The 55642-nt window shown below is 65.2% G+C and carries 49 protein-coding genes; 19 read left to right on the top strand and 30 right to left on the bottom strand.

From position 1 onward, the window contains the following. Positions 1-239: 239 nt before the first annotated feature. The 12 genes from fliG to ACREE8_RS18830 form a co-directional block, all read right to left on the bottom strand. A complete protein-coding gene (gene fliG, locus ACREE8_RS18885) occupies positions 240-1256 on the bottom strand; it encodes a flagellar motor switch protein FliG (RefSeq protein ID WP_431574553.1) in 1017 nt (338 codons plus the stop codon). A 46-nt stretch (positions 1257-1302) separates the two neighbouring features. Then, a complete protein-coding gene (gene fliF, locus ACREE8_RS18880; RefSeq protein WP_431574552.1) occupies positions 1303-2940 on the bottom strand; it encodes a flagellar basal-body MS-ring/collar protein FliF in 1638 nt (545 codons plus the stop codon). A 236-nt stretch (positions 2941-3176) separates the two neighbouring features. Next, a complete protein-coding gene (locus ACREE8_RS18875) occupies positions 3177-3467 on the bottom strand; it encodes a DUF1153 domain-containing protein (RefSeq protein ID WP_151118927.1) in 291 nt (96 codons plus the stop codon). Positions 3468-3675: 208 nt separating this feature from the next. Further along, positions 3676-5373 (bottom strand): flagellar hook protein FlgE, encoded by a 1698-nt coding sequence (locus tag ACREE8_RS18870; RefSeq protein ID WP_431574551.1) that lies wholly within the window; start codon positions 5371-5373, stop codon positions 3676-3678. 47 nt (positions 5374-5420) lie between these two features. Continuing rightward, positions 5421-6110 carry a flagellar hook assembly protein FlgD gene (locus tag ACREE8_RS18865; protein ID WP_431574550.1) on the bottom strand — a complete coding sequence of 230 codons (690 nt, stop codon included), beginning with the start codon at positions 6108-6110 and terminating at the stop codon, positions 5421-5423. A gap of 15 nt (positions 6111-6125) precedes the next feature. Then, positions 6126-7814 (bottom strand): flagellar hook-length control protein FliK, encoded by a 1689-nt coding sequence (locus ACREE8_RS18860; protein ID WP_431574549.1) that lies wholly within the window; start codon positions 7812-7814, stop codon positions 6126-6128. Between the two features lie 42 nt (positions 7815-7856). Then, positions 7857-8264 carry a flagellar export chaperone FliS gene (gene fliS / locus ACREE8_RS18855; protein ID WP_431574548.1) on the bottom strand — a complete coding sequence of 136 codons (408 nt, stop codon included), beginning with the start codon at positions 8262-8264 and terminating at the stop codon, positions 7857-7859. A 62-nt stretch (positions 8265-8326) separates the two neighbouring features. Beyond that, positions 8327-9511, bottom strand: a complete 1185-nt coding sequence (locus tag ACREE8_RS18850; protein ID WP_431574547.1) for a flagellin — start codon at positions 9509-9511, stop codon at positions 8327-8329. A 663-nt stretch (positions 9512-10174) separates the two neighbouring features. Continuing rightward, positions 10175-10615 (bottom strand): flagellar export chaperone FliS, encoded by a 441-nt coding sequence (gene fliS / locus ACREE8_RS18845; protein ID WP_431574546.1) that lies wholly within the window; start codon positions 10613-10615, stop codon positions 10175-10177. An 83-nt stretch (positions 10616-10698) separates the two neighbouring features. Further along, on the bottom strand, positions 10699-12798 hold the full coding sequence (gene fliD / locus ACREE8_RS18840) for a flagellar filament capping protein FliD (RefSeq protein WP_431574545.1): 2100 nt from the start codon (positions 12796-12798) through the stop codon (positions 10699-10701). A gap of 2 nt (positions 12799-12800) precedes the next feature. Beyond that, positions 12801-13148, bottom strand: coding sequence for a flagellar protein FlaG (locus ACREE8_RS18835; RefSeq protein WP_431574544.1), 348 nt, complete (start codon positions 13146-13148; stop codon positions 12801-12803). Between the two features lie 76 nt (positions 13149-13224). Beyond that, positions 13225-14403, bottom strand: a complete 1179-nt coding sequence (locus ACREE8_RS18830; RefSeq protein ID WP_431574543.1) for a flagellin — start codon at positions 14401-14403, stop codon at positions 13225-13227. A 106-nt stretch (positions 14404-14509) separates the two neighbouring features. On the opposite strand from ACREE8_RS18830, the gene ACREE8_RS18825 reads away from it, so the two are divergent. Genes ACREE8_RS18825 through ACREE8_RS18815 form a run of 3 tightly spaced genes read left to right on the top strand, consistent with a single transcriptional unit; the run spans position 14510 to position 18988 of the window. Then, positions 14510-17314: a tetratricopeptide repeat protein gene (locus tag ACREE8_RS18825; protein ID WP_431574542.1), complete on the top strand. Its 2805-nt coding sequence runs from the start codon at positions 14510-14512 to the stop codon at positions 17312-17314. Between the two features lie 32 nt (positions 17315-17346). Further along, positions 17347-18420 (top strand): FkbM family methyltransferase, encoded by a 1074-nt coding sequence (locus tag ACREE8_RS18820; protein ID WP_431574541.1) that lies wholly within the window; start codon positions 17347-17349, stop codon positions 18418-18420. Between the two features lie 10 nt (positions 18421-18430). Beyond that, positions 18431-18988: an acyltransferase gene (locus ACREE8_RS18815; RefSeq protein WP_431574540.1), complete on the top strand. Its 558-nt coding sequence runs from the start codon at positions 18431-18433 to the stop codon at positions 18986-18988. A gap of 61 nt (positions 18989-19049) precedes the next feature. Here the strand turns inward: ACREE8_RS18815 and ACREE8_RS18810 are convergent, their stop codons facing one another. The 14 genes from ACREE8_RS18810 to ACREE8_RS18745 all read right to left on the bottom strand — a co-directional run bounded on the left by ACREE8_RS18810 (position 19050) and on the right by ACREE8_RS18745 (position 31872). After that, entirely contained in the window at positions 19050-19808 is a 759-nt protein-coding gene (locus ACREE8_RS18810) for an SDR family NAD(P)-dependent oxidoreductase (protein ID WP_431574539.1), read from the bottom strand. Positions 19809-20037: 229 nt separating this feature from the next. Further along, a complete protein-coding gene (locus tag ACREE8_RS18805; RefSeq protein ID WP_431574538.1) occupies positions 20038-21189 on the bottom strand; it encodes an aromatic ring-hydroxylating oxygenase subunit alpha in 1152 nt (383 codons plus the stop codon). A gap of 111 nt (positions 21190-21300) precedes the next feature. Further along, entirely contained in the window at positions 21301-21945 is a 645-nt protein-coding gene (locus ACREE8_RS18800) for a hypothetical protein (RefSeq protein WP_431574537.1), read from the bottom strand. Positions 21946-21951: 6 nt separating this feature from the next. Continuing rightward, the gene (locus tag ACREE8_RS18795) at positions 21952-22770 is read right to left on the bottom strand and encodes an NAD-dependent epimerase/dehydratase family protein (RefSeq protein ID WP_431574536.1); all 819 of its coding nucleotides are present in this window, start codon (positions 22768-22770) and stop codon (positions 21952-21954) included. Next, positions 22758-23315, bottom strand: coding sequence for a dTDP-4-dehydrorhamnose 3,5-epimerase (rfbC, locus tag ACREE8_RS18790; protein WP_431574535.1), 558 nt, complete (start codon positions 23313-23315; stop codon positions 22758-22760). The genes ACREE8_RS18795 and rfbC overlap by 13 nt, the downstream gene beginning before the upstream one ends. Continuing rightward, positions 23312-24595: a methyltransferase domain-containing protein gene (locus tag ACREE8_RS18785; protein ID WP_431574534.1), complete on the bottom strand. Its 1284-nt coding sequence runs from the start codon at positions 24593-24595 to the stop codon at positions 23312-23314. Before ACREE8_RS18785 ends, rfbC begins: the two co-directional genes overlap by 4 nt. Further along, a complete protein-coding gene (gene rfbG, locus ACREE8_RS18780) occupies positions 24585-25664 on the bottom strand; it encodes a CDP-glucose 4,6-dehydratase (RefSeq protein ID WP_431574533.1) in 1080 nt (359 codons plus the stop codon). Before rfbG ends, ACREE8_RS18785 begins: the two co-directional genes overlap by 11 nt. Continuing rightward, positions 25637-26539 (bottom strand): glucose-1-phosphate cytidylyltransferase, encoded by a 903-nt coding sequence (gene rfbF / locus ACREE8_RS18775; RefSeq protein ID WP_431574532.1) that lies wholly within the window; start codon positions 26537-26539, stop codon positions 25637-25639. The genes rfbG and rfbF overlap by 28 nt, the downstream gene beginning before the upstream one ends. A 62-nt stretch (positions 26540-26601) precedes the next feature. After that, the gene (gene fliW, locus ACREE8_RS18770; protein ID WP_431574531.1) at positions 26602-27108 is read right to left on the bottom strand and encodes a flagellar assembly protein FliW; all 507 of its coding nucleotides are present in this window, start codon (positions 27106-27108) and stop codon (positions 26602-26604) included. 50 nt (positions 27109-27158) lie between these two features. Next, entirely contained in the window at positions 27159-28133 is a 975-nt protein-coding gene (locus ACREE8_RS18765) for a flagellin (protein WP_431574530.1), read from the bottom strand. A 20-nt stretch (positions 28134-28153) separates the two neighbouring features. Continuing rightward, positions 28154-29911, bottom strand: coding sequence for a flagellar hook-associated protein FlgK (flgK, locus tag ACREE8_RS18760; protein WP_431574529.1), 1758 nt, complete (start codon positions 29909-29911; stop codon positions 28154-28156). 13 nt (positions 29912-29924) lie between these two features. Continuing rightward, complete coding sequence (locus tag ACREE8_RS18755; protein ID WP_431574528.1) at positions 29925-30371, bottom strand: hypothetical protein; 447 nt, start codon at positions 30369-30371, stop codon at positions 29925-29927. Beyond that, a complete protein-coding gene (locus ACREE8_RS18750) occupies positions 30368-30688 on the bottom strand; it encodes a rod-binding protein (RefSeq protein WP_431574527.1) in 321 nt (106 codons plus the stop codon). Before ACREE8_RS18750 ends, ACREE8_RS18755 begins: the two co-directional genes overlap by 4 nt. Further along, a complete protein-coding gene (locus ACREE8_RS18745) occupies positions 30688-31872 on the bottom strand; it encodes a flagellar basal body P-ring protein FlgI (protein ID WP_431574526.1) in 1185 nt (394 codons plus the stop codon). Before ACREE8_RS18745 ends, ACREE8_RS18750 begins: the two co-directional genes overlap by 1 nt. A gap of 219 nt (positions 31873-32091) precedes the next feature. Here ACREE8_RS18745 and ACREE8_RS18740 point away from each other — a divergent pair, with 219 nt between their 5' ends. Together ACREE8_RS18740 and dksA are read left to right on the top strand one after the other, a co-directional pair. Then, positions 32092-32517 (top strand): flagellar assembly protein FliX, encoded by a 426-nt coding sequence (locus ACREE8_RS18740; protein ID WP_431574525.1) that lies wholly within the window; start codon positions 32092-32094, stop codon positions 32515-32517. 189 nt (positions 32518-32706) lie between these two features. Continuing rightward, positions 32707-33123, top strand: coding sequence for an RNA polymerase-binding protein DksA (gene dksA, locus ACREE8_RS18735; RefSeq protein ID WP_151180344.1), 417 nt, complete (start codon positions 32707-32709; stop codon positions 33121-33123). 225 nt (positions 33124-33348) lie between these two features. On the opposite strand, the gene flgH is transcribed toward dksA, so the two are convergent. The 4 genes from flgH to flgF form a co-directional block, all read right to left on the bottom strand. Further along, positions 33349-34104, bottom strand: a complete 756-nt coding sequence (gene flgH, locus ACREE8_RS18730) for a flagellar basal body L-ring protein FlgH (RefSeq protein ID WP_431574524.1) — start codon at positions 34102-34104, stop codon at positions 33349-33351. A gap of 68 nt (positions 34105-34172) precedes the next feature. After that, positions 34173-35159 (bottom strand): flagellar basal body P-ring formation chaperone FlgA, encoded by a 987-nt coding sequence (gene flgA / locus ACREE8_RS18725; protein WP_431574523.1) that lies wholly within the window; start codon positions 35157-35159, stop codon positions 34173-34175. A 14-nt stretch (positions 35160-35173) separates the two neighbouring features. Then, complete coding sequence (gene flgG, locus ACREE8_RS18720; protein ID WP_431574522.1) at positions 35174-35959, bottom strand: flagellar basal-body rod protein FlgG; 786 nt, start codon at positions 35957-35959, stop codon at positions 35174-35176. A gap of 27 nt (positions 35960-35986) precedes the next feature. Beyond that, on the bottom strand, positions 35987-36727 hold the full coding sequence (gene flgF / locus ACREE8_RS18715) for a flagellar basal-body rod protein FlgF (RefSeq protein ID WP_431574521.1): 741 nt from the start codon (positions 36725-36727) through the stop codon (positions 35987-35989). Between the two features lie 270 nt (positions 36728-36997). Here flgF and ACREE8_RS18710 point away from each other — a divergent pair, with 270 nt between their 5' ends. The 14 genes from ACREE8_RS18710 to ACREE8_RS18645 form a co-directional block, all read left to right on the top strand. Beyond that, complete coding sequence (locus ACREE8_RS18710) at positions 36998-37540, top strand: flagellar basal body-associated FliL family protein (protein WP_431574520.1); 543 nt, start codon at positions 36998-37000, stop codon at positions 37538-37540. Positions 37541-37553: 13 nt separating this feature from the next. Further along, positions 37554-38639 carry a flagellar motor switch protein FliM gene (gene fliM / locus ACREE8_RS18705; RefSeq protein WP_431574519.1) on the top strand — a complete coding sequence of 362 codons (1086 nt, stop codon included), beginning with the start codon at positions 37554-37556 and terminating at the stop codon, positions 38637-38639. A gap of 7 nt (positions 38640-38646) precedes the next feature. Then, complete coding sequence (locus ACREE8_RS18700) at positions 38647-39381, top strand: DUF6468 domain-containing protein (RefSeq protein ID WP_431574518.1); 735 nt, start codon at positions 38647-38649, stop codon at positions 39379-39381. A 62-nt stretch (positions 39382-39443) separates the two neighbouring features. Beyond that, positions 39444-40370 (top strand): MotE family protein, encoded by a 927-nt coding sequence (locus ACREE8_RS18695; protein WP_431574517.1) that lies wholly within the window; start codon positions 39444-39446, stop codon positions 40368-40370. A 119-nt stretch (positions 40371-40489) separates the two neighbouring features. After that, a complete protein-coding gene (locus tag ACREE8_RS18690; RefSeq protein ID WP_151178426.1) occupies positions 40490-40876 on the top strand; it encodes a response regulator in 387 nt (128 codons plus the stop codon). A gap of 15 nt (positions 40877-40891) precedes the next feature. Further along, entirely contained in the window at positions 40892-41557 is a 666-nt protein-coding gene (locus ACREE8_RS18685) for a protein phosphatase CheZ (protein WP_431574516.1), read from the top strand. After that, positions 41541-42284, top strand: coding sequence for a flagellar motor protein MotB (locus tag ACREE8_RS18680; RefSeq protein ID WP_431574515.1), 744 nt, complete (start codon positions 41541-41543; stop codon positions 42282-42284). The genes ACREE8_RS18685 and ACREE8_RS18680 overlap by 17 nt, the downstream gene beginning before the upstream one ends. Beyond that, positions 42281-42940, top strand: coding sequence for a flagellar motor protein MotB (locus ACREE8_RS18675; protein WP_431574514.1), 660 nt, complete (start codon positions 42281-42283; stop codon positions 42938-42940). Before ACREE8_RS18680 ends, ACREE8_RS18675 begins: the two co-directional genes overlap by 4 nt. Next, a complete protein-coding gene (locus ACREE8_RS18670) occupies positions 42937-46461 on the top strand; it encodes a hypothetical protein (protein WP_431574513.1) in 3525 nt (1174 codons plus the stop codon). Before ACREE8_RS18675 ends, ACREE8_RS18670 begins: the two co-directional genes overlap by 4 nt. 1208 nt (positions 46462-47669) lie before the next feature. Next, positions 47670-47864, top strand: a complete 195-nt coding sequence (locus tag ACREE8_RS18665) for a hypothetical protein (protein ID WP_431574512.1) — start codon at positions 47670-47672, stop codon at positions 47862-47864. A 135-nt stretch (positions 47865-47999) separates the two neighbouring features. Next, positions 48000-49211 (top strand): M24 family metallopeptidase, encoded by a 1212-nt coding sequence (locus ACREE8_RS18660; RefSeq protein WP_431574511.1) that lies wholly within the window; start codon positions 48000-48002, stop codon positions 49209-49211. 96 nt (positions 49212-49307) lie between these two features. Continuing rightward, positions 49308-49622: a hypothetical protein gene (locus ACREE8_RS18655; protein ID WP_431574510.1), complete on the top strand. Its 315-nt coding sequence runs from the start codon at positions 49308-49310 to the stop codon at positions 49620-49622. Beyond that, a complete protein-coding gene (locus tag ACREE8_RS18650; protein ID WP_431574509.1) occupies positions 49619-51892 on the top strand; it encodes a N,N-dimethylformamidase beta subunit family domain-containing protein in 2274 nt (757 codons plus the stop codon). Before ACREE8_RS18655 ends, ACREE8_RS18650 begins: the two co-directional genes overlap by 4 nt. A 991-nt stretch (positions 51893-52883) precedes the next feature. Continuing rightward, positions 52884-55642: DUF6531 domain-containing protein (locus ACREE8_RS18645; RefSeq protein WP_431574508.1), on the top strand; the 2759-nt coding region annotated here is incomplete at its 3' end.

Below are 55642 nucleotides of genomic sequence, written 5' to 3'. Positions count from 1 at the left end.
TCGCGCTCGGCGCGCGCCTCGGCGCGGCCGGCGGCGCGGCCCGCGGCGTGACCTTCCTCGCGCGCCTGGCGCAGATCGGCTTCGCCGAACCTGAGCGCAGGCGGCTTCTCCGGCTTCGCTTCCATGGGCGAATCGAAGGAGGTCTCGAACAGGAACTTGCCGGAAACTGCCATAGCGCTCGTCTGTGGGTGCGGGCCTGAGTTCCACTGCGAGCCGGACCGGCCCGCAGCGATCGGGTCCTAGTAGATGAGTTCGTCTTCGCCCTTCTTGTCCGACAGGATGATCTCGCCCTTGGCCGAGAGATCCTTGGCGATCTGGACCATGGCCTGCTGCGCCTCGTCGACGTCGCGCAGGCGGACCGGCCCCATCGCCGCCATGTCCTCGCGCAGCATCTTTCCGGCGCGCTCGGACATGTTGGAGAAGAAGAGTTCGCGGAGATCCTCCGACGCGCCCTTGAGGGCGGTCCCGAGCTTGTCCTTCTCGACCGCGCGCAGCAGCGTCTGGACGCCGCCCGGGTCGAGGTTGCCGAGGTCCTCGAAGGTGAACATGAGGGCCTTGATGCGCTCGGCGGAGTCGCGGTTGCGCTCCTCGAGCGACGACATGAAGCGGCCCTCGGTGTTGCGGTCGAGATTGTTGAAGATTTCCGCCACCAGCTCATGCGCGTCGCGCCGGTTGGTGCGGGCGAGGTTGGTCATGAATTCATTGCGCAGCGTGCGTTCCACGTCGTCGAGCACGTCGCGCTGCACCGCCTCCATGCGCAGCATGCGCATGACCACTTCCATGGCGAAGGCTTCGGGCAGATGCGTCAGCACGCGCGCGGCGTGGTCGGGCTTCACCTTGGAGAGGACGACCGTGACGGTCTGCGGATATTCGTTCTTGAGGTAGTTGGCGAGCACCACCTCGTTGACGTTGCCGAGCTTGTCCCACATGGTCCGACCCGCGGGGCCGCGGATCTCGTCCATGATGGCGTTGACCTTGTCCTTGTCGAGCACCTTCATCAGCAGCCGCTCGGTGCTCTCGAAGGAGCCGTGCAACGAGCCGGTCGAGGTCATGCGGTTGGCGAACTCGACGAACAGCTGCTCCACCACGGAGGAGTGGATCATGCCGAGGTTCGCCATCGTCTGCGAAACCTCCTTGATCTCGTCCTCGTCCATGAGCGCGAACAGCCGCTGAGCGCCGTCCTCACCCACGGACAGCATCATGACCGCTGCCTTCTGAGCGCCGGAGAGACTGTCTATCTTCTGAATTTCCGCCACGTCTTCTTACCTTTGATGGGCGTCGGTTGTTCCGTTGCGATCCAACTCAGCTATCCTGGTACATCCAGCCGCGCATGATGCCGACGGCCTCCTCGGGGTGCTTCGCGACGAGCTCGCTGATCTTCCTGATCGAGGAGGCGCGCACCTGGCCCTCGATCTGGCCGATGTCGATCATCCGTTCGATCTCGTCGCCGATATTCGGGCCTGGCGTCATCGCGGTGCTGCCGTCGGGCGAGGGCAGGGCCATCTGGCCGCCGGTCTGATCGGTGATCTGGCCTGCGGTCGCCGGCTTGGGCGGCGAGAGCAGGCGATTGAGCATCGGGCGCAGGCCGAACATGATGGCGAGCGCCCCCAGCAGGGCCAGCACCAGCATCTCGACGATCCGCACCATGTCGGCGCGGCTGAAGCCCATGAACAGGCCGGCATTGGCATCGCTGCCGATCTCGGTATTGTCGGCGAAGCGCATATTGACCACTTCGACCGTGTCGCCGCGCTTCTCGTCATAGCCGATGGCGCTCTTGACCAGCTTGCCGATCTGGTCGAGCTCCTGGGCGGAGCGCGGCGCATAGGTGTTGGTGCCGTCGGCGGCTGTCGAATAGGTGCCGTCCACCAGCACCGCGACCGACAGCTTCTTGATCTGGCCGGTCTCGCGGATATGGACCTGGGTCTCCTTGGAGATCTCGTAATTGACGGTCTCTTCCGTGCGCTGCGAGCTGGTGGCGCTGGTGGAGCCGCTCGTGCCGCCGCCGCCGGTCGGGTTGGGCAGGTTGTTGGCGACCGTCACCTGGTCGCTGGGCTGCGCATCCTGGGAATTGTTCTTTTCCTCGACGGTCTGGGTCGAGCGCACCACCTGGCCGTCCGGATTGTAGGTCTCGGAGTTGGTGGTCACGCGATCGAAATCGAGATCGGCCGTCACCTCGGCGCGGATCTTGCCGTAGCCCAGCGTGCGCTGGAGCAGCTCTTCGATGCTGCGCCGGATCTTGTTCTCATAACCGAGGCGCATTTCCTCCGACGAGCCCGACAGCTCCGAATCGTCGCCGTCGCCCGACCCTGCAGCCAGCAGCGTGCCGGTCGAATCCACGATCGAGACGGCATTGGGCTTGAGGCCCGGCACCGCGGCCGCGACCAGATGCTCGATGGCGGAGACCTGCTGCTTGTCGAGCACGGCGCCGCCGGCCATGGTCAGGATGATCGAGGCCGAGGGATTGGGCTGTTCCTTGGCGAAGAGCTGGCGCTCCGGAATCACGAGATGGACGCGGACATTCTTGACCAGCTCGATGGTCTTGATGGTGCGTGCCAGCTCGCCTTCCATGGCGCGCAGCTTGTTGACCTGCTGCTCGAAGCTGGTGGTCCCCAGCGGCTGCTGCTGGTCGAAGATCTCGTAGCCGATCGAGCCGCCGCCGGGCAGGCCTTCCTGCGCCATATTCATGCGCAGCTTGAGCGCCTGGTCGGCCGGCACGCGAATGGAGGTGCCGTCGGCGCCGATCTGATAGGGCACGCCCATCTGATCGAGCTTCTCGACGATATGGCTGCTGTCGGCCGGATCGAGATCGCCATAGAGCAGCGCCATGTCGGGCGTCGACAGACGCATGCCGATATAGGCGAAGAATCCGAGCAGCAGCAGGGCAATGCCGCCAAGCGCACCGAGCTTGACGGGCCCGAGCTTGCGCAGGGTCTCCATCATGACGCCCTCGCGGTCTGACGATCGGGGGCGTGGCAAATCAGACAGAATTTCAGGGACATTCGCGCCGTGATGCGTGGGGCCTATCGATGTTCCCGACGCTAAGCGCGCGAAGTGAAAAAGCTATTAATCGGCGGCAGATTTTGCCGGGTAAACCGGCAAGTTCTGCCGGCCCGGTGATTCATTCGTTGTTAGCGTTCTGCAGGCTCGCCGTTCCCGGCCTGTGGATAACAGGCCAATCACGGATAGCGGGCAGGCTCGCGATAATCCTGAAGCCGCGTGACCCTCAGTCCCTTGATGCCATGGGCGTCGATCTGACGCTGCCAGCTCAGGAACTCCTCGACGGAAAGCTGATAGCGCTCGCAAGCCTCCTCGAGGGTGAGAAGGCCCGCGCGCACGCCGGTGACGACCTCCGCCTTCCGCCGAATGACCCAGCGCTTGGTGCCGGGGGGCGGAAGATCGTCGAGCGACAGCGGCAGCCCGTCGGGGCCGATGATCCGATGCGACCTACCTGGGCGATCGAGCGTCATTGTGTCTCGCTCCGTCTTGGACCGATGGTTGCGGTCGTCAATGTCCGCGACCTGTCCTGAGCGTAACGCCAACCGCTTTAAGGAAGACCTAAATCGCACAGTTAAGCAGAGCTGTATCCTGGCGTTTCGGCCGTCACAAACCCTGCTCGGGTCGTGACGGCCGGCGCTTTGTCAATGTTTCGTCAATGGCTGTTAACGGCTTGCGCTATTAACGGCGGATCTGCAGGAGCTCGCTCAGCATGTCGTCGGCCGTGGTGATGACCTTGGCCGAGGCCGAGTAGGCGCGCTGCGTGATGATCATGTTGGTGAACTCCTCGGCCAGGTCGACCGTCGAGGATTCCAGCGAGGAGGGCGAGACCTTGCCCGCACCCGCCGTGTTGGCCTCGAGCAGCACCGGATCGCCGGAGTAGGTCGTGGTCTGGTAGGCGTTGCCGTTCTGGGCGGCGAGGCCGTTCGGGTTGCGGAAGGTCGCGACCGGCAGCTTGAAGATGTCGCGCTGCTCGCCATTGTCGAACAGGGCCGTCACGATGCCGTCCTCGTTGATCGAGATGCCAGTGAAGGAACCATAGGTCAAGCCGTCCTGGGCATTCACCTTGGCGGCATACTGGCCGGCGAACTGGGTCACGCCGTCGGGCATGCCAGGCGTGCCGAGATCGAGCGTGACCTGCTGGCGATCCTGGGTCGAGTTGGTGAGCGGATCGTTGTCGTAGTCGACCAGGAAGTTCAGGTGGTTGTTGGTGTCGACGGTGGCATAGGGCGCCGTCGGGACGATGCCGCCCAGGGTTCCGTCGGCATTGAAGGTCACGGTCGCCAGCGGCACGCCGTTGGTGGCGTGGTTCTGGAAATTGACCGTCGTGAAGGCGGCACCCAGGTTGGTCGAAAGGGTGGTGCGATCGCCCGCGACGTCGAGGTCGTAGGTCGAAGCGCCGTTCAGGTCGAGGGTGAAGCTTCCGCCGGCACCATCGGTGAAGGTCAGCTGATCCGTGTTGGTCAGATCGTTGCCGGCCACGGTCGGCACCGTCGCGGTGAAGGGCGTGGCGCCGATATTGACGGTGATCGTGGTGGTGTTCGGCGGGGCGCCGCCGGGGGCGTTCACCGTGAAGGGACCGACCAGGCCGCTGATGTTACCGGTGGCGGAGGTGAGGCCGAAGTTGGACGTGTCCGACAGGGTCGCGGTCGGGAAGTAGTTCGTGGTGGACGCGGCGAAGGTCGCAGCACCGGTATCGTCGGAGGCGTAATTGCCGCCGCCCGCGAGACTGCCCAGCAGCGACCAGGTATTGGCGCCGGTCTTGGCCCAGGTCATGTTCATGACCTGCGTCGTGCCTTGCTTGTCGTAGAGCTGAACCGAGGTGTCATGCGTCGTGCCGGTGATATCGTTGGCCGGCAGGTTCAGGGCCCACTGGATGTTCGAGGTCGGGCGCGCGGTGCCGGTCAGGTTCGAGACGTTCACCGTCTCGAGGCTCTGCAGCAGGTTCGTGTTCGCCGGCAGATTGCCCTGGTTGTCCAGGCGCCAGCCCTGCAGGAAATACCCATTCTGGGTCAGGTTGCCGCTGGCATCCGTCGTGAAATGGCCGGCGCGGGTGTACATGTAGTTGTTGCCGACGCCCGGATTGGCCGCGTCGTTCACGACGAAGAAGCCGTTGCCGACCAGCGCCACGTCGGTCGGCGAGGAGGAGCCCTGCAACAGGCCCTGCCGGTCGATCATCTGGAACGGGGTGGAACGCACGCCGCCGGGCGAATAGGTCGAACGCGACGCGGCTTCGGTCACCAGGGTCTGGAACTGGGCCCTGGTGCCCTTGTAGCCGATGGTGTTCACGTTCGAGATGTTGTCCGAGATCATGCCCAGCGCCTGGCTCTGCGCCGCGAGGCCGGAAACACCGGAAAACATTGCGCCGTAAATGCTCATTTTTTTCTCCTAGAGTCTTCTTCTGAAGGCGTGAGGGGGTGAGGCAATCAGGTGGAGCTGCCGCTGGCCGTTGGCGAACGCACCGATCCGACCTTGCTCAGCGGCACGTCGAGATCGCCGATCGACAGATGGAATTCGCCGTCGATGCGCTGCACGGCGTCGACCTTGCCGCGCGTGCCCGTGGTCACGGCGAGCTGGACATTCTTGTCGTCGACCGCCTGGACCGAGATGTCATAGACGCCATCGTCGAGCTGGTTGCCCTTCTGGTCCTTGCCGTCCCAGGTCAGGTCATGCGAGCCGGTCTTGGTATCATCGAGCGGAATGGTCCGCACGGTCTGGCCGTCGGCATCCTTGATCACCAGCGTCGCCGTCTGGGCGTCGCTCGAGAGGTCGTAGGAAATCTGCGCGGATCCATCCTGCAGCATGACCTGGTCGCTCTGGGCCTCGATCACATTGTTGAGGAAGCTCAGCGCCGCCATGGCCTGGTTGTCGGACTGCACGCCCAGGAGCGAATCCAGCTTCTGGTTGGTCTCGATCTGCTGCTCGACGCTGGTGAATTCGACCAGCTGCTGGGTGAACTGGTTGGTGTCGAGCGGCGACATGGGATCCTGATATTGGAGCTGCTTGGTGAGCAGCGTCAGGAAGTTGTCGAAATTCTTGGAGAAGGAAGACAGGGCGTTGGTGCCACCATTGGAGCTGGTGCCCGTGTTCGTTCCGACGCCATTGACGGTGGTCATGTTGCCTTGCTCCTTTTATACGGCGATGTTCACGCGGCCATCGGCGGCGGCACGGATCGCATCGGCTGTGCTGGCAATGCGGTAGGTCGGGCGGTAGCTGCGTTCGGCCTCGTCGGCAACCGCGGTCGCGGCCTGCCAGGCGGCCGGGCCCGGATTGTTCTGCTGGTTCTGATATTGCTGACGCTGCTCGCCCTGCAGATTGAAGCTGAGGGAGCTGCCGTCGGTCTTGAAGCCGGCATCCTGGAGCGCGCGCTCGAGGCCGCCGGCGTCGCGGCGCAGCAGCTCGAGCGTCTGCGGCCGGTCGGCGGCGATGACGGTGTTGATCGTGCCGGAGCGGTCGAAGTCCAGCTTGATCTCGATGCGGCCCAGATCGTGCGGTACGATCTGGATGGTGATGTGGTCGCGCCCGTTGGCGACCGCGCGCTGGATCTGCAGCGGCAGCTGGTCATCCTGGGTCAGGAACTGGCTGAGCTTGTCGGCAGGCACCTGGATGGTGGTGCGGGCGGCCATATGGGTGCGCGGATCGACGGCGCCCGTATTGGCGGTCGTGTTGCTGGCGCTGGCGCTGTCGGCTGCGTCGCTGGGGCCGGGGGTCTTGTTGCTGTCGTCGGACGCGGCCTTATCGGCGCGACCGTCGCTCGCGGTGCCGGTCGGCGCCGGCTCGGACTTGGGCTCCGCCTTCTTGGCGCTCTCCACGGCGGAGACCGCCGGGGTCGTGTCGCGGGTATCCGGTTTCTTGGTCTGGGGTGGTGCCACTTCGACCTTCTGGAACGGGCTGGTGGCAGGATCGGGCGTCTTGGCGGGCGGCGCTTCGCCGTCCGGCAAGGGCGCCGCGGCCGTGCTCTTGCTGTCGATCGGGGTGCCGTCGCCATCACTGGGCGAGGTGCCATCCTCCGACGGCTTGTCGGCGTCGGGCTTGGGTTCGAGGCTGATGAAGCTGCCGGCCGCGACGGCCGGATGGGCCGGCGAGGTGGGCGGCGTCGACTTGTTGTCCGTGGCCGTCACCGGCGAGGTCGTGGCGGCGGGATCGAGACCCAGCGTGCCGTCCTGGATCAGCGGCGTCTGGCTGGGGCCGGTTGGGATCACGGCATCGGATTTGGGCGCGAGCGCCGCGTTCGTGCCGTCCTGGGTGAAGGTTGGTTTGCCGTTGTCGGCGCCGAACTTGGCGGCGGCGCGGGCACGAAGCTCGGCGAGAATGGCATCGAGATCGGCGGGGGACACGGTCTGCCCCGGCTCCGTCTGGCTGGCCGTCTTGTCGGAGGCGGTCGGATCGGTCGCGCTGCCGGCATCGGTCGCGTTGTCGTCGCCGGTCAGGGCCGACATGTCGCCATTCTTGGCATTGGCGAGAGCCTGCGCCAACAAGGCCAGCTTGTTGCGGTCGCTGAGCTGGGAGAGATCGAGACCGTTCGCCGAGGCGATGGCGGTCAGCGGATCCGATCCGCTGTCGCCGATCAGGTTCTGATCGGTGGCCGGGTTGTTGGCCATCATTGGATTGAACAGGGCGAGAAGACCCTGCAGGCCGGCCGCGGCGTTGGCCGAGCCATCGCCCGTCTGCTCGGTTTCCTTGGCATTGCCGCCCTGGCGTCCGACCAGGGCGAGCAGGGCGGCGAACATGCCGCCGCCCTTTCCCGCTTGACCCGCAGCCTTGCCGAAAAGGCTCTGGGCGGTACCGGTCGTACCATTATCGGTTTGGATCGCTTCCATGGAGCCGTCGCCTTCCTGGCGCCGCTGGTCGGTGACTGAAGATCAGACGGCGGCGCGCAGCTCGGCGGTCGACATCGAAACGAGGCCGGTCATCCCGGCGAGCTCGTTCCAGGAGTCGCGCAGCGGCTCCAGCATGTTCACCATCCGCTCGGCCGTCTCGATGTCGTTATAGACATTGACGCGCGGCAGCTGAGCCATGATGTGGGCGTAGATCGAGCCGAGGTTGGCGGCGACTTCGCCGCCCTGCTCGGTGTCGAGCGTCACATAGAGGAAGCCGACGATCTCCATCGCCGCGGTGACGGCATTGCAGCGACCCTCGATATCCCCCGAAGCGGCCGCCATGCCGGCGATGCGGATGGCCGCGATGGCCTCGTCATAGAGCATCACGATGCGGCGGGCGGGTTCGGCTTCGATCAGGCTGTCGATGTCGCAGTGGCGAATGATGGTCATGACGGTCGTCCTTTTTCTTTTTGTTCTGGTTCTTGTATCGGGTTCGCGGGATCTGCCGGCCGTTACTGGAACAGCTTGAGCAGGTCCTGCGGCATCTGGTTGGCCTGCGCCAACATCGCCACACCGGCCTGCACCAGGATCTGTTTCGAGGTGAAGGTCGTCATTTCCGACGCGATATCGAGGTCGAGCAGGTTGGATCGGGCCGCTTCGGTATTTTCCACTGCGGAGGAGATGTTGGCGGCGGCGAATTCGAGGCGGTTCTGATAGGCGCCGACCGCGGCGCGCGACGTATTCAGGATGTCGATCGCGTTGCCCAGGAGGTCGGAGGCCATGTCCGAGGTGGTCATGGTCGTGATGTCGGTGCCGTTGATGCCGAGATTGGCCCCGCTGATGCCGTCGATCGCGACGCTGATCACGTCCTTGGTCACATCCGTGCCGGTGCCGACCTTGAAGCTGAAGGTGGCTGAGCTCGAACCCGAGAAATGCAGGCCATTGGCGGCGCCCGGGGCGACGGTCGTCTGGGACTGGAAGGCCGTATTCAGCGAAAGGACCAGGTCACCGGTGTTCGTGCCGGTCGGGAGCAGCTTGACGCCGGCGCCCGTGAGCATGGTGCCGTTGGCGGCGAGCACGGTGGACGCGATCGCGCCGCTATAGCTGTTGGTGCCGTCGGTCAATGTGAAGGTCGCATTGCCCGAGCTGTAGCTCAGCGTGTAATTGTCGGTCGCCGCGGTCGTGGTCGTCAAACCGTGGCCGGTGATGCCTGAGATGCCGTCGGCCGTCGCGAAGGCGCCGCTGGTATTGAGACCGGCGCCCGCCGTCGTCAGCGATCCGTTGACCAGCTGGTTGCCGTTGAACTCGGTCGAAGCCGCGATGCGGTTCACTTCGGCCAGCAGCAGCTGATACTCGGTATTGAGCATGCCGCGTTCCGTGTTCGAGAGCTGGCCCGAACCGGCCTGGACCGACAGCGTCTTCATGCGCACCAGCACGTCGTTGATGCGGGCCATGGCGCCGTCGGCGACCTGGAGCATCGAGACGCCCTGGCCGGCATTGACGCTGGCCTGGCGCAGACCCTGCACCTGGCTGTTGAGGCGCGAGCCGATCGCCATCGAGGCGGCGTCGTCCTTGGCGGACACGACGCGGCTGCCTGAGGAGAGTTTCGCCAGCGACGAGGTCGCGGCCGCATCCGACGCCTGCAGATTGCGGTGCGCGACGTTGGCGGCGTAGTTGGAAATCGCGTTGAGAGCCATCTTCTGTCTCCTGAACTTCAGGTGCCTGCCGTGCCCTTTTCGGGGCCCATGTCACGGCGTCGGCGTGTCCTAAAACCCGATGCGGCGCTGCCGCCCCTTCCTTGTCGGTGGCGAACCGTCCCTTGGGATGGACGACGCGCGCGACGGGTCTTTCAGAGGGAGATAAGGCAAGCGGCGGGCCAACTGCCGGGCCAACCTGTAACCATTTGAAAGAGCAACGATATTTTTCGATGGTTGGCGGGCCGGCCGAAGATCGAACCAATGCGAGGCAAGTTTTTCAGGGCATTGCCGGCAGTTTCTGCCGCAGGACCGGCCGCTTCCTGCCGGGGTGGACCCTCGAAATCCCTGTTCGCCAAGGATCAGCCGGGGGCGCGGGCCCCGGGCCGAGGCTCAGTCAGCAAATGCCCTGCCAATATGGTGAAGGAGTGGGGGCATAGATCGTTTGGGTGGTGCGCAGGCGCTCAGTCGTCACCCTGGCCCCCGGGTCCGGTCTTAGGTCGGCCGGAGGATGAACTCCGGCCGAGCTCCATGAACACCCATCGAGCAGAGTGGGGCGCGGCCCTGTGTTCAGTGCGGGAACGCCAAAAGCCGCCGCTGCCGAAGGGCAGGGCGCTTTCTTTATGAGGCGGGAGTCAGAAGGTCAGGAGAAGGAGGACGCCGCCCTCAGGCCGAGACCGTCATGCGGCGGTCGGGGCCGGCGTTATCGCTCGGATTGGGGCGCTGGGCCGCGGCGGCCTGGGCCTCGCGCTGGACCAACTCATGCCAGGAGCGGCGCAGCGGCTCCAGCAGGACCGCCACCTCCCGTGCCGGCGCCGGGTCGTTCTTGATGTCGACCTGGGTCAGGCGGTTCAGCATGAAGCTGTAGAGCTTCTCGAGATTGGCCGCGATCTCGCCGCCCTTCTCGAGGTCGAGCGTGCGCCACAGGGTCTCGATGATGTTGGTGGCGCGCTGATTGGCGTTCCAGCGGCCCTGGATGTCGCCGCGCTCGATGGCCTGAACGGCTTCTCCGAGGGAGCCGATGGCGCGGTCGATGAGCATGGCCACTCGCTTGGCGGGCGAAGCCGCCGAAAGCTCTCGTGCGAGATAGGCCGTGGTGCCGTTCATGGTTTAAAAGCGCCCTTGTCTCAAAAGCGTTTTACCGGGACGAACTATAGAATCGATCCCTTAACGGGGCGTCACTCCCGGGCTTAGTTCTTCTGCGACCAGGCGTCGGTGGTCTGCTTGATGCTGTCCAGGATGCTCTGCATCTGGGCGAGCTGCGTTTCCATGTTGGTGAACTTCTCGGTCAGCAGCGTCTTCTGATAGTCGATGCTGGCAAGCATGGAATCGACCCGGGTCTGGGTCTGAGTGTTCTGGTCGGTCAGCGCGTCGACCTCGGTCTGGATCGAGCCGCTGGTTGCGTCGAGAGCCGACTGCAGATCGAAGAACATCTGCGTGGCGGCGCCCACCGTGAAGTTGATCGAGACGTTCGAGAGGTCGCCGGTGCCCGAATAGAACAGCTTCAGGCCGTTCGCGCCGGTGGCGTTTGTCGCCGTGATGGTGTTGCCACTGAAGGTGGTCGAGCCGGCGACGCCATTGATGGTGGCGCCCGTGAGGTTGGTGCCGTCATCGGTCAGGTTCAGTGTGTAGCCGGTCTGGCTATAGGCGGTCGCGCCGTTGAAATCCAACAGCGATATGCGAGGATCCGACGAGGAGAAATCGAACGCGAACATCCGGCGGACATCTTCGGGATTCGAGGTCAGCATCGAATCGAGCTTGGTCTCGTTGAGCTTGAGTGTGTCCTTGTCGAGGGGGTCGGTGACAGTGTTGTTGTCGACGAAATCGATGCCGATCTGAGCGATGACGGAGAAAGCCTTGCTGACGCCCTGCGTGCCGTTGCCGATCACGGAGCTCAGCGCCTGCGAGATCGAAGACAGCGTGCGCGAGCCGTAGAGCGGGCCGGCATCGGCGCTCTTGGCGCCGGTGCTGCTGTCGGTCTGGTTCTGCTCGTTCACGAAGTGGCGAACGGCATTGTAGGCGGTGACGAAAGACGAGATCTGTGTCTTGACCGCGCTCAGGTCGCGATCGATGTCGAGCTTGACGGTCGTGCCGGGCTCGGCGCCGTAGAGGCTGAGCGTGACGCCGTTGAAGAGGTCGCTGATGGTGTTGCTGCTGCGCTCGATCAGCAGGTTTTCCTTGGCCGGCGTGGTGGCCGTGAGCAAATTGCCGGTGTCGCCGCCGAAGGCGATCGAGGCGCCGTCGGTCTTGACGATCTGGAGCTTGTAGCCGCCATCCGACTGGATGACGCTGGCGGTCACGCCGAGGCCGCCGGCGGTGATGTTGCTCGCCAGGGTCTGCAGGCTGTCGGTGTCGTTGTAATTCACCGTCTGGATCACGGCGCCGTTGGCGTCGCGGATCTCGAAGCTATGGCTGCCGGCCGAGACGCCGCCCGACGCCAGGGTCGCGGTCGGGCCGGAAAAGGCCTTGGTGTCCCATTTCGAGGAATCGAGCAGGCCGTCGGCATAGAACAGGGCCGTCTGCGGCGCCTGCAGCTGGTTCGACAGCGTGGTGCCGCCGTCGTTCGAGATGCCGAGGCCGGAGAGCACGCCGCCGGTCTCGTTGCTGAAATGGATGGTCTGGCCGGTCTGGTCGGCCGTCAGCACCAGGTAGTTCTGGCCGGTACCGACCGAGACGATGCTGGCGGAAACGCCGGTCGCCGTGGAGCCCGTGTTGGCCGCGTTGATCCGGTCGCGCAGATCCTGCAGCGTGTCGGTCGCGGAGAGCGTGAACGTCTTGCTGGAGCCGCTGCCAACCTGCATATCGAAGCTGCCGGCGAGGCCGAGGGCCGTCCCGGTGCTGCTGACCGCCTTGGTTCCCAGCTTGTGCGAAGTCGCGGTGCGCTGCACCTCGATCGTATGGCTGCCGAGGGTCGCCGCGTTGGTGACCGTCATGCCGACCAGGTTGGAGGCGCTCGACGGGGTCTGGCCGTCGGCGCGCGTCGTCGACGCGAACACGTCCTTCGCCTGGAAGACGTTGGTCGAGCCGTCGATCGATACCGCGCCGCGCAGCTTCGACAGCGCGTCCTGCAGCGTCTGCAGCAGCGACTTCAGGTCGTTATAGGCGGTGATCTTCTTGGTGTTGTCGGTGATCGTGGTCTTCAGATTGTCGACCGGAACGGTCTTGGCGGTGATGATGCCGTTGATGATGGACTGGTAGTCGAGTCCGGAAGAGAGCCCGGAGAAGGTAACCTTCCCCGTGGTGCTGTCGACACCGACATTGCTGAGATTGATTCCGGACGTGGTCGTCATGATCAGGCCTCCGCCTTCATCAGCTTGCCCAGCAGCTCGCGCGAGATCGCATAGAGCTTGAGCTGAGCCTCGGTCGGATATTCGGCGACCATCTTGCCGTTATTGCGGTCGACGATGCGGGCCACATAGCGCTGCGCTGCACGGTCCACGCTGAGTTCTGCCCGCGTCATGGGCAGCTTGGGCATTTCCAGGGCCGGCGCCGTGGTAACGGCATCGGTCAGATCGCGCTCGGCAACCGCCTGGCGCTGAGCAGTCATGGCCTCGGAGCTCGCCGCGCCCCCGCTCGGGAGAGACGACGGATCGTTGCTTTGCGCCGGGGCCGGGAGGGAAGAGAGTCCGCGGATTTCCATGACACGTTGCCTCGATCTAGGACCCTTGCGGCCGGCCCGGCCGGAGGGAATGCCCCTCCGGCCTTGCCTGTCGCAATTACTGGAACAGTTTCAGCAGGTTCTGGGGCATCTGGTTGGCCTGGGCCAACATCGACACACCAGCCTGAGTCAGGATCTGCTTCGACGTGAAGTTCGTCATTTCTGACGCGATATCCAGGTCGAGCAGGTTCGAACGAGCGGCTTCGGAGTTCTCGATCGCCGACGACAGGTTGGCCGAGGCGAATTCGAGACGGTTCTGATAGGCACCAACCTTCGAACGCGCGGTATTCAGCGTGTCGATGGCAGTGCTGATCAGGTCCGACGCAGCGTCGGCCGTCGCCGTGGTCGTGATATCCGTGCCGGCCAGAGCAAGGTTGGCGGCATTGATGCCGTCGACCGACACCGTGATCACGTCCTTGGTCGCATCCGTACCCGCGCCGACCTTGTACGAGAACGAGGTCGAGCTCGAGCCGGTGAAGTGCAGGCCGTTGTTGGTGCTCGCCGCGACCGACGTGGTGGAGTCGAACGCGGTGTTGAGCGACAGAACGACGTCGCCGGGAGCGGTCGTACCGACCGCCGTGAGCTTCACGCCAGCACCCGTGATCATCGCGCCCGAGCTGTTGACAGCGCTCGAAGCGATCGCACCGGTGTAGGAGCCAGCCGCCGCCGTCAGCGTGAAGGTGTGACCCGTCGTGCTGTAGGACAGCGTGTAGTTGTCGGAGGTCGACGCCGTCAAGCCATGGCCAGTGATGCTGCCCACGCCGTTGGCGACTGTGAAGGCATTCGAGGTCGAGGCATTCAACACCGTGGTGAGCGAACCGTTCACGAGCTGCTGACCGTTGAAGTCGGTCGCCGCCGCAATACGGGTCACTTCGGCCGTCAGAGACTGGTACTCGGTGTCGAGCATGCCACGTTCAGTCGCGGAGAGCTGACCCGAACCGGCCTGAACCGACAGGGTCTTCATACGCACCAGAACGTCGTTCACGCGAGCCATGGCGCCGTCTGCGATCTGCAGCATCGACACGCCCTGGCCGGCGTTCACGCTGGCCTGCTTCAGAGCATTGACGGTGCTGTTCAAACGCGCACCGATCGCCATCGCGGCGGCGTCGTCTTTGGCCGACACAACGCGGCTGCCCGAGGACAGCTTGGCCAGAGACGAGGTCGCAGCAGCGTCCGACGTCATCAAGTTGCGATGAGCGACGTTCGCGGCGTAGTTCGAGATAACGTTCATAGACATTTGGAGATCTCCTACATGGATGAAAACGCCGTAGCTTCCTGCCACGGCACCAGAGTCCTGTCCCTGCATGGGAAGGGACTCCGGCGGGAAAGACGCAGCAAGTGAGATGCCAACCTGCCCCAGGACGCCTTATCAGCGGGTTAACTCGGGTAAACGAACCGCGTCGCGGCAAAATTTGCCGGGTGGCGGCAGAAAGCACCCGGCAGAATTTGCCGAGTCCGGCAAAAGCTGCCGGCCACCGCCCCTCAAGGCTTCATCCTCGTCGACAGGCGTTAAAGCCTCCTCAACCTTACCGGACACAATATCCTCTTGGAATCGGAAGAGGCTATCGGACATGGCAGTCGGCGCTCAAAGCTCGTTCAACGGTAATCGGCACCCGAAGGGTTTCCACGGCCCGAAGAGCGGTCAATCCGCGGTCAAGCCCCTGCCGCCGGTGACATTGGCGATCTTGCAGCAAGGCCTGGCTGCGCATCAGGCCGGTCAACTCGACGACGCCATGCGTCTTTATGACAGGGTTCTGAAAGAACGACCGACTCAACCCGATGCCTTGCACCTCTCCGGCGTCATTCACCATCAGCAGGGCGAGAGCGAGATTGCGGTCAAACTGATTCGCAAGTCGCTGAAGGGCGATCCCAGCAACGCCAATGCATTGATCAATTTGGGTGCCGCCTTGACCTCCCTGCAACGTTGGGACGAGGCGGGTGACGTGTTGCGAGATGCCACAGCGCGACTCCCCAATAGCGCTGAAGCTCACGGCAACCTCGCAGCGGTCTATGAAAGGGAGGGGCGGCTGACAGACGCCGTGGCGCTATACCGGCGCGCGGCCGAGCTCAATCCCGGCAACGTACAGTATCTGCGTCACTGGGCCGATACCGCCCACGCCGCCGAATCCTGGAAGGATGCCGCGGAGGCGTTCACTCGCTATCTGGAGGCGGTCCCAGGCGACACCGATGCACGCAACAATATGGGGCTGGTGCTGCAGCGGGTAAACCGGCCGCAGGAAGCGGTCGAAGCCTTGCAAGCCTCGCTGGCCGCGCAGCCCGACAATGCGATGATCCACGGCAATCTCGGTAACGCCCTCGGCAATGTCGGCCGTCTGACCGAGGCGGAGTTCCATTTCCGTCGCGCCGTGGAACTCGCGCCTGACGATTGGCGCATGCAGATCAACCTCGTCAACCTCCTGTGGGAGATCGGGAAGATCGAGGAAGCGACCGCGCTGATCGACAAGGTGATCGCGGACCGCCCCGACGACGCTCAACTGCTGCAGCAAAGTGCCACGCGCTTCACCAATGCACGGCACTATGAGCGTGCCGAACAGCTGCTCAAGCGCGCGATCGAAATCGACCCCAATCTTGCCGAAGCACATAATTCTCTCGGCAATATCGACGCGCTTCGTTTCGACTACGCGGCTTCAGTCGAGAAATACAGCCGGGCGATCGCGCTCAAGCCCGATCATCTGCTCGCACACCTCAATCTCTGCATGGCCCTGCTGAAACTGCGCCGTTTCGACGAGGCCGCGATCCGGACCTATGGCCTCCGGATGCAGCCCGACTACGGCAAGCACGAGGCGGCAACCCTCAGCCGCATCATCCAGATCCTCAAGATCGTCGCGGATTTCGACGGCATCGAGCTGCTCGGCGATTTCTGGCCGGCGATCGAAGCCGCACCCATCGAGCATTTGTCGCCCGCGCTCCTGACGCTGCTGTCGATGGCCGAAGATGACGAGCATATCCAGCGGATGGTTGCCGCCAGTCGACGTATAGGCGTCGATCTGGAAATGAAGGCCGCCTGGAAAACGGGGACCGGGCCCACCGTCGTAAAACGCGCCGGCAAGGTCAAGATCGGCCTGGTTTCGGCTGACTTCCGCAATCACTCTGCCTCGCGCTGCATACTGCCGCTGTTGCGCGATTATGACCACGACCGGTTCGAGTTGCGCTGCTATTCGGCCGTCTCGGCGATCGATGATCCCGTTCAGCGCCAGATGGTGGAATTGGTCGATGCGTTCGTCGAGATCGACAACATGGACGATCCGACGGCCGCCGACAGGATCAAGTCCGACGGGGTCGAGGCCCTGTTCGATCTCTCCGGCTGGACCGCTTATTCCCGCCTGCCGCTGTTCGCCTTTAAGCCGGCGCCCTATCAGATTTCCTGGCTGGGCTGGCCTTTCACCTCGGGGCTGCCGTCGGTCGGTCATTTTCTGGTCGATCGTTTCAACGCGCCGACCCGCAACGGGCTGCTGGTCGAGAAGCCGCTGGTGATGGACGGCTCCTGGGTCTGTTTCGAGAATCTGACGCAGACGGCCATCGGCGAATCGCCGTTCAAGCGCAATGGCCACATCACCTTCGGGACGCTGAACAACACCTATAAGGTCTCCCAGAAGCAGATCGCACTCTGGGCGCGGATCATGGCGGCGGTGCCGGGTTCGCGCTTCCTGATGGCGCGCGCCGAAGTCCGGTCGCTGGTCTTTTGCCGTAACATGCTGGTCGAGTTCTCGAAATATGGCATCGGCGAGGACAGGCTCGACCTGATCGGCCAGGATGTCCGCACCGCGTCCCATTTCGACTTCTATAACCAGTTCGACATCTCGCTCGACACTTATCCTGTGGTCGGCGGCGTCACCACCATGGATAGCCTGTGGATGGGCGTGCCGGTCGTGGCGATGTATGGCGGCGCTTTCCATCAGCGCATCGGCCACAGCATCCTCAATCATTGCGGACTCGGCGAATTCAGCGTGCCGACGTCCGAAGCCTTCGTCGAGACCGCCTGCCGTCTTGCCGCCGACACGGATCGGCTGGTCGAGATGCGCGCCGAGCTGCGCCCGCAGGTCGCGGCTTCGCCCCTACTCGACGCGCCCGGTTTCGCCAAGCGCTTCGGCGCAGCGATTGCCGGTCTCGTCGGCGCTCCAAACTGAACCCCGCAAGCGAGAACGGGAGAGGCCCACCCATGAGCATGGATCCGGTTGAACGGCTGATCGACGCCCTGGGCGCGATCGGCAAAGACGAAGAGTTGCGCGTGCGTTTCGTCCAGCTGCTGCGGCAGGCCGAGGTCCGCCTGGCGCGGCCGGGCCTCGATGTCCGCGACGAGGTGACGGGGCCGATCGTCGATGCGCTCCATCAATGCCTTGGGCCGATGCATAAGCGCCTGGCCTCCGGCGTCGATTTCCATTTCCACTACCGCTCCCGTATCGCCCGCGAATTCGTGCTGGCACAGGACGCCCAGCCCGACCATGTCTGGGAGCCGCAGGCGACGCGCCTGCTGCTGCAGCTCGGCCGAGCCGCGCACAATGTGCTGATCGGCGGCGCCAAGGGCGGCGACCAGGCCGTGCCGCTGGCGCGTGAGATCCGCGGCTTCGGCGTGGTTCATTGCTTCGAGCCGGACCCCGAGCAGATGACGATGTTGCGCCACAACGCGGCGGTCAATGGTCTCGACAATCTGCGCTTCAACCGCCTCGGCCTCTGGGGCCGGGATCAGGCCAATCTGCGCCTGCTGCGCGAGAAGGGCGTGACGCGGCTCGAGCCCGCGGCCCCGGGCAGCGAGGATGCCTTCGCCTCCGCCACCATCGTCACCTATGCCGGCGCGCAGCGCATCGACAAGCTGGAGCTGATCAAGCTCGACATCGCCGGTGCCGAGCTCACCACCCTCATCAGCGCCGAGCGCTTCCTGTCGCAGCCCAAGGGCAAGGCGCCCAACCTCGTCTTCAAGGTGCATCGGAACCACACCGACTGGTCGCGTGGCCTCGACAATACCGAGATCTGCCGTTACCTCTCGGGCTTCGGCTATCACCTCTTCGCGGTGCGCGACTATGAGTCGAATGTGCCGATGAGCCGCCAGGCGATCGAGCTGATCCGCCCCGAGGAGACCTATCTCGACGGTCCCCCGCATGGCTTCAACATGCTGGCGGTGAAGGACGAGGCGATCATGGCCAACCCCCTGTTCCGCTTCGTCTCCGGCGTGAGCCCGCGGCTGCTGAAGCACAGCGACCCGCGGCTGCATCAACCGCTGGCGGGTGCGGCGTGACCCTGGACGCATGACCCACAAGCTCGCCGCCGCCCCGGAACCGCCATCCGATGCGCTGACCGTGGCCCCGTCGGCCTGGGTCAGCCCGGATGCCCGTATCTTTCCCTCGGTGCGAGGGACGAAGATAGCCATCGGCGCCGGCTCCAGGCTGTTCGAGTTTGCCGTGATCCGGGCCGTCGGCGGGAGCGGCGATATCGTCATCGGCGAGCGCTGCATGATCAATCCCCATTGCGTGCTCTATAGCGGTAGCGGAATCGAGATCGGCGACGATGTCGCGCTGGCGCCGGGCGTGCAGATCGTTCCGACCAACCATGCCTATCACCGTCGTGACATTCCCATCGCCCAGCAGGGCTTCCTGCCCTCCAAAGGCGGGGTGCTGATCGGCGACGATGTCTGGGTCGGCGCCAACGCGGTACTGCTCGACGGCGCGGAGATCGGCAAGGGCGCGGTCATCGCCGCGGGGGCCGTGGTGAGCGGCAAGGTGCCGCCTTATGAGATCTGGGGCGGTGTCCCGGCGAAGAAAATCGGGATCCGGGGCGAGGAGACGCGGCAGAGCGGCGTGTCGTAGCGGCGCGCCTCGCTCCGTCACCGCTGTGCCGGCGCCCAGCTTGGGCTCGGCACCGCTTGGATCAGGGTGGCTGGGGCGCCTGGGCGGTCAGCCCGCCATCGGCGGTGAAGAGCTGGCCGGTGATGAAGGCCGCCTCGTCCGAAGCGAGCCAGAGAGCCAGATTGGCGATGTCGTCCGGTTTACCTGTGCGTCCGACCGGATGGATCTGGTTGATCCGGCTGCGCGCGGCCGACGGATCGGGCAGGCTCCGGTAATAGGCTTCCAGCATGTCGGTCTCGATCCAGCCGGGGCAGATCGCGTTGCAGCGGATGCCGTCGCCTCCATGGTCGACCGCGACCGCGCGGGTCAGCGCATGGACGCCGCCCTTCGAGGCGCAATAGGCGGCGAGGTTGGGATCGGCCACGAAGCCGTCATAGGAGCCGATATTGACGATCGAGCCGCCGCCGCGCCGGCGCATCGCGGGGATCGCGGCGCGGCTGCAGAGGAACACCGATTTGAGATTGACCGCCATGACGCGATCCCATTCCGCCTCGGAGGTATGCTCGATCGTGCGCTCGAGCTGAAGCCCCGCATTGTTGACCAGGATATCGACGCCGCCGAAGCGTTCGGCCGTCGCGAAGAGCGTCTGCACATCCTCCGCCCGTGAGACGTCGGCCTGCAGCCAGTGGAGCCGCTCGGTCGTCGGAAACGGCGTCGCCGGTTCGCCACGGGCCGCAGTGACGACGACGGCGCCTTCCGCCAGGAAGCGCGCCACGATCGCCCGCCCGATCCCCCGCGACCCGCCGGTGACGATCGCGATCTTGTTTTTCAGACGTGGCATGGGGATGAGTTCCTAGCGGTGAGATTGAGCGGTTAGAAAAGGAATCTCGCCCCCTCCCCTTGCGGGAGGGGATAGGGGGAGGGGTGCCGCTGCGCGATGCATCGAGTGCGTGGCACCCCCCTTTCCTAACCTTCCCCCGCCCGCCGGCTTCGCCGGCAAACTCTCAAGAGTCGCGGGCGAAGCCCGCATGGGGGAAGGGATAAGCACAGAGGTGGCGAGGATTAGATAGTCACCCGATATCCCCCAGCGCGCACAGAACCTTCACCTGGAAGTCGTGCACCGCATGCTCGCTGATCTCCGAGCGCTCGGCGTCGACGACAAAGCGGCCCTGGCGGTATCCAAGGCTGTGTTGGCCCTGTTGCACGCTCTCGCAGATGGGGATGTCCTCGAGCCGCACGCCATGGACGAAGTCGATGACTTCCTGCTCTTCAGGTGTCGGCGGGTCGTTGGGGAAATACCATTCGACCTTCTGGACGGTCTGCTCCGGGCCGACGGGGGCGTGATGGAACACGGTCAGATTGCCGCCCGGATAGACCTCGATGCACCAGTTGGGCCAGAGCAGCCAGCTGCCGAACTCGTTCTGCTTCGCGGCCTGGTCGGTCTTGGTGCCGTAACCCTGGTTCGGCCCCTTGTCGCGGCTGCGATGGGTGTGGTGATGCTCATGCGCGGTGATGCGATAGGAAGGATAGTCGAGCGCGCCTTCGACCAGCGTCCTGTGCGAGATCGGGCAGTGGAAACATTCGGAGAAATTCTCGACCGAGTTCTTCCAATTGGCCCGCAGCGGATAGTCGCGCCGATAGACGCATTTGAGATCGGCGGCCTGGGGCGAGAAGGCGGCGAGTTCGGTAGCGAGGCCACCCGCCACCTTGTCGAAGGGTTCGGCCTGACTGTCGAGATTGACGAAGAGGAAGCCCAGGAAGGAATCGAGCCGGACCGGCTCCAGCGAGAAGGCCGTCTTGTCGAAATCGGCCATCTTCTCGCTGCCACGCGCGCTGCGCAGCGTGCCGGCCAGATCATAGGCCCAGGCGTGATAGGGACAGGTGATGACCGCGGCATTGAGCCGGCCCTCGCCTTCGAGCAGGCGATGGGCGCGATGCTGGCAGACATTGAAGAAGGCGCGGATCCGGCCATCGCGATCCTGCAGGAGCAGCACGCTCTGGCCCGCGATCTCGCGCACGATGTAGCTGCCGGGCCTGGGCAGCATCGAGCGATGGCCGACATACTGCCAGGTGCGATGGAAGATCGCCCGCTTCTCGCGCTCCCAGATGCCGGGGTCGTAGTAGTAGCTGCCCGGCATGCTGCGCGAGCGCAGCGGATCGCGGTCGAAATGCTGCAACGAGGCCGGCCTCGGCGCCGGCTGCGTGTCATCACGTGGGGTCATGGGTCGCTTCTCCCGGCGGGCTGGACCCTCCAAGTCTAGAGGGGCGACCGAGGCGGACAAAGGGCGCTGTGTTGTGCCGGGAGGCACCAGGGAGGCCAGCCAGGCAGCGGCTCAGAGCCGGAACAGGTCGGCCAGGATGTCCTGTTTGGGGGCCTTGAAGACGGGCTTGCGGTCGGCGTTGAAGACCAGGCAGTTGCCGGGGCTGTCGGCATCGATCAGGGAGCAGCCTTGCGCGATCGTGCTGCGGGCGCCGACATGGCAGTCGCCGATGATGGCGCTGCCCGGATACATCACGATGCCCTCTTCGAGCGTGGGTGCCGCGCCATGGTTCTTGCCGACCGTGCAGTTCTGATAGATCGCGAAATATTCCGGATATTTGAGCCGCACCAGCACGATGCCCAGCGAATGGCCGACGAAGAAGCGCTCGGGCAGGTCGGTGTCGTAGAAGCAGTGGAAGCCGTTCAGCGTCTTGTTGAGATAGAACAGCTTGGTCGCGAGCGTCGCATCCTGCCGGTTGCGCCAGACCGTGTTGGCGAGATAGGCCAGGAAGATCGTGTTCTGCTCGGAATGGAGATAGTGGAAGCGGTCCTGCGGCCACATCTTCACGGCGTTGATGCAGCGGTTGAGCCGGCCCAGCGCTTCGCCCAGGTCGCGCGCGATGCCGGAACGTGTCTCGACGCCGTCCGGAAAGAAATGATCGAGCTGGCGGGCCAGATAGTCGGCCAGCCCGTCGCGCGTGATACCGGCGAGCTCCATGGCGCTTCAGGCCGCGCCGAGGGTGGGCTTCTGGCGCATCATGGCGGGCAGGCGGTCATGCAGGAATTTGGGCCGCAGGTTGAAATCCTCGACGACGGCCGAGACGTCCACGGTCGGGGCCTGGTCGTTCGAGCGCGCCCGGGTCGCGGTGAGCTGCCAGCCGGTCAGGCGGAAGAGCAGCCTGAAGAGATCGACATTCGCGACATTGGCGCCGCTGGCGACGTTATAGAGCGGGCGCCGGCCGCGCTCGGCCACCGCCAGGAGGACCGGTAGCACGTCGTCGATATGGACATAGTCGCGCGCCGCATCCGGGCTCACTTCCATGGCCAGCGGGCCGCCCTGCTTGGCCGCGAGGATCGCGCGATGGAGGAAGATGTCGGCCTCGAGATCCTCGGCATAAACGCAAGAGAGCCGCACGGCGCGGACATTCTTGCGTCCCGCCGTCTGGCAGAGATTCTCGCCCAGCGCCTTGCTCAGATCGTAGAGATGGCGCGGCTCGTTGGGATTGAGCTCGAGCGTGTCCTCCTCGTTGCCGACCGGTCCGCCGCTGTCATAGAGCCGGGTCGAGGAGAGATAGGTCATGCTGTCGAAGGCGGCTTCCTTGAGCAGCCGCGCGAACAGCGTGACATGGGCCTCGACAGTGTCGAGGGGCCGCTTGAGGAAGTCGTTGGTCAGGCCGGCACAATAGAAGACATGGCCCAGCGGCCGCGAGAACAGGGCGTGGCTGCCCTTCTCGGGCGTGAAGGGGGCGACCTTGCGCGTCCGGGTCAGGTAACTCGACAGATGCGAGCCGACGAAGCCGCGGGCGCCGATTACGGTGTACATGCCGCCTCGCGCACGGCGTCGAGATGGGGCAGGGCCAGGTCGCGCGTCGAGATGATGCGCGCGCGGGCTTGCGGCCATTTGATCGCCAGGGTCGGATCGTCCCAGCGCAGGCCGCGCTGCAGGTCGGGGCGGAAATTGGCTGCGATCTGGTAGAACACCTCGGAATCGGGCCCGAGGCTCTGATAGCCATGGGCGAAGCCCGCCGGCGCGTAGACCAGGCGCCGGTTGTCCTGGTTGAGCTCGGTCCCGAACCATTGCCGGTAGGTCGGCGAGGCGGGCCGCAGATCGACGATCACGTCGAAGATCCGGCCGCGGGTGCAGCGGATGAGCTTGGTCTCCGGTTCCTCGTCGGCCTGATAATGCAGGCCGCGCAGTGTGCCGGGCAGCTTGTTGAAGGAGGTGGCGCAGTGATCGAACTCGGTCACCAGACCCTGCTCGCGGAACTCCTTGATCGACCAGGTGCGCGCGAAGAGCCCGCGCTCGTCGCGATAAGGCTCCGGATCGATCAGATAGGCGCCGGCGAGGCCGATTTCCTGGAAGATCATGGCCGCACGGCGAGACGCGGAATCGCGGTCACGAAGCGCCCGCCCCAGTCACGGATATGGCCCATCGACTGCTCGATCTCCGGCGCCAGGTTCCAGGGCAGGATCAGCACAAAGTCGGGGCGGGTCTGCGCCAGCATCTCGGGGGCATGGACGGGGAGCCGGCTGCCCGGCAGATAGCGGCCCTGCTTATGCGGGCTCAGATCGACGACATAATCGAGCAGGTCGCCGCCGATGCCGCAGTAATTGAGCAGCGTGTTGCCCTTGGCCGCGGCGCCGTAGCCGACGACATGCTTGCCGGATTCCTTGGCGTCGATCAGGAAGCGCAGCAGCTCGCGCTTCACCTTTGCGGTCCGCTCGGCGAAGCCGCGATAGGCCGAGATGTCGATGATGCCGGACTTGGCCTCGCGCTGGCGAAGGGCGACGACGGCGGCGCTCGGCAGGGCCGTGCCGCGATGCAGCGCATAGAGCCGCAGCGAGCCGCCATGGGTCGGCAGCTCCTCGACGTCGGTCACGGTGAGGTCATGCGCCGCCAGCACCTTCTCGGCGGTGGTCAGCGAGAAATAGGAGAAATGCTCATGATAGATGGTGTCGAACTGGCAATCCTCGATCAGCCGCAGCAGATGCGGGAATTCGAGGGTGACGGTGCCGGTCGGCTTGAGCGCGATCGCCAATCCTGCCGTGAAATCGTTGAGGTCGGGCACATGGGCGAAGACATTGTTGCCGATCAGGAGGTCGGCCTGGCGGCCTTCGCGCACCAGCTGGCGCGCGGTCTCGCGGCCGAAGAACAGGCTGACGGTGGCGATGCCGCGGCCGCGCGCAACGGCGGCGACATTCTCCGCCGGCTCCACGCCCAGGACCGGAATGCCGGCAGCGCGGAAATATTGCAGCAGATAGCCGTCATTGCTGGCGACCTCGACGACCTGGCTGTCGTCGCCCAGCTTGAAGCGTTCGGTCGCCTGGGTCGCATAGCGCTTGGCATGGTCGAGCCAGCTCTGCGAGAAGGAGGAGAAATAGGCGTAATGCCCGAAGATCTCGTCGGGCGTCTGGAACGCCTCGAGCTGAACCAGGAAACAGCGCTCGCAGACATGGGCCTTGAGCGGGAAGGTCGCTTCCATGCGGCCCAGGGCCGCCGGCTCGAGATAGGCGTTCGAGGGCGGCTGCGCCCCCAGATCCACGAACAGATGGGCCAGCGGCGAGCCGCAGAAGCGGCAGCTGGGCAGGTTCTCCGGAGCTGAGCGCGGGTCGCGCTTCGCCTTCAGGCGCATCGAGCTAGGCAGCATCGGCATATTCCTCGATCTGATCGAGTGAAAGGCGTCGCATGGGGCGATCGCCGAGTTGGGCGCGATACCAGGGGACGGTGCGCTGCAGCGCTTCCTCGACATTCCAGCGCGTGCGCCAGCCGAGCTGGCCTGCCGCCTTGTCGGCATTGACCGCGAGCAGCTGTTCCTCGAAGGGCGCGTCCTGGCGATTCTCGAGATGCCAGGCGGCGCCATGTCCCCAGAGTTTCGTCATCTGATCGGCGATCCAGGCGACCGACCGGTTGTCGTCGTGATTGGGTCCGAAATTCCAGCCGCCGGCATTCGTCTCGGGCTGGGCGACCAGGCGCTCGGCCAGGGTCAGATAGCCGCAAGCGGCTTCCAGCACATGCTGCCAGGGGCGGGTGGCGTTGGGATTGCGGATCCGGAGCGCATTGCCGGCCTCGAAGGCCCGGACCGCGTCCGGGATCAGCCGGTCCAGGGCCCAGTCGCCGCCGCCGACGATGTTGCCCGCGCGCGCCGTGGCGATGGCCGGGCCGTTGGCGCCGAAATAGGAATGGCGATAGGCCTCGACGACGATCTCGGCGCAAGCCTTGCTGGCGCTATAGGGCTCGCGCCCGCCGAGCGGATCGTCCTCGTGATAGCCGCGCTTGAGGCTGCGGTTGAGATAGACCTTGTCGGACGTGACCGCCACGATCGCCTGGACGCTGTCGACGCCGCGCAGGGCCTCGAGCAGATTGACCGTGCCCATGACGTTGGTGGCGAAGGTCTCGACCGGCGTCGCATGGGCCTGGCGCACCAGCGCCTGGGCTGCCAGATGGATCACGATCTCGGGCCGCGATACGCGGACCGCGCTCTCGAGCATGGTCCGGTCGGTGAGATCGGCGATGTTGGAGATGAGATCGCGCTCGAGCTCGAGCGAGGCGAACAGCGACGGCGTCTGCGGCGCCAGCGCATAGCCGATGACCTTGGCCCCCATATGAGCGAGCCACAGGCTCAGCCAGCCGCCGGTGAAGCCGGTATGGCCGGTGACGAGGACGCGCCGGTTGCGCCAGAAATCGGGATCTAGGCGCTGAGCCGCTTGCCGTTGCATTCCTGCCAGACCTGCCAGGGCGCATTGCCCTTGGCCCACATCTCGTTGAGCAGACACATCTCGCGATAGGTGTCCATGCATTGCCAGAAGCCGCCATGCTGGTAGACGGCGAGTTCCTGGCGCTGGGCCAGCATCTCGAGCACGCCCGCCTCGAGCGGCAGATTGTCGTCGGGACCGATGCTGTCGAAGGCGCGCTTCTCGAACACCATGAAGCCGCCATTGATCCAGCCCTCGGTGACCTGGGGCTTCTCCTGGAAGGATTTGACCAGCCCGCCGCCGATGGCGAGTTCGCCGAACCGCGACGAGGGATGGACCGCGGTCACGCTGGCCGCGCGGCGCTGCCGGCGGTGATGGGCGAGGAGCGCGTTCAGATCGACATCGGCGAGGCCGTCGCCATAGGTCGCGAAGAAGCTGTTGCCGCGCACGAATTTGAGGGCGCGCCGCAGGCGCTGGGCAGTCTGGGTCTCAGCCCCCGTCTCGGCCAGCACCACGCGCCAGTCCTCGGTCTCGCCCGCGGTCAGCGTCTCGAGCGCGCCGGTGCCGAGATCGACCGCGAAGTCGCTGTTGCGCATGCGGTAGTTCAGGAAATAGTCGCGGATCATGTCGCCGCGATAGCCCAGGCAGAGCACGAAGTTCTTCACGCCGAAATGGCGATAGAGCTTCATGATGTGCCACAGGATCGGCCGCCCGCCGACCTCGACCATGGGCTTGGGCTTGAATTCGGTTTCCTCGCGCAGGCGCGTGCCCTGGCCCCCGCACAAAATCACGGCGGTCATGTCGGCGATCCCGCTCGTCGGGCGGTCGAGCCGTTCGATCGGGTCGGCGGGAGGCTCGCTGGCGCGCATCATCTCTTCCACGGTCGGCTTGGCGCCCATGGTCCACGCCCTCCCTTAAAATGGCCTTAACCTTAAGCGTTTCTGACCGGGCTCCCGGCCGCTTACGCGGCGGCCTGGGCCGAGCCGATGGCCTGGCGCACCGGGTAGGTCGGGTTGGACAGCACCACCTGGCGCGCGACATGCCGGCGGGTGTCCATCAGCACCGGGGCCCGCAGATTGGCCGAGAGCTCGACCAGGTCGCCAACCGTGCGCACGGTCACGATCAGCATGAGCTGCAGGTCGTCCAGCGGGATCGCGATCGCGGTGCAGGCATCGGCCAGGTCGGCTTTCAGCACCGGCCCGCCATCGGTCGGGCAGGGCATGACGATGAAGGACAGGTCGGCGTCCTCCAGGCTCTGCATCAGGCGGAACTGGGTGAGCTTGGGATTCGGCACCGTCAGCAGGGCGAAGCGCCGATGCTGCGTGAAGCCCAGCGGCCCCTGCGGCATTTCGATCACATCCTCCCAGCGCCCGGCGATGGGGCCGAAGCGGGTCGCGACGGTGAAATCGCCGGCGATCCCTGCAGGGTTCGTCGCATCGTTGGCGAGAGCGGCTTCGGGGGCGGTCATGGTACGTCTCCTTCGTCTATCGGGCCCAAGTTCGTGACTTGAGGGGTCTGTTACTTCAGATAGTTGAGCAGGCTGAGCTGCGAGATCTGCGACAGGGTCATGTAGGAGGCCTGCAGCTGCGTCGTGTAGCCGCTGACCTGCGTCAAAGTCTGGGCGACATCGACAGTTTTGACGTCGGCGATGTTCTGCGTGAGATAGATCTGGAAATCGCTATGGCGGCTGTTGGCCTGGTCGATGCTGCTGCGCGAGGTGCCGATCTGCGCCTGGATGTCGGCGATGTCCTGCGTCAGGGGCAGCGTGCCGCGTGCCGCATTGCCGGATTCGGTACCCAGCGCCGTGTTGATCAGCGACAGCGCCGTCTCCATCTCGTCCTGGCTGGGCGTCGGGCCGGCGGTCTGGATGTAATTGGCCGCGCGCAACAGATATTCGAAGGCCGGATTGTCGGCGGTGATGCCGTATTTGATGGTCAGGCTGGTGTCGATGTCGGCCGACATCACCTGCGAATCACCCTTGTAGTACTCCGCCGTGTAGGTCGGCAGCGGCAGGGTCAGGGGCGGCGTCAGGGTCGGCGGCGTGGTCCAGCCATTGAGATCGACCGGCTTCACGTCGGTGCGCGAGCCGGAGAAGAGATAGCGGCCGTCGACCTGCACATTGAGCAGATTGGCGACCTGCTGACGGAAATTCGCGGCCTCGGTATCGATCGAAAGATCGCCGGCGTTGTTGTTGTTCTCGGCGTTCAGCAGCAGGGTGCGGAAGTTGGTCGCGGCCTTGAAGATGTCCGAGACGCTCGACTCCATGCTGGTCAGCCGGCTGTCGATGCTGGCGTTCGTCTTCACATACTGCGCGGTCTGGTCCTGCGCCACCTGGAGGCTGATGAGCTGATGCGCATCGGCGGCGATGCCGGAATAGGTCTGCGCCTTCTGGCCGCTCGAGGCCTGGATCTGCAGGTCCGCCAGCCGCTGCTGCACGCCCAGGGTCTGGGACTGCAGGAAGGCATTGAGCGCGTAGTTGGAGACGCGTGTCATGGCTTATCTACTCCCCGTCCTCAGCCCTGACCGAGACTGATCAGAACGTCGAACATCTGTGAGACCGTCGTCATGATCCGGCCCGACGCCGCATAGGCGTTCTGCAGCACGATCATGTTGGACAGCTCCTCGTCGGTATTGACGCCGCTCTCGGAACCGAACCGGCTCTCGATCTCGGATTTCAGGGACTCGGTGAAGGAATGGTCGTTATCGACCTGCGCCGCGGCACTGGCGTTCTGCGACAGGATATTGGCGGCGTAGTCGGCGAAGCTGGTGGTCGAGGCCGGCAGATTGCCGGTCGCGGCGAAGGCGGTGCCGGTGGTGAGCTTGGCGGCAAGCGCCGTCACCACGCTCGAATCTCCCGCACCGACATACCAGTTGAGGGCGGCGTCCTGCTGCAGCGCGCCGCGCGACAACAGGCTGGGATTGGTCTGGATGTCGTCGCGCACCTTGAGTACGGCCGCGAGATCGACGCCGGTCGGGTCGGTGCCGACTAAGAGGTCGTTGAGGTGGAGATAGTCGGACAGGTTGGTCGTGGCGGCGCCCCCGCCGGGATCGACCGTGCCGCCGGTGATGGCGACGCCGTAGGTGCCGCCATTGAGCGTGACGGTACCGCTATTGTTGCTGGCCGAGGCGCCCACGCCGAAGCCCGACAGAACGGTGTTGAAGGCAACCGCGAAGCCGGCGGCGTCGAGCGTGCCGGGCGCGGGCAGGGCGCCAGAGAAGGCGGCGGTGCCGTCCGGATTGAGCAGGGTGACCGTGACCGTGCCGGTGAGCGAGGCGGCGGTGCCGGCCTGGGGCCGGCTGCTGGCGAGTGTCGTGGGTGCCGGCAGGCCGGTGCCCTGGTTGTGGATCTTGTTGACCTCGTCGCGCAGATTGGTCGCGAGCTGGTTGATCTCGGCGGTGAAGTTCGGGAGCGTCGTGTCGCGCAACTGGACCAGGGCAGCGATCTTGCCGGAGCCGATCTCGCCGGTGAGGTCGGCGCCGTTGACCGTGATGCCGTCGATGCCCGAGGGATAGGTCACGGCCGCCTGCAGCGAGGACGCCGGCGTGTGGGTGATGAGCGAGGGATTGCCGTCGAGCAGGGTCCGCCCGGCCTTGGTGAAGATCACCATCTGGCCGTTGTCGCGGGTGTAGGTCGAGACATCCATCTGCTCGGAGATCTTGGAGACCGCGAGGTCGCGCTGGTCCTCGAGGTCGCCGGTCTCGATGCCGCGCAGCTTGGCCGCCACGATCTGGTCGTTGAGCTTGTCGATCGTCGTCAGCTGGGTGTTGACGATGCCGACCGCGTCGGAGATCTGGGAGTCGGCTTCCTGACGCAGCTGCTGCGTGTCGGACGACATCGAGTTCAGGTTCTGCGCCGCGCGCTGGGCGTTGGTCACCACGTCGAGGCGCAGCGACACGCTTTCCGGGTTGGTCGTCAGCGCCGTCATCGAGGTCGAGAAATTCGACATCATCGCGGCCAGCGAGCTGTTCGAATCGGGCGAGCCGAACATGTCCTGCATCCGCTGGAAGAACTGCTGCTGGACGTCGAGGCCGTTGAAATCGGAGGTGGTGTTCCGGAGCTGCACCTGGAGCGCCTGATCGACATAGCGGTCGATCGAGCCAATCTGGACGCCGGCACCGGTGCCCGCGATCACCCGGCTCTGCAGCTCGGCGATCTTGCGCGTATAGCCCGGGGTGTTGGCGTTGGTGATGTTGTTCGACAGCACCCGCATCGCAGACTGGTTGGTCTGCAGGCCGGTCAGCGCGGTATAGAGCGAACTGGTGAGCGACATGATGCTTCGTGCCTCAGAGCCGCTGATCGATGGTCACGGCCGAGACCGTGCCGGCGCGCCGGTAGGGGGCCGCCGGCGGCTTGGCGCCGCGGCCGGTATAGCCGACGGGCTTGCCGCGGCCGGTCTCGATCGCATCCACCATCGCGGTCAGGATGCGCTCATTGACCGCCTTGGCGGCGCGCAGCGCGCGCTCGTTCCTGGCGACGCAATGCTGGAGATGCTGGGCCGCCGCCGTCAGGCCCTGCAGCCGCGCCGGCTCGATCTTGCCCAGGGTGACCTGGTTTTCCTTGAGCTGCTTCATCTCGGTCTCATAGGCCAAGGTGAGACGGCTCTTCTCGCGCTGCAGCTCGGCCAAGGCCGCGACCTGGCGCTGGCCCAGGAGGGCGGTCTCGCGCTCGAGGCAGTCGGCGAGCTTCTGCGTCAGGAGCAGCAGCGCATCGAGGCGGTCGTTGGTCTTCATGGCTTCTGGGCCTCCTGCATCCGCAGGATCTCTTTCTGCACCATGTCGGCGATGCCGATGCCGCCGGTCTTGGCGGTCTGCTTGCCGTATTCCTGGAACAGCATCGAACGGAACACCTTCTCGCCCTGGCCGCCGCCGAACATGGAGTCCGGCTCGACGTCCTGGAACATCTGCTCGAAGGTCTGCGACAGGTAGAAGGCCTCGAAATTCTCGGCGGCCGCGCGCGCCTTGGCGGCGTCGGCGGTCTTGGCCGTGCTCGGCGCGCGGGGTGCGGCCAGCTGGGCGTAGTCGGAGGCGGTGGCGGCGAGGTTCGTCATTACCGCACCTCGATATCGGCCTGGAGGGCGCCCGCGGCCTTGATCGACTGCAGGATCGAGATCATGTCGCGCGGGCCGATGCCCAGCGCGTTCAAGCCGTTCACCAGTTCCTGCAGCGTCACGCCGGCCGGCACCACGGCAAGCTTCTTGCCGTTCTGCTCGTCGACCTGGATGTTGGTGCGCGGCACCGTGGTGGTCGTGCCGGTGTTGGAGAAAGCGTTGGGCTGCGAGACCTGCGGCGTCTCGGTGACGCGGATCGTCAGGTTGCCCTGGGCGATGGCGACCGTGCTGATGCGCACATTCGCACCCATCACGATGACGCCGTTGTTCTCGTCGATGACGACGCGCGCGACCTCGTCGGGCTCGACCGGCAGCTGCTCGATCTTGGTGAGCAGCCCGACGGTGTCGCCGTTGAACATCGGCGGGATCGTGATCTGGACTGTGGCGGGATCGAGCGGGCGCGCGGCGTCGAGGCTGAGATAGCCGTTGACGGCGTCGGCGATGCGCTGGGCGGTGGTGAGGTCCGGGTTGCGCAGCGTGATCTTCACGTTCTGCATGCTGTTCATGGCGAACCCGACTTCGCGCTCGATGATCGCGCCGTTCGCGATCCGGCCGCTGGTGGGAACGCCCTTGGTGACCGTGCTGGCATCGCCGGAAGCGGTGAAGCCGCCGATGGCGACCGGCCCCTGGGCAACCGCATAGACTTCGCTGTCGGCGCCGAGCAGGGGCGTCACGAGCAGCGTGCCGCCCTGGAGGCTGTTGGCGTCGCCCAGGGCCGCGATCTCGATATCGATCCGGGTGCCCTGGCGACCGAAAGGCGGCAGGGCGGCGGTGACCATGACGGCGGCCACATTCTTGGTGTCGAGCTTGGTGTCGCGCGCATTGACGCCGAGGCGTTCGAGCATGCCGATCAGGCTTTCGCGCGTGAACACCGACTTCTTGAGGTCGTCGCCGGTCCCGTTGAGGCCGACCACCAGGCCGTAACCGACCAGCTGGTTTTCGCGGACCCCCTCGAAATCGGCGATATCCTTGATCCGGGAGGTGGCGAAGGCCGAGGAGGGCAATAGCAGGACCGCCACCAGCATCAGCCCGGCAATAAGCAGGGGCAGCCCAGGGCGGCGGCGCTGGAAGAAGCGGCGCGCGGCGGGCAGGGCGGAGGTATAGGTGGTAATGGGTCCCATCATAGTGCCGAAACTCTAGCGCGAGCCGTGCCAACTGCCCGTCAGGCCCGCCAGCCGCCGGTTTCGGCGGTTTCCGGCCGTTCCCGGGAGACCCGGCCCCGGCAAATTCTGCCGCGACGGCCGGCAGGAGGTGCCGGGCTTAAAGGCTTGTTTACCGAGCTGCCGGTAGCGTTTGCCCATGGATCTCAGCCAACTCCCTCGGGGGCCGCAGGGCGTCTCGACATGAAGATCGACACCGGCGCTCCGGTCCGGTCGGCCTCGGCGTCGCGTCTGCGCGGCAGCGCTGCGGCGCGCTCGGGCATTGGCTTTGCCGAGCTCCTGTCGGAGCCGGCCAGCCCCAAGACGGTGACGGGCGCGGCCCCCCTCAACGGGGCAGACGCCATGCTGGCCCTGCAGGAAGTGGGCGACGTCACCGAGCGCAACCGCAAGGCCCGCGAGCGCGGCAATGCGATGCTGGACCGCCTGGAGGCGATCCGGATCGGGCTCCTGGATGGGGTGGTTTCGAGCGAAACCATCGCCGAATTGGGCAAGCTGGTCAGGGACCGGCGCGACGGGGCGGGGGATCCGCGACTCGCCGGACTCCTGGACGAGATCGAGCTCCGGGCGGCCGTCGAGCTGGCCAAGCTTGAACAGTCGACCAAGCCGTAAAAAAACCTTCTTATTTATCAATAGCCTACGGAGTCGCGCTGAGCCGCCTGGGGCTTGCTTGGAGCGTCGAAATTCATATACTCCCCACCGCTTCACGGTCGTGGCCGTCGATGCCGCTGGACCAGCTGCCGGGGAGCGCGCATGCGCATGAATGAGAAGAGCCCTTCGATGAACGAACGAGTGATGCCGATGCGGCCTTTGTTGCCGCCGGACTACCGGCCTACCGAGAAAGAACCGTTCATGAATCCGATGCAGCTCGAATATTTCCGCCAGAAGCTTCTGGGCTGGCGTGCGGAGTTGCTTCAGGAGTCGACCGAAACCCTTCAACACCTCCAGGAAGAAAGCCTGGCCGAGCCCGACATGGCCGACCGTGCCTCGCTCGAGACCGATCGTTCGCTGGAACTGCGGACGCGCGATCGCGAGCGCAAGCTGATTGCCAAGATCGACGAGGCGCTGCGGCGCATCGAAGACGGCAGTTATGGCTTCTGCGAGGAGACCAACGAGCCCATCAGCCTGCGCCGGCTGGAGGCCCGTCCGATCGCGACCCTGTCGATCGAGGCGCAAGAGCGCCACGAACGCATGGAGCGCACGCACCGGGACGATTGAGCGCGCCGCCGCCGGCGGGGTCATAAGGACCTGCCGATCGCGGGCGCGATGTGCGAAAGTGACAACGGGCCACCCGCGAGGGTGGCCCGTTGCATTTGCGGTCCGAGGCGCACGCATACCTGCTGGCCGCCTGCGGTGTCCGCCGGTTCTACATGAACCCGAGGGCAAGGTCGGACCCGCTTCTCGCGCCGCGGGTCCGTGAATCTTGCCCTCCAACATTTGGCTCTAGAACGGGAACAGGATGTCGTAGATCTCCTGGCCGTAGCGCGGCTGCTGCTGATCGCTGATGATGCCGCGCCCGCCATAGGAGATCCGCGCCTCCGCGATCTTCTCATAGCCGATCGTATTGATCGCGGTGATGTCCTCCGGCCGGATGATGCCGGCGACCTGCAACTCGCGCACCTCGGCATTGACCTTCACCTGCTGGGTCCCGCTCAGCACCATGTTGCCGTTGGGCAGGACCTGGGTGATGACGGCCGCGACCTTCAAGGTGATGTCTTCCGTCCGGTTGATCGTGCCGTCGCCGACATGCGCGCTCTTGCTGGCGCCGTTGACGAGCTGGGTCGGATCGATCGCATCCGGGAAGATCAGGTTGAGCTTGGATTCCAGGCCCAGGAAATTCGTCAGGCCCGCCGATTCATTGGCATCCTTGGTGGTGTCGGTCGTGTTGTTGAGCTTCGCGTTGTCCTTGATCTCGACCAGCACCGTCAGGATGTCGCCCACCGCGCTGGCGCGCTGATCCTTGAAGAAGGCGCGGCTGCCGGGGCGCCACAGCGAGTTGGCCTGGCGTTCGTCGATCCCGGGTGCCGGCATCGGCAGGCTGACCGGCTGATAGCCCGAGGCCTGCGTCGGATTCTGGATCGGCGCGACCTGGGGGGTGTCGCCGACTTCCGCGAGGCGCTCCAGCGTGCGGCAGCCGGGCAGCGAGCCCATGGCGAGGCCGAGGCAGAGCAGGGAAACGAGGGTCCGAGGACGGAACATGAGGCAGTCTCCAATCAGGGCGCCGAAGCCGGCCGGCGTGAGAGGGCGATCGAGGCAGGTTCGGGCGGTCATTCGACCGAGGTGGGCGACATCACGGTGACGCGCGAGGAGCTGACCACGACGGCGTCGAGGGTGCGGTTGCTCTGGGTGTTGACGACCCGGATGGTGTCGCCGACGGCGCCGTTCTGCAGCGCCTTACCCTGGATGGTGAGGGACATGTTGCTCCCTTCGAGCGCGACCGTGATCAGGCTGCCCTTGGTGATGGCGATGGCCTGGATCAGATCGCCCGAGCGGACCGGCTGCTGCGCCTTGATCGGACGGCGCGGCGTCTTGCCGGTGAGGTCGGCGAGCTCGGTGATGACGCCCAGCCCGACCCGGTCGGACGGCATCGAGATCCAGGTGACATCGGCCGCGGTGATGGTGTCGCCGGGTGAGATCCGCCGGGTGAGGACCGGCACGTCGATCATGCTGTAGGCGCGGCCGGTGATGGTGGCGCTCGCTTCCGCCGGACCGATGGCGGGGGCGGCGATCGCGGCGGCGAAGCGGCCGCTCGATGGGTCGTAGGTGAGGGTCTGGATGGCGACCGTGGGCTCGGCACCGGTCGGCAGCATCAGGCTCGGACCCTCGCCGTCGAAGGCGATGTCGAAATCGCCGCTGAGGCCGCGGGCATTGAGCGCCTGGAGCAGGGCGACCTTGACGGTGCCGGGCTCGATCGCGATGCCGCTGCGGGTCACGCGCACCTGGTCGAAGCGTGTCTCCGGCTGCCAGGGCAGTGCCACCTGACGGGCCATCGCCGCCAGCCAGTTGGCATCCAGGGTGATGCTCTCGCCCGGAGGCGGGGCTTCGGCCACGGGCCGGTTCGGATCGGTGACCGCGCCGGTAAAGAGATCGCGCAGCCGGATCAGATGGTCGTCGATCTCGACCTCGTTGCGCAGCGACAGGCCGGTAGAAGCGGTCTGCGGGGCGGCGATGGCGTCGTCGGCCCAAGCCGGCCCCGTCGTGCCGATCAGCAGCGCCAGCATCAGGAGAATGGACCGCAAGCGGTTGGCGATCATGGTGAAGACGCTCCTTAGCGCAGCTGGGTGAGAGTGCCCATCATCTGGTCGGAGGCCTGGATCACTTTCGAGTTCATCTCGTAGGCGCGCTGCGCCGTGATCAGGTCGGTGATCTCGGAGACCACATTCACGTTCGAGGTCTCGAGGAAGCCCTGCTGGATCGTGCCAAAACCGTTGGTGCCGGGCGTTGCCGTGATCGGGCCGCCCGAGGCCTGGGTCTCGAGGAACAGGTTGTCGCCGATGGCTTCGAGCCCGGCCTCGTTGGGGAAGGTCGCCAGCTCGAGCTGGCCCAGATTCTGCGGCGCCACCTGCCCGTCCAGGGTCGCGAACACCTCGCCGCTGGAATCGACCGTGATCGAGACCGCATCGTCGGGGATGGTGATGCCGGGGAGCACCGTGTAGCCGTCGGGGGTCACGATGGTGCCGTCGGAGCTGCGCTGCAGCGCGCCGGCGCGGGTATAGGCGGTGTCGCCGTTGGGCAGCTCGACCTGGAAATAGCCCTTGCCGGAAATGGCGAGATCGAGCGGGTTGTCGGTCACCTGCATGTTGCCCTGCTCGGTGATGCGGTAGACCGCGGTCGGCTTCACGCCGACGCCGATCTGGACGCCCGAGGGCACGATCGTGCCGCTGTCGGAGGACTGCGAGCCGACGCGACGATAGTTCTGATAGAGCAGATCCGCGAACTCGGCCCGGCGGCGCTTGAAGCCGGTCGTGCTCAAGTTGGCGATATTGTTGGAGATCACGTCGACATTGAGCTGCTGAGCCAGCATACCCGTCGCGGCGATACTCAATGAGCGCATGATGTTACTTCCTCATCCGTGATCTGGTTACGCCCCGCCGACAATCCCGGTGATCGCCTTGCGGATGCGATCATGCTCGGACTGCACGAGCTGCTGGGCGGCTTCGTAGTTGCGGCTGACCGACATCATGTGGGTCAGCTCGACGATCGGCTGGACGTTCGACTGCTCGAGCGCGCCCTGGACCAGATGCGCATTGGCAACCGGCGTCGCCGTCACCTGGGGCGCGGCGCTATAGAGGCCGGCGGCCTCTTCCTGGAGCGCCTGGGGGTCGGCGAAATTGACCACGCGAAGCTTGCCGATGGTCGTCGTCTGCGGCGAGCCCGGCTGCTTGACCGAGACGGTGCCGTCCTCGGCCACGGTAACGTCGATGGCATCCTGGGGCACGCTGATCGCCCCGCCATCGCCCTGGATGGGCGCGCCGTCGGCCGAGACCAGCTGCCGGTTCGCGTCCATCTCGAAATGGCCCTTGCGGGTATAGCGGGTGCCGTTGGGCGTGTTCACCACGAAGAAGCCGTCGCCATGGATGGCGACATCGAGCGGATTGCCGGTCGAGGTCAGCGGGCCTTCGCTCCAGTCGCGCGGCATCGCCGCGTCCTGCACATAGGAGAGCTTGGTCCCGTCCTTGGCGCGATCGAGATACTCCTGAAAACGGACCGTCTGCCCCTTGAAGGCAGGCGTGGTCACGTTCGCGAGGTTGTTCGCGATCACGTCCATCTCTCGGGTCAGGGACATCTGGCGCGAGAGCGCGATGTAGCCGGCGTTTTCCATCGACCGTCCGGTGGTGGTATGAAACCTGTCGCCCGCGACCCCCCGCCGAAACCGGAAGAGGGGCCACTGGCGGGAAGGACCATGCAGCGGTCGTGCCAGTCGCGTTTTCGGCGCATTTACCGGGGTGAACGCCGGATTGACATCGGTCCTTGTGGATAAGAACCGGAAAAATCTGCCGATCGGGCAGGGCAAGGATGCTCCGCCTTAGCCCTATGTTAACCGCGTCTGCCTAGGGTGAGCCGCTCAACGAATTCACGGCGGGTTCACCATATGGCCAAGGCTCCACAACCCAAGGGGAAAACCCCCGAGGCCGAGGAACCGCAGGACGCGGCTTCCGGCGCAGATGCGCCGAAGAAGAAGAAGTTCAGCGGCAAGAAGCTGGTCCTGTTCGTCGTCCTTCCGGTGATCCTGCTGGGCGGCGGCGGCGGCGCGGCCTACTTCATGGGATTCCTCGGCGGCGCCAAGGCCGAAGAGACGGCGCATGCCGAAGCGCCGGCCGAGACCGGCCCCTCCGTCTATTACGACATGCCGGAGATGCTGGTGAACCTCGTCACCACCGGCAAGAAACCAAGCTATCTGAAGCTCAAGGTCAGCCTCGAGCTGAAGGACGAGGAAGCCTCGAAGCAGGTCGACGCCGTGCTGCCGCGCGTGGTGGACAGCTTCCAGGTCTATCTGCGCGCGCTGCGGGTCGAGGATCTACAGGGCTCCGCGGGCATCCTCCGCCTGCGCCAGGAACTGCTCACACGGGTCGCCGACGCGGCGAAGCCTGCCGAAGTGCGCGACGTGTTGTTCAAGGAAATGCTGGTCCAGTAGGACCGCAGGAAACATGGCCGAACCCAACGAAAATACCGACGCCCCCGCGGGCGACGAAGAGCTTTCCGAGGAAGAGAAAGCGGCTGCGGCCGCGTGGGAGAACATGGCGGAGGAGGAGCCCGAGGCTCCCGGCGCCACCACCCGTTCCGCCCGCGTCCTCGATCAGAACGAGATCGACAGCCTGCTGGGCATCAGCGGTGGTGGCGGCGGCGGCAGCGCGGCCGAATCCGGCATCCAGGCGATCGTCAACAGCTCGATGGTTTCTTACGAGCGCCTGCCGATGCTCGAGGTGGTGTTCGACCGCCTCGTGCGCATGATGTCGACCTCTTTGCGCAATTTCACCTCGGACAATGTCGAGGTCTCGCTCGACAGCATCAGCTCGATCCGCTTCGGCGACTATCTCAACTCGATCCCGCTGCCGGCGATGATGGGCGTGTTCAAGGCCGAGGAATGGGACAATTACGGCCTGCTCACGGTCGACAGCTCGCTCACCTATTCGATCGTCGACGTGCTGCTCGGCGGCCGGCGCGGCACGGCCGCGATGCGGATCGAGGGGCGCCCCTACACCACGATCGAGCGCAACCTGGTCGAGCGCATGATCACGCTCGTCCTGGCCGACCTCTCGACCACCTTCGAGCCGCTCTCCAAGGTCAATTTCCGTTTCGACCGGCTGGAGACCAATCCCCGCTTCGCGACGATCGCGCGCGGCGCCAATGCGGCGATCCTGGCGCGCCTGCGCGTCGACATGGAAGACCGCGGGGGCCGTCTCGAGCTGATATTGCCCTATGCCACGCTGGAGCCGGTGCGCGAGCTCCTGCTGCAGATGTTCATGGGCGAGAAGTTCGGTCGCGATTCGATCTGGGAAGGCCATCTGACCACCGAGCTCTGGCACACCGAGATCAAGGTCGATGCCGTGCTCGACGAGCTCACCATGCAGCTTGGCGACGTGATGAACTGGAAGGTCGGGACGCATGTCGAGCTCAACACCCAGCCCAGCTCTCTCGTCCATATGCGTTGCGGCGACATCCCGATGTTCCGCGGCCAGATGGGCCGCAAGGGCAATCTGATCGCGGTCAAAATCCAGGACCGGAACCGGTAGGCATTCGATGTTCAATCTCTCGATCCTGACTGACGCCGCCAAATTCATGACCCTGCCGATGCTGTTCGACGGCGGGTTGGTCCTGCTGCTGGGCGTGACGTTGCTCTATGTCGGGCGGCTCAACCGCCGGATCGGCGAGCTCAAGCGCGAGCGCACCCATTTCGACGCCGCGATCGAGCGGTTCGCGGGCGCCGCCGCCGACACCCACCGGGCCATGGCCGAGCTGCGCCAGATCGCCGACGGCGAGGGCCGCATCCTGCAGGACCAGGTCAAGAAAGGTGCCGGCATCGCCGAGGATCTCGAATTCCTGATCGGCCGCGCGACCTCCGCCGCCGACCGCCTCGAAGGCGTGATCAGCCATTCCCGCCAGGCGGAGCCGCGCAAGAGCGAGGCCCGCGGCGCCGAGCCCAAGGGCATGACGTTCCCGACACGCGAGACGCCGGCGGCCGCGCCGAAGGGCATGACATTCCCGACACGGGAAACGGCCGCTGCCGCGCCGAAGGCCATGGCCTTCCCAGCGCGGGATCTGCCGGCCGCGCCATCCAAGGACATGCCGCAGATGAACGCCCGCGACCTGTCGAAGGCGTCGGCCCTGGCCCGCGCGATCGTGGGTGACCGCAACGAGCTGGAACGCGGCATTGCGCGCGGCGGTCCCTCGACGGTCACACGCCGCCCGGTCGCGGTCGAAAGCCTGCCCGAAGGCGAACGCGCCTTGCTCAAGGCCCTCGCGGGCTTGCGCTGAATCCTGAACCCCGTACCGGATCGATCGGTCCGGTGACCCGAGCCCGGAGAGTGCCGCGACCCATGCGCCTGCGCGTCCTTCCCGTTCTGCTGTTCTTCGGCACCGCGCTCTTCACGCTGCGCGTCGGCACGATGTGGCAGGACGCGACGGTGATGGCCGGCAGCCCGACCGAGGCGCAGACCACGGCGCCCCAGCCTTCGACGACACCGCCGGCTGCCACCGCGCCCGCGACGACCGCGACAGCGTCGGCGACGACCGTTCCAGCGGCGACGGTACCTGCCGCCACGACCCAGACGGCGGCTGTGCCTGCGGCGACAACCGCTCCCTCGACAACGACGCCCGCCGCCACGACCGCGGCGGCACCCGCAACCACCGCCACGGCGCCTGCAACCACGCCGCCAAGTTCCGCCGGCACGCCGGCGGCAGCGCCGGCACCCGCACCGGTCGCGGCGGCGGGCCCGGCGCAACAAAATCTTCTCGGACAGTCTCAGACGGCTGCCGCCACGGCGCCGACCGGCGTCGACGGCGCGCCGCCCGACCCGACCGCCGACAGCTCGGCGCAGGACAATCCGTTCAACTATTCCGACAGCGAGATCGAGCTGCTGCAGGATCTCGCCAAGCGCCGCGACGAGCTCGACAAGCGCTCGGCGGCGATCGATCAGCGCGAGGCGCTGCTGACCGCGACCGAACAGCGCATGGACCAGAAGCTGGCCGAGCTCAAGGCCGTGCAGGCGCAGATCGAGACCGGCCTGCAGCAGCAGAAGGACGCCCAGGACGCGCAGTATAAAAGCCTGGTCAAGACCTACGAGACCATGAAGCCCAAGGATGCGGCGCGGATCTTCGACAGCCTCGAGATGGAGGTGCTGATCGAGGTCACGCAGCGCATGAAGGAAGCGAAGCTTGCACCGGTCCTGGCGGCCATGGATGCCACCAAGGCCCAGGCGGTGACCGTCGAGCTGGCGGCGCGGCGCGCGCCCACGGTGCAATAAATCCTTTCCGGGCCGGCGTCGAAATCGCGGCCGTTTACGGCCACTTAACCAGCCGCCGGTAGTCTCTTACCGGCGACCCGCCCGCCTTTTTCTATTGGCTCATTCGAGGAAGCAGTTCGATGTCCATCGACATGCATATGCCGATCCTGATCGTCGACGACTACAAGACGATGCTCCGGATCATCCGCAACCTGCTGAAGCAGCTGGGCTTCGACAATGTCGAGGAAGCGACCGACGGCAGCATGGCGCTGACCAAGCTGCGCGACAAGGGCTTCAGCCTGGTGATCTCCGACTGGAACATGGAGCCGATGACCGGCATCCAGCTCCTGCGCGAGGTGCGCGCGGATTCGAAGCTGAAGGACTTGCCCTTCATCATGATCACGGCCGAGAGCAAGAGCGAGAACGTGATCGCGGCGAAGGAGGCGGGGGTCAGCAACTACATCGTGAAACCGTTCAACGCCGCGACGCTCAAGCAGAAGCTGACCACCATCCTCGGCAATTTCTAGGCCGGGATCATCATCATGGCGCGCACCAAGGCCGCTGCCGACAAAGAACTGACCGACAAACTCGCCGCGGTCGAGCGCGATCGCAAGCCGGTCGATGCGCGCGAGCTGATGGCCATGGTCGAGGGCCTCGTCGCGTCCATGGAGGGCGATCTTTCCCCGATGAGCATCAAGCTGTATGCCGAGCTGGAGCAGCTCGCCAATTTCATCCAGAAGGCCAAGTCCGAGATCGCGCAACTGCGTCCGGACGAGATCCGCGACCAGCATCTGCAGACCGCGACGGACGAACTCGAGGCCATCGTGGGCGCCACCGAGGGTGCTACCAACGGGATCCTGAACGCGGTCGAGCAGATCGAGAACCTGACCAGCGAGATGCCGCCGGCCGTGGCCGAGAAGGTCTCCGAGGCGGTCACGCAGGTCTATGAGTCCTGCAACTTCCAGGACATCACCGGCCAGCGCATCTCCAAGGTGGTGAAGGCGCTGCAGCATATCGAGGCCAAGGTGGACGGGCTCCTGTCCGCCTTCGGCGACGAGATGACGAAGCATCGCAAGGACGAGGCGGCGCAACCGGAAGCATCCAAGCAGGATGCTCCGAGCGACCAGGCCCTTCTCAACGGACCTCAACTTCCGCAGGCAGCGAAGGGCCAGGCCGACATCGATGCGCTCTTTGCCAGCCTCGGTTGACAGCAGGGCGAGCGCACACAGCCCCTATCCGACTGCCGGCTCCTCCGGGACCCAGGCGCCGCGGACCCACGCGCTGGCGCTGAGCCCCCATGCCACGGCGCTGCGCTGCGCCCGTCACGGCTATCAGCAGACGACGCCGCCCTGGCTCATCAGCTATGCCGATCTCATCACGCTGCTGCTTTGCTTCTTCATCCTCCTGACCGGCGCCAGCCGCGTCGAGCAGCATAACCTCCAGCCCGTCATGGCCAGCCTCGCCGACCAGTTCTCGGGCGTGCTCGATCGCGGCACCCAGACCGAGGAGGACGGCGCCAGCTCGATCGGCGACATCCGCTTGGTGAAGGAGCGGGTCCAGTCGCTGATCGCCAATGCGATGCCGCTCGCCCTGATCCGGCACTCCAGCGAGTCCAACCGCCTCGAGGTGGAGCTGCCCGAGAGCGGATTGTTCCAATCCGGCGGGGACGATCTGAGCGCGCTGGGCCGTTCGCGCCTGAAGAACCTCCTGGCGGTGATCGGCCAGGGCACGGGCGCCACGCCCTATCGGCTGGAATACCGGCTGGCGCAGACCGATATGGCCGCGCATCGCGCCGCCGTCCTCGGCAGCGAGACGGTGGCGGCGGGAACGAATGCCACGGGCGTCGGCGTCGCCATCGACAAGGCCGAGACGGCCGGGAAACTGATTTTGCGGATCGAGCTCGGCGGCAAGACCGAAGAAGGGGCGGCTCCATGACTCTCATGTCGCGTCACAACTTCCGCAACGAGGCGCAGAGCAGCCAGGCGCGCACGCTCTGGCTCTATACGCTCAGCGACCTGATGAGCCTGCTGCTCTGCTTCTTCGTGCTGCTCTTCGCCATGTCGCAGACCCAAAGCGGCAAATGGCAGCAGGTTTTCGGCGTGGCCGAGCATGACGACGTCACCATGACGGCCGAGCAGCGGGCCGACAAGGAAGCCGATCGCAATGCCATCGCCCTTTCCGAGGCGCGCGACGCCAACTATCTTCAGGCCCTGATGACGGAGCGCCTGGCGCATCTCTCGATCGGCGTCCCGGTCGCGATCTCGCGCGTGCCCGACGGAGTGCTTCTGACCATGCCGTCCGATCCCCTGTTCGCGAGCGGTGCCGCGCGCGACAATGCGGCGCTCGCGACGCAGCTGGCGCCGCTGGCAGGCCTCCTCGCCAGCGTCCCCAACGGTCTTTCGGTCGTGCTGTCCTCGCCCCATTCCGCGACCCCCGAAGCCTGGCGCTCGGCGCTCGCGCGCGGCCAGGCCTTCAGCGACGCGCTGGGTCATGCCGGCCTCGATCATGTCGGCGCCATCGAGACGCGCGACCTGCCGGGCACGGGCGCCCAGATCGCCCTCCTGCTGCGCGATCGGAACAGCGCGCCATGATCCTGCGCCGCCGGCCCGCGCTCTTCCTGATGGGACTGCTGCTCGCCGCCATGGCGATGGCGGCCCCAGGGGCGCGTGCCGACGAGACGATCCGGACCCGCGGCTGGGTCCATGAGAAGGAAGGTTTCGGCCGCATGGTTTTCGACTGGCCCGCCTCCGTCGGCTACAGCGCCAAGATCGACGGACAGACCTTGATCGTCGAGTTCGACCGGCCCGCCAGCTTCACCACCGACCGCGCCTTGAAGCTGCTGGCCCCTTACATCGCCGGCATCGCCGAGCAGACCGACCGGCGTCTGGTGCTGAACCTGACCGGTCCCTGGAAGCTCAAGAGCTTCTATGACGGGACCAAGGTCGCGCTCGATCTCTACGGCACGCCGCCCGCGCTCGCCAAGGCGGCGCCGGCCAGCCCCGCGGTCGCGCCGCCGCTGCCCTCGGCCGCGGCGACTGCGACACCTTTGGCGACACCGCCGCCGGCCGCCGGCAAGACTCCGCCCGCGGCCGAGACGGCCGTGGCTCAACCCACAACGCCGCCTTCCAACACCACCGCCGCCGCGCCGGTGGTGAAGCTGCGATTCGGGCAGCATGACGGCTATACGCGGCTGGTCCTGGATTTCCCTGCCACCGTTCCCTATCGGATCGATCGGCAGGGCGATGACGCGCATGTCGTCATCGGTACGCCAGCGCGCCTGGCCCTCGACGGCAATGTGAGCTCCTGGCCGGCGTCGCTGAAGGATCTCCATGCGGACGGCAGCGAAACGAAGCCGGTCCTCACGCTGAACCTGGTGCCGGGAACGACCATCAAGGATTTTCGCGACGGGCCGCGCATCGTGCTCGATCTCGCACCCGGCACCGCCGCCGCGACCTCGCCCGCAACGCCGGCCCCGGCGCTTGCCGCGGCCCCGACGACGACAGCCGCGATCCCATCCACCCCGCCGGATCATGCGGATGCGGCACCGCCGCCCGCCGCCGATACCGGCAAGCCCAAGCCGCTGCTGCCGCCCAACGCGATGACGGCGGCCGATTTCCTGAACGGCGCCTCGACCGCGGCGCCTGCGACATCGACGGCAGCATCGAAAAACGGACCCGAGATCGACACGCTCCCCGCCAATCCCAACCTGCCGTCATTGACGGTCGCGGTCGATCAGGCGGGCGACGGTTCCACGCTCAAATTCCCCTGGAAGGATCCGACCGGCCTCGCGGTCTTCCGGCGCTCCGGCGCGTTGTGGCTGGTGTTCGACAAGCCGGCCCGCTTCGATCTCTCGGGCTTCTCCGCGCCCGGCCTGGACGCGTTCGACAAGGTGGCGCAGATCGGCGGAGCGCCAGCGGCGCTGCGTCTCGCCGGCGCCGACGATCTGGCGGCCCTGCCGCGGCGCGAGGGCAATACATGGATCGTCGATCTGCGCCCGCAGGCCGAAGGCGCCGCGACGCCGATCCCCGTGACCTCCGAGCCCACCGCGACGCCACCGCGGACGCTGCTGAAGCTCGTCTCCGCCGGCGATCCGATGACGGTCAAGGATCCCGAGGTCGGCGATCAATTGACGGTCGTCACCTCCACCGAGCCCGGCCTCGGCGTGGAGCCGGCGCAAGGGTTGCCGGCCTTCAAACTGCTCGCGACGGTGCAAGGCATCGCCGTCGAGCCGCGCCAGGATGGGCTGCAGATCGCAAGGACTCCCGATGGCATCGCCATTACGACCGGAGCGAACCCGGAGCTGGCGCCGGTGGCGTCGGCCTCGAAGCCGGATGCGGCCGCGGAAGACACCCAGCCCGACGGGCCGGCGGCGACCGAGCGGCTGTTCGACCTGCCGGCCTGGCGGCGCGAGCAGGAAGGCGATTTCGCGACGGTCGAGACCAAGCTCAAGGCCGCGGTCGAAGCGGTGCCCGAGGACAAGCGCGAGATCGCGCGGCTCGATTTGGCCCGGTTCTATTTCGCTCATGGCCGCGCGGCCGAGGCCGGCGGTCTCATCGATCTGATGGGTGCCGAGCGCACGGAACCGCTGCTCGACCCGCAGCCGCTTCTGATCGAGGCCGCGTCGGCCTTCCTCACCAGCGATCCCGTTGCGGCCGGTTCGGCCCTCAACCAGCATGCTCTCGATGGCGAGATCGAGGCCGATCCCTGGCGCGGCGCTCTCTCGGCGTTGAAAGGCGATTGGGCCAAGGCCGCTGCCGACTTCCAGGAATCCGACGCCCTGATCGACGATTATCCGCAAGCCGTGCGTTTCCATCTCCAGTCGCTGGCGGTCGAATCCGCGATCCAGACGCAGGATGCAGCCGGTGCCCATGACGGGCTCGACAAGCTCAAGGCCGATCATCCGACACCGCCGCAGGAAGCCCGGATCGCCTTCCTCGAAGGCCTGCTGGCGCGCAGCGAAGGCAATGCCCAGGCGGCGACCGCGGCCTGGGACGGTATGGGGCCTGCCGCCGACACCGATACGGCGGCACGCACCGAGTTCGCGCGGGTCGATCTCGCGCAGGAGACGGGGGCCATCACCGACGCCGAGGCGATCAAGCGGCTCGAGGCGCTGCGCTTCGCCACGCGCGGCAGCCTGATGGAATTCCCGCTGCTCGAACGGCTGGGCGAGCTCTATCTCGCCGACGGCAAGCCGCGCCAGGGGCTCGAGATCCTGCGCCAGCTCGCCAGCCATTTCCCGCAGCATCGCGATTTGAACAAGGTCATGGCCGCCATGACCAAGGGCTTCCGCGACGCCTTCCTCGGCGAAGCCGCGAAGAAGCTGAAGGCGCTCGAGGCGATCGCGCTCTATGGCCAGTTCAGCGAGCTGACGCCGCCGGGGGCCGAGGGCGGCGAGATCGCCATGGCGCTTGCCGACCGGATGATCGATATCGACCTGCTCGACCGCGCCGACGCGGTGCTGCTCGATCAGGTCCGCCACAAGCTCAACGGCGTCGACAAGGCCCGGGTCGGCGCCAAGCTGGCCGAGGTGCGGCTCCTCGACGAGGATCCGGACCAGGCGCTGGCGGCCCTGAAGGAAAGCGGCGGCCCCGATCTGCCGGCGCCGCTCGCGGCCGACCGCCGCCGTCTCGAAGCGGAGGCGCTGCATCGCACCGGTCGCAGCCTCGAGGCGCTGGCGCTGCTCGCGAACGACCAGGATCCCGACGCCGACAAGCTCAAGGCGCGGATGTATTGGGAAATGAAGGAATGGGCCCTGGCCGCGCGCGAGTTCGACCGGCTGCTCGCCGGCGCCGACGCCCAGCAACTGACGCCCGATCAGGCGGAGTGGGGCCTCGCCAATGCCATCGCGCTGTCGCTGGCCGGCGACAAGTTCAAGCTCGCCGAGCTGCGCCAGAAGATCGGCCCCGCGATGAAGGAAACCGTGCAAGGCCCGACCTTCGCCATGCTCACCGACCCCGAGAGCGATCCGGAGTCCCTGCTCGCGACCAAGCTCGCCGGCGTGGCGCGCTTCGAGAGCTTCATGACGGACTACAAGGCGAAGCTGAACGCCGCGGCCGCGCCCAGCACGAGCGAGGCACCGGGCACCGCGCCGGCGACGACCGCGGGCGGGTAAATCACATTGCCTAGTTTGTGCAAGTTCTGGCAGCAAATTGACGGGCGTTCGACCGTTGCATTCTTCGCGATCTCTAGCGTCGCCGGCTTCATCTCTTATGAGTGGCTAGGAATGGGCTTCTGGCCCGGCTTCGGCTTGGTTGCAATCAGCCTACTCGCCAACGGATGGATCGCTACGTTCGAGGATGAACAGCCCGGCAGGTTCCATAATCCGAGACCACCCAATCGCGGCGGTGATCATGGCTGCCAATAGCAGTTGCACGGCAAAATTGAAACGAAAGCCAGAGGAAGCTCGCAGTCGCAGAGATGTATGCGATTCCGAAAACCAAATACCAGGGGCGACCATAGGAATGCGACCACTCCTACCAAGCGTACTCGCTACGCTACTATGTTTCTCAGGAGCTATCGCCGCTCTCGGCGACAGCTCGCAAGGTCAAACGCAACTACAATGCACTGTCGGCCCGATAAACAAAACTTACGGGGCAACGCACTGGCTGGTTTACAGCTGCGATGATCTTCAAACGGTAATAATAGTGACTGCAGGTGACAGTCCCGCAGCACCTTTCTATTTCGCACTGTCACCAAACGGAGATTCGTATCGGATCATTGGCGAAGGTACTGGAAACCGAAATTTGACAGATGCGGCTTTCGAGGAAATCAGAAAGCTTGGTGCGACCGACATAGTAGAATTAATCAAACAAACGCAGGGTCGTTAGATTGACCTAGCCAACGAGCCGCTGAGCTACGCCAGTGCTTAAGATAGCCGGACGCCAGAACAGCGCATTTAGCCGGAAACAACAAACAAGTGATGGATTGCGCGCGCTCTACGCCGCCGAGCCTGCTTTCACCGGATAGGGTGGTCGGCGCCAGCCCTGGGGCGAGAGGGTGAATATCTCGACGCCGGTCTCGGTCACGCTCACGGAATGCTCGAATGGGGCCAAGAGCGAGCGGTCGCGCGTCGCGGCGCTCCAACAGTCCTGATCGGCATCTCGCGATCCTGCTTCCACGCGCCCCTCACCGAGCCGCTGTGTCCGCGGATGGCCGGTCCGACAGCCAACATGTTTGTGCTGTTACAATGACCGGACGCCGATTCAGCACGAACGGAGTGGCTTGAAGTGCGCCGTCGAAAGAGGGAAGCTGTTGTCGTGAGTGCATCGCCCCATTGAGGTGACCTCTCTTCTTGAAGAGAGGTCCGATCGAGCGCCCGACATGGCCGATATTCGATCCAAGAGATTGATGGGCTCCGTCCGCAGCCGTGGCCTGGCGGCAGGCGCGTCGCTCCTAGTTTTCTCGTTGAACTCGACCGCCATGCGCTCGATCCGCAAGACGGCGGCAACGCCGTTCCGCGCCGGCAAGATGCTGGCCCTCACGGACTCCAGCCCGCATCTCTGGTTCAGTCCCTGACGAAGCGCCGGCCGTCTCCAGGCTGAATCCACCGCCTTCAGCCATTACCGTTTGACCGTTTCAGGACAACCGACTCCTCTCGGGCAGTAGGATGACGCCACCTATTGCCTGCGGGTCGGCTTCAAGGAGGCAGCAATGCAGGACTATTTGCGGAAGCAGATCGACTGGCCGCAGCCATTCTCCGGCCAGGAATATGCCGACCGGCTCGCGCGCGTCAGGAACGCGCTGCAGAACGCCAAGCTCGATGCGATCTATGTCACCACGCCGGCCAACCTCACCTGGCTGACCGGCTATGACATGATCTGGTACCACACGCGATGCCTGACCGGCCTTCTCATCCGCGCCGACAGCGACCATGCGGTTTGGTTCGACGGAGTCGGGCACACGACGATCGTGTCGCTGACGCCGACCATCAAGGATGTCGTCTGGTGCCGCAGCGAGAATGTGACGGAACTGGTGCGGCTCGTCGTCGACGAGATCGGCAAGCGGATCTCCGACAAGTCGAGGATCGCGCTCGAGCCTTGGGGATATTCGCCCCATGCCGACGTGATGAACGCGGTGAAGTCCGGGCTCGAATCGAAAGGCAAGAAGACATCCGACGCGTCGACGCTGATCGAGCGCCTTCGCCTGGTGAAGTCGCCGGACGAGATCGCGGTCGTCCGGCAGGCGGCGACGCTGGCGGACAATGCCATGGAGGCGGCCCGCGACATCCTCGCGCCGGGGATCATGGAAACGGAGATCGAAGCGGCCATCCTGTCCAGCCTGATGCGCCAGGGCGGAGGCTATCCCGGCATCCGCAGCATGATCGGTTCCGGGCCTCGGGCGGGGACGCATCACAGCGCCGCGACGCAGCGCAAGGTCAAGAAGGGCGATCTCGTCTTCGTCGATTTCTGCAGCTCGCTGCATCGCTATCATGTGAATCTGAATCGGACCTTCACGCTGGGGAAGCCGGATTCGCGCTGGGGCGATCTGATGAAGGCCTCGGCCGGCTGCGTCGACAGGATCCTGGCCAACGTCAAGCCGGGCGATCCCTGGAGCAAGGTCGCCACGGTTGGCGAGGACTATCTCGTCAAGCACGACATTCAGAAATACATCTGGTGGCAGGGCGGCTATGCGCTGGGGATCTCCGTGCCGCCGGACTGGGTCGGCTCGTTCTTCGCCGATCCGCTCGAGGGCATCGACGATCAGCCGCTGCAGCCCGGCATGGTCTTCAATTATGAGAACCAGTTCGATGTCTGGGAAAACTGGGACGGCGGCAGCGGTGCGGCCTACATCGAAACGCTTCTCGTCACCGACAGGGGCCTGGAAGTGCTTTCGAAGCTTCCTCGCGATCTCATCCTGGTCTAGCCGAGAACGATTCCGATACTTGAAGAATCCGGGAGGCGCGCGGCCGCGCTGCGCGTCTCTTCCGGTCTCTTTCTTCGCCTTGGGAGCCGACAGAACATGAGCAACGACACGTCATCCCGCGACCGCCTGTTCCCCAGGGAGCTGGCTGACGAGTTTCGTCACCATATCTTCGGCCCGCACAGCCCAGCCCTTCGGGTGATGCTCAATCGACTGCGCGCCCAGCAGGGCGATGAGGCCTTCGTCCTGGTCTGCCTCGAACCGTTCAGGAAATGGGCACTGGCCCGGAAATCGCCGAAACGGGGCGCGCCGGTCGCCCTGGTTCCCGGCATCACCTTCGCCAGCGCCGAAGAAGCCGAGTGGGAGGTCTTCAAAAGGCTCTGGCAGCAGCGGACCGGGGAGGCGCTGTCATGAGTACGCAGCTCCCGAAGAAGCGGCTGGTGGGATATGCCGACCGTCACAGCGTGTGCGCCGGCGAAACCATCCGGTTCAAGGTGTCGTCCGACGGCATTGCCCGTTATCGCGCCGAGATCGTGAAACTCGTCTCGGGCGACCATCATCCAGATGGCCTGGGCTTCATCGAGAAACCGGTCGAGACGCCAATCACGGGCGACTATGTCGGACGCCACCAGGTCCTGCGCGCCGGGTCCTACGGCATCGCTGCCGCGGTCGAGGATCTCGATGGTATGGAGAGCTTCACGATCCAGGCCATGATCTGGCCGACCGCCTCCGGGGGACGCCATCAGGCGATCGCCTCGCGCTGGATCGATGCGTCCCGGCGCGGCTTTGCCCTGCTGCTGGACGATCGCGGCGCGCTGGCCTTCGAAGCCGGTGACGGAACGAGAGTCGAGCGGGTCGGCACGAACCGGCCTCTGCCGCTCCGCCAATGGACATTCGTCGCCGCGGCCTATGACGCGGGATCGCGGACCCTGCGTCTTCACCAGGACAGCGCCGCGAGCACGGGATGGAGTCCGACGCCGGTCACGACGGAGGCGGCCCTCTCGGTTGTGCCGTGGCCGGAAACCGGATCGCCGCTGCTCATCGCGGCCTGTCTGGAACGGTGGACGAACGGCGCGTCTGTCGCCACGGCCCATTACAACGGCAAGATCGACAGCGTGCGGCTTTCCGATCGGGCGTTGACCCGTGCCGAGATGGAAGCCGTCCAGCGCCCCACGGGCTTGCCCTCTCACCTGCGGGGATGCTGGGATTTCTCCGAGGCGATGACGACCGATCGGATTCTCGATATCTCGGCCTGGCGCCGGGACGGGAGACTGGTCAATCTGCCGGCGAGGGCGATGAAGGGCTTCAACTGGGATGGTTCTCAGTTCGATTGGAAAGTGGCGCCGGAGCAGTATGGCGCCATCCATTTCCATGACGACGATCTCTATGACGCGGAATGGGAAACCGATTTCGAGTTGACCGTTCCCGCCGGGCTGAACAGCGGGGTCTATGCCGCCAAGCTCACGGGCGAAGGCGATACCGAATATATTCCCTTCGTCCTGCGCCCGAAGGCGGGTACGAAATCCGTCGAGACGCTCGTCCTGCTGCCCACGGCGAGCTACATGGCCTATGCCAATGAGCGCGCGGGCCTCGAGGGCGGCGGCCGGCTTCATGCCTTTGCCAATCACCTCACGTCATTCGGCGCCGGCGATCTCTGGCTCAACGACCATCCGGAAGTCGGCGGGTCGCTTTACGACACGCATAGCGATGGAAGCGGTGTCTGCTACAGCTCCCGGCTCAGGCCCATCATCAATTTCCGGCCGGGAATCACGAATTCATGGATCGGCTCGGGCGGTGGCGCGCCCTGGCAGTTCAACGCGGATCTCGCCTTGATCTCGTGGCTGGAGGCGAAGGCCATCCCCTATGACGTCGTCACCGATGAGGACCTCCATGAGGGAGGCTATCCGACGCTTTCCGGATATCGGGCCGTCCTGACCGGCAGCCATCCGGAATATTACTCGAAGGAGATGTATGAGGCGCTGGAGACCTATCTCGGTCGCGGCGGCCGGCTGATGTATCTCGGCGGCAATGGCTTCTATTGGCGCATCGCCTTCCACTCGTTTCTACCGGGCGTCATCGAGCTTCGACGCGCGGAAGACGGCATTCGCGACTGGGTTGCCGAAGGCGGCGAGTATTATCACAGCTTCACCGGCGAATATGGCGGCATGTGGTCCCGCATGGGCCGTCCGATCGCGGCGCTGGCCGGCGTGGACATGGCGGCGCAGGGATTCGATGTCAGCTCCTACTACCGCCGGATGCCGGCGAGCCGCGATCCCCGGGCGGCTTTCATCTTCGTCGGTATCGATGACGAGGTCATCGGCGACTTCGGCACCGTCGGGGGAGGGGCTGCCGGAATCGAGCTCGACCGGTGCGATTTTTCGAATGGATCGCCGGCGCATGCTCTGGTGCTCGCTGCCTCGGAAGGACATTCGGACACTTATTTCCCGTCGCCGGAACATATCAACAATGCCAATCCCGCCATGGACGGCACGCAGAACTCGGATGTGCGGGCGGATATGACCTTCTACGAGACGTCGTCGGGGGGAGCCGTGTTCTCGACGGGCTCCATCTCCTGGATCGGCAGCCTCTCCTTCAACGGCTGCAGCAACAACGTGTCGAAGGTGACCGAGAATGTGCTGCGGCGGTTCCTCGATCCGACGCCGTTTCCCCATCCGCTGGAGTGAGGTCTACGCCGCCGATCGCGAAGCTCCCGCGCGGTTTCGACAAACTGGCGGCCGACCTATTTACCGTCTATTCCACCAGCGCTACCCTCGAACCTAACTTGGCGTCGCCGAAGCTCTTGGCCGTCCTTGGCTTGCATTCGAGCGGTCAGGCAGCATCGACCGGGATGTCGATTGCGATTTCCAGCATTCAGAGTTCGAACAATGCATTAAGTGCGTTTCCTGAGGCCGGCACTAGGCAGGGTGCTCTTGTCTACACGATTCATGCTACGGCGCATTCAGGTCGCGCGATATTCGTACGAGAGGCGGTTGTGGAGTTGGTGAGGGGTGGGGCAGAGCCCTATCGCATTTACCGCTGGTCGCAGGGCGAGGTCGACGCTGAGGGGCCGGTTGCAGTTCAATGAACCTCGCGATCGCGGGCTGCATGCACGTAGCTCTTCAATTGGTCAATCAATCAATCTTTAGTAGTAGCAGACCTTACGCGGTCTCTTCTGTGCTGATCGCAGTTTAATCAACCTTTCCCATATTTCATCTTATCCACAGAATTGTTCTTGTTGTCACGATTGCACGCTTGAGGCGAGCGGGTGTTTTCGTGGAGTTTGGATCACGACTCTGGGTTGCGGGACTCGCACAGGTTGTGATGGAATTTCGGCGCCGCCTTCGATCGCCACTCAACTTCTCTGTTGCCGTCATTGAGCTTGCGACCGAGCGCGCGTATAGCGTGCCCTCCGACTTCTTCCCCTCATTCTTCATCAATTCGTCTTTTAGATTCCTGGAGAGAGACGCGATGCGTCGCATCATTCTTGCCGCTCTGTTTTTTGCGATTGCCGCCATTGGCACTCTGTCTAGCGGTGCGAGCCAGGCAGCCAGCGGATGGCAGGACCCGAATGGGTATTGTGGCGGAACTGGCCGATGCGCGACGATCAAAGACGCGTGCCTCGCGATCTCTTATGCGTGGTGGACGGCTGACCCCGCTATCCATCTTCGCTCTTGCATGCTGACGTCTCCAAAGGATGTTCGCGGCACGGTGGATGCCTATTGCTGCGGCGGCATCTATAGCGGGTCCCTCGGGCTTTTCTGCGATCCGGGTACGGAGTCGGAATCCGACGGTGCCGCCACGAGCTGCATCGTGATCAAGGACCCGCCCAGGGGATGTAAGTACCAGCGGAGTGGTGAAAATGAGAACGCCTGCGAAGGCACGGTCGGCAATCCGATCATGCTGGCGGAGGGGAACAAGCATCAGGATGTGGTGGATTTTGCCACACCGGGCCCGAATGTGCTGGCGTTCGTGCGGACCTATAACAGCCAGTTCAAGACCAATGTGGCCGGCTTCCCGATGCCTCTCGGGATCAAGTGGCAGAGCAACTTCGACCGCTACATGGTCAACACCAGCAGCACGGTCAAGACGCTCTACCGGCCCGACGGGACGGTCATCAAGTTCACGAAGGTTGGTTCTGTCTGGACCCCGCCCGCCGATCTCCCGGTCAAGCTGGCGCAGTCGGGTACCGATTGGGTCTTTACCGATATCGACGACACGGCCGAGACCTACAACAGCGGCTTCAAGCTCACGACCATCACGCAGCGCAACGGCTATCAGCAGTCCCTGACCTATGACGGGAGCGGCAGCCTCAGCACCGTCACCGATTCCTATAGCCGCAGCCTGAGCTTCACCTACACCGGCAGCCGGCTCACGGCCATGGTGGCCGCCGATGGTGGCGTCTATACATACAGCTACGACCAGTCTTTCTCTGCTTATGGGCTCGTCGGCGTTGATGATCGGCTGATTGCGGTAACCTATCCGACGCCGAGCGCGACGGATGGGGGTGCCAACCCGACCGTCACCTACCACTACGAGGACCTGACGCTCCCAGGTTACCTGACCGGGATCACGGACGAGCGCGGGGTGCGCTACGCGACCTGGGCCTATAACAGCGACGGCCGGGCGATCTCGAGCGAGCATGCCGGCGGGGCCGACGAGACGGCGGTGACCTACAATCTGGATGGCACCCGGACCGTCACGAACGCGCTGGGCCAGCAGACCATCTACAGCTACACGACCGTCCAGGGCGTCAAGAAGCTGAGCTCGATCGCGCGCCAGGCCAGCGCCGACGTGCCGGCCGCGACCGAGAGCTACAGCTATGACGGGAACGGTTTCATGGTCAGCCGGACGGACTTTGCCGGTAACGTCACCAACTACGTCCACAACACGCGGGGCCTGCAGACGAGCCGCGTCGAGGCCTACGGCACGGCCGACGCCCGGACCATCGCCACCAGCTGGAACACGGGCTTCCGGGCCCCCGATTCGATCGCCGAGCCGGGCAAGACCACGAGCTACACCTATGACGGCCAGGGCCGGGTCCTGACCCGCACCGAGACCGATACGACGTCACAGTCGGTTCCCTACAGCACCCACGGCAACAGCCGGACCTGGACTTACACTTGGGATTCGACAGGGCTGCTGCAGACGGTCAATGGCCCCCGCACGGACGTCACCGATACGACCACCTATGGCTGGACCGGTGGCCTCCCCACCAGCGTGACCAACGCCTTGGGCCAGGTCACCGACATCACGGCCCATGACGCCCGGGGGCTGCCGACCTCGATCACCGATCCCAACGCTGTGGTATCGACCCTTGGCTACAACCAGCGCGGCTGGCTGGTGAGCGTCACGGTCGAGAGCCCCGGTGGGAATGCCACGACCCAGTTCGAATACAGCGCCACTGGCGATATCTCGGCCATCCAGCAGCCCGACGGATCGCGGCTGACCTACGAATATGACGATGCCCGGCGGTTGACGGCGGTCGAGAACGATGCCGGCGAGCGGATCGAATACACCCTCGATGCCCTGGGCAACCGGACCGCGGAGCAGATCAAGGATTCCGGCAGCAGCATCGTCAAGACGCTGACCCGGACCTACGACACGCTGGGCCGCCTCCTGAGCAATATCGGCGCCGACAGCCAGACCACGGCCTATGGCTATGACGACAACAGCAATCTGGCCGCTCTGACCGACCCGCTGAGCGGGGCGACGGCCCAGAGCTTCGACGCGCTCAATCGCCTGATTCAGTCGACGGATCCGATGAGCAAGTCGACTGCCTATGCCTATGACGGCCAGGACAACCTGACCACGGTCACCGACGCCCTCAGCCACAGCACGACCTATGTTTATGACGGCCTCGGCGATCTGATTCAGGAGACGAGCCCCGATACCGGGACGACCGTCTACGAGTATGACGCTGCCGGCAACCGGACGAAGGCGACCGACGCCCGGAGCGTGATCGCCGAGTATAGCTATGACGAAGCCAACCGGCCGACCGGGATCCATTACCCCGCCTCATCGGGCGATGACGTCACTTATGCCTATGACGATGCCACCGGCGGGCATTACGGAATCGGCCGGCTGCAGACCCTCACCGACAAAAGCGGCTCGACCAGCTATGTCTATGACGCGCGGGGCAATGTGGCCGAGGAAACGCGGGTTATCGGCGCCCAGACCTATGTCACCGGCTATAGCTACAGCCTGACCAACCAGCTGGCCTCGGTGGTCTATCCCTCGGGCCGGATCGTGAACTATAGCCGTGACGCTCTGGGTCGGGTTCAGTTGATCACGACCCAGGCAAACGGCTCCGCTTCACCGGTCACAGTCGCTTCCAACATTGCCTATGAGCCCTTCGGCCCGGTCAAGTCGCTGACCTTCGGCAACGGGTTGGCTCTGACCTATGCTTACGACCAGGATTACCGCCTGACCGACAT

The sequence above is a fragment of the Hypericibacter sp. genome, from assembly GCF_050729195.1.
Lineage (GTDB): Bacteria > Pseudomonadota > Alphaproteobacteria > Dongiales > Dongiaceae > Hypericibacter.
The sequence above is the reverse complement of the archived record's forward strand: the minus strand, read 5'-3'. Positions and strand labels throughout refer to the sequence as shown.

What these genes read in the sequence shown, in the direction of transcription:
- fliF (WP_431574552.1), bottom strand. Translation starts at nt 2,940, where the DNA reads ATGATGGAGACCCTGCGCAAGCTCGGGCCCGTCAAGCTCGGTGCGCTT.
- ACREE8_RS18875 (WP_151118927.1), bottom strand. Translation starts at nt 3,467, where the DNA reads ATGACGCTCGATCGCCCAGGTAGGTCGCATCGGATCATCGGCCCCGAC.
- ACREE8_RS18870 (WP_431574551.1), bottom strand. Translation starts at nt 5,373, where the DNA reads ATGAGCATTTACGGCGCAATGTTTTCCGGTGTTTCCGGCCTCGCGGCG.
- ACREE8_RS18865 (WP_431574550.1), bottom strand. Translation starts at nt 6,110, where the DNA reads ATGACCACCGTCAATGGCGTCGGAACGAACACGGGCACCAGCTCCAAT.
- ACREE8_RS18860 (WP_431574549.1), bottom strand. Translation starts at nt 7,814, where the DNA reads ATGGAAGCGATCCAAACCGATAATGGTACGACCGGTACCGCCCAGAGC.
- fliS (WP_431574548.1), bottom strand. Translation starts at nt 8,264, where the DNA reads ATGACCATCATTCGCCACTGCGACATCGACAGCCTGATCGAAGCCGAA.
- ACREE8_RS18850 (WP_431574547.1), bottom strand. Translation starts at nt 9,511, where the DNA reads ATGGCTCTCAACGCGATTTCCAACTACGCCGCCAACGTCGCGCACCGC.
- fliS (WP_431574546.1), bottom strand. Translation starts at nt 10,615, where the DNA reads ATGAACGGCACCACGGCCTATCTCGCACGAGAGCTTTCGGCGGCTTCG.
- fliD (WP_431574545.1), bottom strand. Translation starts at nt 12,798, where the DNA reads ATGACGACCACGTCCGGAATCAATCTCAGCAATGTCGGTGTCGACAGC.
- ACREE8_RS18835 (WP_431574544.1), bottom strand. Translation starts at nt 13,148, where the DNA reads ATGGAAATCCGCGGACTCTCTTCCCTCCCGGCCCCGGCGCAAAGCAAC.
- ACREE8_RS18830 (WP_431574543.1), bottom strand. Translation starts at nt 14,403, where the DNA reads ATGTCTATGAACGTTATCTCGAACTACGCCGCGAACGTCGCTCATCGC.
- ACREE8_RS18825 (WP_431574542.1), top strand. Translation starts at nt 14,510, where the DNA reads ATGCCAACCTGCCCCAGGACGCCTTATCAGCGGGTTAACTCGGGTAAA.
- ACREE8_RS18820 (WP_431574541.1), top strand. Translation starts at nt 17,347, where the DNA reads ATGAGCATGGATCCGGTTGAACGGCTGATCGACGCCCTGGGCGCGATC.
- ACREE8_RS18815 (WP_431574540.1), top strand. Translation starts at nt 18,431, where the DNA reads ATGACCCACAAGCTCGCCGCCGCCCCGGAACCGCCATCCGATGCGCTG.
- ACREE8_RS18810 (WP_431574539.1), bottom strand. Translation starts at nt 19,808, where the DNA reads ATGCCACGTCTGAAAAACAAGATCGCGATCGTCACCGGCGGGTCGCGG.
- ACREE8_RS18805 (WP_431574538.1), bottom strand. Translation starts at nt 21,189, where the DNA reads ATGACCCCACGTGATGACACGCAGCCGGCGCCGAGGCCGGCCTCGTTG.
- ACREE8_RS18800 (WP_431574537.1), bottom strand. Translation starts at nt 21,945, where the DNA reads ATGGAGCTCGCCGGTATCACGCGCGACGGGCTGGCCGACTATCTGGCC.
- ACREE8_RS18795 (WP_431574536.1), bottom strand. Translation starts at nt 22,770, where the DNA reads ATGTACACCGTAATCGGCGCCCGCGGCTTCGTCGGCTCGCATCTGTCG.
- rfbC (WP_431574535.1), bottom strand. Translation starts at nt 23,315, where the DNA reads ATGATCTTCCAGGAAATCGGCCTCGCCGGCGCCTATCTGATCGATCCG.
- ACREE8_RS18785 (WP_431574534.1), bottom strand. Translation starts at nt 24,595, where the DNA reads ATGCTGCCTAGCTCGATGCGCCTGAAGGCGAAGCGCGACCCGCGCTCA.
- rfbG (WP_431574533.1), bottom strand. Translation starts at nt 25,664, where the DNA reads ATGCAACGGCAAGCGGCTCAGCGCCTAGATCCCGATTTCTGGCGCAAC.
- rfbF (WP_431574532.1), bottom strand. Translation starts at nt 26,539, where the DNA reads ATGGGCGCCAAGCCGACCGTGGAAGAGATGATGCGCGCCAGCGAGCCT.
- fliW (WP_431574531.1), bottom strand. Translation starts at nt 27,108, where the DNA reads ATGACCGCCCCCGAAGCCGCTCTCGCCAACGATGCGACGAACCCTGCA.
- ACREE8_RS18765 (WP_431574530.1), bottom strand. Translation starts at nt 28,133, where the DNA reads ATGACACGCGTCTCCAACTACGCGCTCAATGCCTTCCTGCAGTCCCAG.
- flgK (WP_431574529.1), bottom strand. Translation starts at nt 29,911, where the DNA reads ATGTCGCTCACCAGTTCGCTCTATACCGCGCTGACCGGCCTGCAGACC.
- ACREE8_RS18755 (WP_431574528.1), bottom strand. Translation starts at nt 30,371, where the DNA reads ATGAAGACCAACGACCGCCTCGATGCGCTGCTGCTCCTGACGCAGAAG.
- ACREE8_RS18750 (WP_431574527.1), bottom strand. Translation starts at nt 30,688, where the DNA reads ATGACGAACCTCGCCGCCACCGCCTCCGACTACGCCCAGCTGGCCGCA.
- ACREE8_RS18745 (WP_431574526.1), bottom strand. Translation starts at nt 31,872, where the DNA reads ATGATGGGACCCATTACCACCTATACCTCCGCCCTGCCCGCCGCGCGC.
- ACREE8_RS18740 (WP_431574525.1), top strand. Translation starts at nt 32,092, where the DNA reads ATGAAGATCGACACCGGCGCTCCGGTCCGGTCGGCCTCGGCGTCGCGT.
- dksA (WP_151180344.1), top strand. Translation starts at nt 32,707, where the DNA reads ATGCGGCCTTTGTTGCCGCCGGACTACCGGCCTACCGAGAAAGAACCG.
- flgH (WP_431574524.1), bottom strand. Translation starts at nt 34,104, where the DNA reads ATGTTCCGTCCTCGGACCCTCGTTTCCCTGCTCTGCCTCGGCCTCGCC.
- flgA (WP_431574523.1), bottom strand. Translation starts at nt 35,159, where the DNA reads ATGATCGCCAACCGCTTGCGGTCCATTCTCCTGATGCTGGCGCTGCTG.
- flgG (WP_431574522.1), bottom strand. Translation starts at nt 35,959, where the DNA reads ATGCGCTCATTGAGTATCGCCGCGACGGGTATGCTGGCTCAGCAGCTC.
- flgF (WP_431574521.1), bottom strand. Translation starts at nt 36,727, where the DNA reads ATGGAAAACGCCGGCTACATCGCGCTCTCGCGCCAGATGTCCCTGACC.
- ACREE8_RS18710 (WP_431574520.1), top strand. Translation starts at nt 36,998, where the DNA reads ATGGCCAAGGCTCCACAACCCAAGGGGAAAACCCCCGAGGCCGAGGAA.
- fliM (WP_431574519.1), top strand. Translation starts at nt 37,554, where the DNA reads ATGGCCGAACCCAACGAAAATACCGACGCCCCCGCGGGCGACGAAGAG.
- ACREE8_RS18700 (WP_431574518.1), top strand. Translation starts at nt 38,647, where the DNA reads ATGTTCAATCTCTCGATCCTGACTGACGCCGCCAAATTCATGACCCTG.
- ACREE8_RS18695 (WP_431574517.1), top strand. Translation starts at nt 39,444, where the DNA reads ATGCGCCTGCGCGTCCTTCCCGTTCTGCTGTTCTTCGGCACCGCGCTC.
- ACREE8_RS18690 (WP_151178426.1), top strand. Translation starts at nt 40,490, where the DNA reads ATGTCCATCGACATGCATATGCCGATCCTGATCGTCGACGACTACAAG.
- ACREE8_RS18685 (WP_431574516.1), top strand. Translation starts at nt 40,892, where the DNA reads ATGGCGCGCACCAAGGCCGCTGCCGACAAAGAACTGACCGACAAACTC.
- ACREE8_RS18675 (WP_431574514.1), top strand. Translation starts at nt 42,281, where the DNA reads ATGACTCTCATGTCGCGTCACAACTTCCGCAACGAGGCGCAGAGCAGC.
- ACREE8_RS18670 (WP_431574513.1), top strand. Translation starts at nt 42,937, where the DNA reads ATGATCCTGCGCCGCCGGCCCGCGCTCTTCCTGATGGGACTGCTGCTC.
- ACREE8_RS18665 (WP_431574512.1), top strand. Translation starts at nt 47,670, where the DNA reads ATGGCCGATATTCGATCCAAGAGATTGATGGGCTCCGTCCGCAGCCGT.
- ACREE8_RS18660 (WP_431574511.1), top strand. Translation starts at nt 48,000, where the DNA reads ATGCAGGACTATTTGCGGAAGCAGATCGACTGGCCGCAGCCATTCTCC.
- ACREE8_RS18655 (WP_431574510.1), top strand. Translation starts at nt 49,308, where the DNA reads ATGAGCAACGACACGTCATCCCGCGACCGCCTGTTCCCCAGGGAGCTG.
- ACREE8_RS18650 (WP_431574509.1), top strand. Translation starts at nt 49,619, where the DNA reads ATGAGTACGCAGCTCCCGAAGAAGCGGCTGGTGGGATATGCCGACCGT.